This is a genomic window from Microbacterium sp., from assembly GCF_049650565.1.
GTDB lineage: Bacteria > Actinomycetota > Actinomycetes > Actinomycetales > Microbacteriaceae > Microbacterium.
The window spans coordinates 1-56,974 of sequence record NZ_JBASAK010000030.1; the positions used below are offsets into that span (position 1 = coordinate 1).

General features: G+C 68.8%; 53 protein-coding genes (1 of these 53 cut by a window edge). 32 read left to right on the forward strand and 21 right to left on the reverse strand.

Features of this window, described 5'->3' with window-relative positions:
• Positions 1-181 precede the first annotated feature (181 nt).
• Positions 182-1,921, forward strand: a complete 1,740-nt coding sequence (locus WA967_RS05110) for a type I restriction-modification system subunit M (RefSeq protein WP_424419812.1) — start codon at positions 182-184, stop codon at positions 1,919-1,921.
• Between the two features lie 65 nt (positions 1,922-1,986).
• Positions 1,987-3,135: a restriction endonuclease subunit S gene (locus tag WA967_RS05115; protein ID WP_424419813.1), complete on the forward strand. Its 1,149-nt coding sequence runs from the start codon at positions 1,987-1,989 to the stop codon at positions 3,133-3,135.
• Here the strand turns inward: WA967_RS05115 and WA967_RS05120 are convergent.
• The 5 genes from WA967_RS05120 to WA967_RS05140 form a co-directional block, all read right to left on the reverse strand.
• A complete protein-coding gene (locus WA967_RS05120) occupies positions 3,126-3,470 on the reverse strand; it encodes a type II toxin-antitoxin system RelE/ParE family toxin (RefSeq protein WP_424419814.1) in 345 nt (114 codons plus the stop codon). The genes WA967_RS05115 and WA967_RS05120 overlap by 10 nt on opposite strands.
• Before the next feature lie 3 nt (positions 3,471-3,473).
• On the reverse strand, positions 3,474-3,743 hold the full coding sequence (locus WA967_RS05125; protein ID WP_424419815.1) for a hypothetical protein: 270 nt from the start codon (positions 3,741-3,743) through the stop codon (positions 3,474-3,476).
• A gap of 433 nt (positions 3,744-4,176) precedes the next feature.
• The gene (locus tag WA967_RS05130) at positions 4,177-5,589 is read right to left on the reverse strand and encodes a DUF222 domain-containing protein (protein WP_424419816.1); all 1,413 of its coding nucleotides are present in this window, start codon (positions 5,587-5,589) and stop codon (positions 4,177-4,179) included.
• 99 nt (positions 5,590-5,688) lie between these two features.
• On the reverse strand, positions 5,689-6,054 hold the full coding sequence (locus WA967_RS05135; RefSeq protein WP_424419817.1) for a DUF5615 family PIN-like protein: 366 nt from the start codon (positions 6,052-6,054) through the stop codon (positions 5,689-5,691).
• Positions 6,051-6,473, reverse strand: a complete 423-nt coding sequence (locus WA967_RS05140) for a hypothetical protein (protein WP_424419818.1) — start codon at positions 6,471-6,473, stop codon at positions 6,051-6,053. Before WA967_RS05140 ends, WA967_RS05135 begins: the two co-directional genes overlap by 4 nt.
• A 66-nt stretch (positions 6,474-6,539) precedes the next feature.
• Here WA967_RS05140 and WA967_RS05145 point away from each other — a divergent pair, with 66 nt between their 5' ends.
• The 5 genes from WA967_RS05145 to WA967_RS05165 all read left to right on the forward strand — a co-directional run bounded on the left by WA967_RS05145 (position 6,540) and on the right by WA967_RS05165 (position 13,087).
• A complete protein-coding gene (locus tag WA967_RS05145) occupies positions 6,540-9,680 on the forward strand; it encodes a type I restriction endonuclease subunit R (RefSeq protein WP_424419819.1) in 3,141 nt (1,046 codons plus the stop codon).
• A gap of 92 nt (positions 9,681-9,772) precedes the next feature.
• Positions 9,773-10,318: a hypothetical protein gene (locus WA967_RS05150; protein WP_424419820.1), complete on the forward strand. Its 546-nt coding sequence runs from the start codon at positions 9,773-9,775 to the stop codon at positions 10,316-10,318.
• 155 nt (positions 10,319-10,473) lie between these two features.
• Positions 10,474-11,181, forward strand: a complete 708-nt coding sequence (locus WA967_RS05155; protein WP_424419821.1) for a hypothetical protein — start codon at positions 10,474-10,476, stop codon at positions 11,179-11,181.
• 75 nt (positions 11,182-11,256) lie between these two features.
• On the forward strand, positions 11,257-12,855 hold the full coding sequence (locus WA967_RS05160) for an acyl-CoA carboxylase subunit beta (protein ID WP_424419822.1): 1,599 nt from the start codon (positions 11,257-11,259) through the stop codon (positions 12,853-12,855).
• 13 nt (positions 12,856-12,868) lie between these two features.
• Positions 12,869-13,087 (forward strand): acyl-CoA carboxylase subunit epsilon, encoded by a 219-nt coding sequence (locus tag WA967_RS05165; protein WP_424419823.1) that lies wholly within the window; start codon positions 12,869-12,871, stop codon positions 13,085-13,087.
• Positions 13,088-13,332: 245 nt separating this feature from the next.
• Here the strand turns inward: WA967_RS05165 and WA967_RS05170 are convergent, their stop codons facing one another.
• Genes WA967_RS05170 through WA967_RS05185 form a run of 4 tightly spaced genes read right to left on the reverse strand, consistent with a single transcriptional unit; the run spans position 13,333 to position 17,537 of the window.
• Entirely contained in the window at positions 13,333-14,313 is a 981-nt protein-coding gene (locus tag WA967_RS05170) for a hypothetical protein (RefSeq protein ID WP_424419824.1), read from the reverse strand.
• Between the two features lie 17 nt (positions 14,314-14,330).
• Positions 14,331-15,584: an ATP-binding protein gene (locus tag WA967_RS05175; RefSeq protein ID WP_424419825.1), complete on the reverse strand. Its 1,254-nt coding sequence runs from the start codon at positions 15,582-15,584 to the stop codon at positions 14,331-14,333.
• Positions 15,574-16,236 carry a response regulator gene (locus WA967_RS05180; RefSeq protein ID WP_424419826.1) on the reverse strand — a complete coding sequence of 221 codons (663 nt, stop codon included), beginning with the start codon at positions 16,234-16,236 and terminating at the stop codon, positions 15,574-15,576. The genes WA967_RS05175 and WA967_RS05180 overlap by 11 nt, the downstream gene beginning before the upstream one ends.
• A gap of 53 nt (positions 16,237-16,289) precedes the next feature.
• On the reverse strand, positions 16,290-17,537 hold the full coding sequence (locus WA967_RS05185) for a class I SAM-dependent RNA methyltransferase (RefSeq protein WP_424419827.1): 1,248 nt from the start codon (positions 17,535-17,537) through the stop codon (positions 16,290-16,292).
• A gap of 42 nt (positions 17,538-17,579) precedes the next feature.
• Between WA967_RS05185 and WA967_RS05190 the strand changes: the two genes are divergently transcribed.
• On the forward strand, positions 17,580-18,236 hold the full coding sequence (locus WA967_RS05190; RefSeq protein ID WP_424419828.1) for a Maf family protein: 657 nt from the start codon (positions 17,580-17,582) through the stop codon (positions 18,234-18,236).
• Positions 18,237-18,306: 70 nt separating this feature from the next.
• Positions 18,307-20,076: an acetyl/propionyl/methylcrotonyl-CoA carboxylase subunit alpha gene (locus WA967_RS05195; RefSeq protein ID WP_424419829.1), complete on the forward strand. Its 1,770-nt coding sequence runs from the start codon at positions 18,307-18,309 to the stop codon at positions 20,074-20,076.
• Positions 20,077-20,154: 78 nt separating this feature from the next.
• Here WA967_RS05195 and WA967_RS05200 read toward each other — a convergent pair whose 3' ends face one another.
• Entirely contained in the window at positions 20,155-21,603 is a 1,449-nt protein-coding gene (locus tag WA967_RS05200) for an NAD(P)H-quinone dehydrogenase (protein WP_424419830.1), read from the reverse strand.
• Positions 21,604-21,648: 45 nt separating this feature from the next.
• Here WA967_RS05200 and WA967_RS05205 point away from each other — a divergent pair, with 45 nt between their 5' ends.
• From WA967_RS05205 to WA967_RS05215, 3 genes are read left to right on the forward strand one after another with little or no spacing between them, the layout of a single operon-like run.
• Positions 21,649-22,482: a purine-nucleoside phosphorylase gene (locus WA967_RS05205; RefSeq protein WP_424419831.1), complete on the forward strand. Its 834-nt coding sequence runs from the start codon at positions 21,649-21,651 to the stop codon at positions 22,480-22,482.
• Positions 22,479-24,173: a phospho-sugar mutase gene (locus tag WA967_RS05210; RefSeq protein ID WP_424419832.1), complete on the forward strand. Its 1,695-nt coding sequence runs from the start codon at positions 22,479-22,481 to the stop codon at positions 24,171-24,173. The genes WA967_RS05205 and WA967_RS05210 overlap by 4 nt, the downstream gene beginning before the upstream one ends.
• Positions 24,170-24,433 (forward strand): HPr family phosphocarrier protein, encoded by a 264-nt coding sequence (locus tag WA967_RS05215; protein ID WP_424419833.1) that lies wholly within the window; start codon positions 24,170-24,172, stop codon positions 24,431-24,433. The genes WA967_RS05210 and WA967_RS05215 overlap by 4 nt, the downstream gene beginning before the upstream one ends.
• Positions 24,434-24,439: 6 nt before the next feature.
• On the opposite strand, the gene WA967_RS05220 is transcribed toward WA967_RS05215, so the two are convergent.
• Positions 24,440-26,356, reverse strand: a complete 1,917-nt coding sequence (locus WA967_RS05220) for a BglG family transcription antiterminator (RefSeq protein ID WP_424419834.1) — start codon at positions 26,354-26,356, stop codon at positions 24,440-24,442.
• Positions 26,357-26,509: 153 nt separating this feature from the next.
• On the opposite strand from WA967_RS05220, the gene WA967_RS05225 reads away from it, so the two are divergent.
• From WA967_RS05225 to WA967_RS05260, 8 genes are all read left to right on the forward strand, one after another.
• Positions 26,510-26,827, forward strand: coding sequence for a PTS sugar transporter subunit IIB (locus WA967_RS05225; protein ID WP_424419835.1), 318 nt, complete (start codon positions 26,510-26,512; stop codon positions 26,825-26,827).
• Complete coding sequence (locus WA967_RS05230; protein ID WP_424419836.1) at positions 26,824-27,102, forward strand: HPr family phosphocarrier protein; 279 nt, start codon at positions 26,824-26,826, stop codon at positions 27,100-27,102. The genes WA967_RS05225 and WA967_RS05230 overlap by 4 nt, the downstream gene beginning before the upstream one ends.
• The gene (ptsP, locus tag WA967_RS05235; protein ID WP_424419837.1) at positions 27,099-28,754 is read left to right on the forward strand and encodes a phosphoenolpyruvate--protein phosphotransferase; all 1,656 of its coding nucleotides are present in this window, start codon (positions 27,099-27,101) and stop codon (positions 28,752-28,754) included. The genes WA967_RS05230 and ptsP overlap by 4 nt, the downstream gene beginning before the upstream one ends.
• A 40-nt stretch (positions 28,755-28,794) precedes the next feature.
• Complete coding sequence (locus tag WA967_RS05240; protein WP_424419838.1) at positions 28,795-30,873, forward strand: PTS mannitol transporter subunit IICBA; 2,079 nt, start codon at positions 28,795-28,797, stop codon at positions 30,871-30,873.
• Positions 30,870-32,027 (forward strand): mannitol-1-phosphate 5-dehydrogenase, encoded by a 1,158-nt coding sequence (locus WA967_RS05245; protein WP_424419839.1) that lies wholly within the window; start codon positions 30,870-30,872, stop codon positions 32,025-32,027. The genes WA967_RS05240 and WA967_RS05245 overlap by 4 nt, the downstream gene beginning before the upstream one ends.
• A gap of 70 nt (positions 32,028-32,097) precedes the next feature.
• On the forward strand, positions 32,098-33,372 hold the full coding sequence (locus WA967_RS05250; protein ID WP_424419840.1) for a flavin-containing monooxygenase: 1,275 nt from the start codon (positions 32,098-32,100) through the stop codon (positions 33,370-33,372).
• The gene (locus WA967_RS05255) at positions 33,369-34,316 is read left to right on the forward strand and encodes a bile acid:sodium symporter family protein (protein WP_424419841.1); all 948 of its coding nucleotides are present in this window, start codon (positions 33,369-33,371) and stop codon (positions 34,314-34,316) included. The genes WA967_RS05250 and WA967_RS05255 overlap by 4 nt, the downstream gene beginning before the upstream one ends.
• Positions 34,313-35,260: an SDR family oxidoreductase gene (locus tag WA967_RS05260; RefSeq protein WP_424419842.1), complete on the forward strand. Its 948-nt coding sequence runs from the start codon at positions 34,313-34,315 to the stop codon at positions 35,258-35,260. Before WA967_RS05255 ends, WA967_RS05260 begins: the two co-directional genes overlap by 4 nt.
• Here WA967_RS05260 and WA967_RS05265 read toward each other — a convergent pair.
• From WA967_RS05265 to WA967_RS05300, 8 genes are all read right to left on the reverse strand, one after another.
• The gene (locus tag WA967_RS05265; protein ID WP_424419843.1) at positions 35,257-36,360 is read right to left on the reverse strand and encodes an adenosine deaminase; all 1,104 of its coding nucleotides are present in this window, start codon (positions 36,358-36,360) and stop codon (positions 35,257-35,259) included. The genes WA967_RS05260 and WA967_RS05265 overlap by 4 nt on opposite strands.
• 15 nt (positions 36,361-36,375) lie before the next feature.
• Positions 36,376-37,668: a thymidine phosphorylase gene (locus WA967_RS05270; protein WP_424419844.1), complete on the reverse strand. Its 1,293-nt coding sequence runs from the start codon at positions 37,666-37,668 to the stop codon at positions 36,376-36,378.
• Entirely contained in the window at positions 37,665-38,063 is a 399-nt protein-coding gene (locus WA967_RS05275) for a cytidine deaminase (protein WP_424419845.1), read from the reverse strand. The genes WA967_RS05270 and WA967_RS05275 overlap by 4 nt, the downstream gene beginning before the upstream one ends.
• A gap of 16 nt (positions 38,064-38,079) precedes the next feature.
• A complete protein-coding gene (locus tag WA967_RS05280) occupies positions 38,080-39,354 on the reverse strand; it encodes an ABC transporter permease (RefSeq protein WP_424419846.1) in 1,275 nt (424 codons plus the stop codon).
• On the reverse strand, positions 39,351-40,613 hold the full coding sequence (locus WA967_RS05285) for an ABC transporter permease (protein ID WP_424419847.1): 1,263 nt from the start codon (positions 40,611-40,613) through the stop codon (positions 39,351-39,353). Before WA967_RS05285 ends, WA967_RS05280 begins: the two co-directional genes overlap by 4 nt.
• A complete protein-coding gene (locus tag WA967_RS05290) occupies positions 40,610-42,124 on the reverse strand; it encodes an ABC transporter ATP-binding protein (RefSeq protein WP_424419848.1) in 1,515 nt (504 codons plus the stop codon). Before WA967_RS05290 ends, WA967_RS05285 begins: the two co-directional genes overlap by 4 nt.
• Before the next feature lie 99 nt (positions 42,125-42,223).
• Positions 42,224-43,306 (reverse strand): BMP family lipoprotein, encoded by a 1,083-nt coding sequence (locus tag WA967_RS05295; RefSeq protein ID WP_424419849.1) that lies wholly within the window; start codon positions 43,304-43,306, stop codon positions 42,224-42,226.
• Positions 43,307-43,426: 120 nt separating this feature from the next.
• On the reverse strand, positions 43,427-44,539 hold the full coding sequence (locus tag WA967_RS05300) for a mannose-1-phosphate guanylyltransferase (RefSeq protein WP_424419850.1): 1,113 nt from the start codon (positions 44,537-44,539) through the stop codon (positions 43,427-43,429).
• 186 nt (positions 44,540-44,725) lie between these two features.
• On the opposite strand from WA967_RS05300, the gene sdhC reads away from it, so the two are divergent.
• The 8 genes from sdhC to WA967_RS05340 all read left to right on the forward strand — a co-directional run bounded on the left by sdhC (position 44,726) and on the right by WA967_RS05340 (position 51,967).
• Complete coding sequence (sdhC, locus tag WA967_RS05305; RefSeq protein WP_417555632.1) at positions 44,726-45,121, forward strand: succinate dehydrogenase, cytochrome b556 subunit; 396 nt, start codon at positions 44,726-44,728, stop codon at positions 45,119-45,121.
• A complete protein-coding gene (locus tag WA967_RS05310; RefSeq protein WP_424419851.1) occupies positions 45,121-45,573 on the forward strand; it encodes a succinate dehydrogenase hydrophobic membrane anchor subunit in 453 nt (150 codons plus the stop codon). Before sdhC ends, WA967_RS05310 begins: the two co-directional genes overlap by 1 nt.
• A 25-nt stretch (positions 45,574-45,598) precedes the next feature.
• Positions 45,599-47,425, forward strand: a complete 1,827-nt coding sequence (gene sdhA / locus WA967_RS05315; RefSeq protein ID WP_424419852.1) for a succinate dehydrogenase flavoprotein subunit — start codon at positions 45,599-45,601, stop codon at positions 47,423-47,425.
• A 2-nt stretch (positions 47,426-47,427) separates the two neighbouring features.
• Entirely contained in the window at positions 47,428-48,189 is a 762-nt protein-coding gene (locus WA967_RS05320) for a succinate dehydrogenase iron-sulfur subunit (RefSeq protein WP_424419853.1), read from the forward strand.
• 20 nt (positions 48,190-48,209) lie between these two features.
• Positions 48,210-49,328, forward strand: coding sequence for a YihY/virulence factor BrkB family protein (locus WA967_RS05325; RefSeq protein ID WP_424419854.1), 1,119 nt, complete (start codon positions 48,210-48,212; stop codon positions 49,326-49,328).
• 9 nt (positions 49,329-49,337) lie between these two features.
• Positions 49,338-50,231 carry an exodeoxyribonuclease III gene (locus tag WA967_RS05330; RefSeq protein ID WP_424419855.1) on the forward strand — a complete coding sequence of 298 codons (894 nt, stop codon included), beginning with the start codon at positions 49,338-49,340 and terminating at the stop codon, positions 50,229-50,231.
• Positions 50,232-50,397: 166 nt separating this feature from the next.
• Complete coding sequence (gene trpS / locus WA967_RS05335; RefSeq protein WP_424419856.1) at positions 50,398-51,405, forward strand: tryptophan--tRNA ligase; 1,008 nt, start codon at positions 50,398-50,400, stop codon at positions 51,403-51,405.
• Between the two features lie 13 nt (positions 51,406-51,418).
• The gene (locus WA967_RS05340) at positions 51,419-51,967 is read left to right on the forward strand and encodes a hypothetical protein (RefSeq protein WP_424419857.1); all 549 of its coding nucleotides are present in this window, start codon (positions 51,419-51,421) and stop codon (positions 51,965-51,967) included.
• Between the two features lie 29 nt (positions 51,968-51,996).
• Here the strand turns inward: WA967_RS05340 and pth are convergent, their stop codons facing one another.
• Both pth and WA967_RS05350 read right to left on the reverse strand, forming a co-directional pair.
• Entirely contained in the window at positions 51,997-52,578 is a 582-nt protein-coding gene (gene pth, locus WA967_RS05345) for an aminoacyl-tRNA hydrolase (RefSeq protein ID WP_424419858.1), read from the reverse strand.
• A gap of 88 nt (positions 52,579-52,666) precedes the next feature.
• Entirely contained in the window at positions 52,667-53,275 is a 609-nt protein-coding gene (locus WA967_RS05350; protein WP_424419883.1) for a 50S ribosomal protein L25/general stress protein Ctc, read from the reverse strand.
• A 220-nt stretch (positions 53,276-53,495) separates the two neighbouring features.
• Here WA967_RS05350 and WA967_RS05355 point away from each other — a divergent pair, with 220 nt between their 5' ends.
• From WA967_RS05355 to WA967_RS05370, 4 genes are all read left to right on the forward strand, one after another.
• The gene (locus WA967_RS05355) at positions 53,496-53,618 is read left to right on the forward strand and encodes a hypothetical protein (protein ID WP_424419859.1); all 123 of its coding nucleotides are present in this window, start codon (positions 53,496-53,498) and stop codon (positions 53,616-53,618) included.
• 75 nt (positions 53,619-53,693) lie between these two features.
• Positions 53,694-55,142, forward strand: a complete 1,449-nt coding sequence (gene gndA, locus WA967_RS05360; RefSeq protein ID WP_424419860.1) for an NADP-dependent phosphogluconate dehydrogenase — start codon at positions 53,694-53,696, stop codon at positions 55,140-55,142.
• Between the two features lie 65 nt (positions 55,143-55,207).
• A complete protein-coding gene (locus WA967_RS05365; protein ID WP_424419861.1) occupies positions 55,208-55,936 on the forward strand; it encodes a response regulator transcription factor in 729 nt (242 codons plus the stop codon).
• 6 nt (positions 55,937-55,942) lie between these two features.
• Positions 55,943-56,974, forward strand: the 5' portion of a protein-coding gene (locus tag WA967_RS05370; RefSeq protein ID WP_424419862.1) for a sensor histidine kinase. Its footprint extends 480 nt past the window's final position; only the first 1,032 of its 1,512 coding nucleotides appear in the window; it begins with the start codon at positions 55,943-55,945; the stop codon falls past the right edge of the window.

The following is a 56,974-nucleotide window of genomic DNA, read 5'->3' on the forward strand; positions in this document are numbered from 1 at the left end:
CCATGTCCGCCCGCTCGGCCAGCTTGTTGCGGCTGATCATGCTCTTGTCGCGCAGTTCGCGAACGCGCATCCCGACGATCTCGGATGCTCGCGATCGGACTGCTCTCATCCCACCAGCATCCTGACATCGACCATTTGAGCCACACGCATTCACACCTGGGCTTATATGCCATGGTTAAGCGTGAGCAGTCTCGGTACATTCGTATGGTCCATCGCCGATCAGCTTCGGGGCCCGTTCAAACCGCACCAGTACGGCGACGTGATCCTGCCGATGACGATCCTGCGTCGCCTGGACGGCGTGATGGCCGCGCACCGCGACGTGATCGACGAGGTGCTGCGCAGCACCGACAATGACGACCTGCGCGACGTGCGCATCCGCCAGAAGACGGGTCTCGGGTTCTACAACAGCTCGCCCTGGACCTTCGCGCGTCTGCTGGGCGACCCGCAGGGTCTGCAGGCGAACCTGATCGACTACATCTCGGGGTTCTCGAAGAACATCGACGTGTTCGACCGCTTCAAGTTCGACGATCAGATCGAGGCGCTGGCCGAGAGCAACCGCCTGCTGCTGGTCGTGCAGCGTTTCGCCGATGTCGACCTCTCCCCGGAGGAACTCCCGAATGCGGCGATGGGTGATCTGTTCGAGGAGCTCATCCGCAAGTTCGCCGAAGCCTCCAACGAGACCGCCGGCGAGCACTTCACCCCGCGCGACGCGATCCGCCTGATCGTCGACCTGCTGTTCGCCGGCGACGACTCAGGACTCACGGAGAAGGGCGCGGTGCGCTCTATCTACGATCCGACGGCGGGCACCGGCGGCATGCTGTCGGTCGCCGAGGAGCGCCTGCTGGAGATGAATCCGGATGCCGCACTGCGCCTGTACGGGCAGGAGATCAACCCGCAGTCGTACGCGATCTGCAAGAGCGACATGATCGCGAAGGGGCAGGATGCGACGAACATCCGGCTCGGCAACACGCTCTCGGATGACCTGTTCGCCGGGCAGACCTTCGACTACTGCCTGTCGAACCCGCCGTACGGCGTGGACTGGAAGGCGTCGCAGGCGGCGGTGAAGGCGCACATCCAGGATGCCGGTGAGCACAGCCGCTTCCCCGGCGGGCTGCCGCCGATCAGCGATGGGCAGATGCTGTTCCTGCAGCACATCGCCACGAAGATGCGTCCCATTCACGAGGGAGGCGGGCGCGCGGGCATCGTGCTGAACGGATCGCCGCTGTTCACCGGTGGGGCGGAGTCGGGTCCGAGTCAGATCCGCCGCTGGCTGTTGGAGCACGACCTGGTGGACGCCATCATCGCGCTGCCGACCAACATGTTCTACAACACCGGCATCGCCACGTACGTCTGGCTGCTCGACAACCGGAAGCCCGCGGATCGCATCGGCACCGTGCAGCTGATCGACGGCACAGGGTTCTGGAGCAAGCTGCGCAAGAACCTCGGCCAGAAGAACCGCGAGGTGTCGAAGAAGGACCGTGCCGAGATCGCACGGCTGTACGCCGAGCACACCGAGCAGAAGCACTCCAAGATCTTCCCGACCGACGAGTTCGGCTACTGGACCATCACCGTCGAGCGTCCGCTGCGCGACGAGAACGGTGAGATCGTCCGCGATCGCAAGGGGAATCCGAAGGCGGATTCCAAGCTGCGCGACACCGAGAACGTGCCGTTCACGTGGGGTGGGAACGTCTCGGGCGCCGACTGGCGCGATCAGGTGATCGAGAAGTACTTCGCCTCGGAGGTGCTCCCCCATGTTCCGGATGCCTGGGTCGACACCGCCAAGACCAAGGTCGGCTATGAGATCCCGTTCACCCGTCACTTCTACGAGTACGTGCCACCGAGGCCGCTGGAGGAGATCGACGCCGAGCTGAATCAACTCGTCGGCGAGATCATGGAGCTGCTGAAGGGCGTGGAGCGGTGACAAGACTTGGCGAGTTGTACACAGTTCGGGATCAGCGTGGCGGAGATGGTCTTCCTCTCCTGTCCGTGTCCCAGACCAAAGGCGTCATCGCCCGCAAAGATCTGAACGGTGATGATGGCCGAGCGTCGGATCTTTCAAACTACAAACGAACCAACGTCGACGATGTGGTCATCAATCGTATGAGTGCCTATCACGGCGCTCTCGGTGTAACAACACGTAGCGGGATCGTGTCGCCTGATTACCTGGTGCTTGAACCGAAAGCCAAGTGCGATCCACGGTTTCTCACCTACTGGTTGAAATCCCACCTCGGCCAGTTTGAGATCTCACGTCGCTTGCGCGGGATCGGGACCATCGGGAACGGCCAGGTGCGGACGCCGCGACTCAATGAATCCGATCTGCGTGTCATAGACACGGAGATCCCCAGTCGGTCGAAGCAGTCCGCGATCGCCGACTACCTCGACCGCGAGACCGCCCAGATCGACACGCTCATCGCGAAGCAGGAACAACTCATCGCCACCCTCCGCGAGCGCCGCGATTCTGCGTGGGCAGTACATTTCGATGAGGCGGAATCCAGTTTCGGTCGTATTCCTCTGCGTCGTCTAGTCGCTTCGATCGTCGATGGGCCATTCGGCTCAGCATTGACGTCGAAGCACTACTCAGCTGATGGTGCCCGCGTTGTCCGCCTCGGGAATATCGGTATCAATCAGTTCCGTGACGACGACAAGGCATTCATTCCGCTCGACTACTACGAGTCCTTGTCGGCGCATTTCGTGGAACCGGGGGATGTCGTCGTCGCAGGATTGGGCGACGAGCGGATGCCGCTCGGCAGGGCCGCCGTGATCCCATTCCTCGGACCGGCAATCGTGAAAGCCGATTGCTACCGTATTCGTCCTGAAGCGGGTACCACCCCGGAGTACCTTGCATGGGCACTGTCCGCGCCGCCAGCACGCGAACAATTCAGACTGATGTCGCGAGGTTCAACCCGCTCGCGGCTGAACACGAAGATCGTCCTCGACGCTCAGATCCCAGCGGTACCTTCAGATCGCCAGGCTGCGCTAGTTGCCGACAGCGAAGCCCAGAAAACAAAGATCGACGTTCTCATCGCCAAGGCCGAACGCTTCATCGAGCTCTCCAAGGAGCGCCGCGCAGCGCTGATCACAGCCGCGGTCACCGGCCAGATCGATATCCCCACGCAGGCTTCAGCTCACTCGTAGCGTTGGCCAGGCAGATCCATCGACTCGTGCAGCACACGCAGGATCTGCACTTCACCGTTCACCTCGCGGAAGAACACGACGTGGCGAGGCGTGATGATCCGATGCACATCGACCGGGACGCTGCCTCGGCTCAGCCGGAGGTGCCATGCGCGTATTCCAACGCCGAGTTCCGACCGCTCCTGCACGCCGACTCTGGCGGGGTCATCGGCGACGGCGTCCATCGCAGCAACGATCAGTTCTTCATATCCATCGCGGACACGCCGTCCGAATCTGTCCTCAGAGGTGAGAAGAATCCCGATGATGTCGGCCCGCGCGTGCGGAGTGATCCCACTCAAACGTCATCCTCTGCGGGCGGCATTGAGACGAGTTGCTTCCCGCCCGAGTCCGCGAACGAACTCACGAGTCCCGCCGGCAGGTATCGAGATGATCTCACCAGCGTCGGCACTACGCACAGCGGCATCAATGGCGGCGCGCAGCGCTTCCTGACGCTCGGAGTCACTGACGTCGCCTGCGCCCATGCTAAGCACCAGTGCTTCAGCGATCTCCGCGCGCTCGACGGGCGAGAGCGTCTTCGCGCTCTCTAGCACCTGCGCCGCGGTAGGAGTCATGCACCGAGTGTACGTCGTAACGCCGACACTGGATGGTACTGCGCCCGACCTCGGCAACGTACGACGGATCGGCCGCCCGGCCGCCTGACTCGCTGCACTGCACGTTCACCGGCCAGCTCGAGATCCCCGCCTGACGCATTTCGTCTCGCTTCGCTCGCTCAATGACCGGGAGGTGGTCGCTCGCTCAATGACCGGGTGGTGGTGGTGGGGCTCGCTCAACGGCCGCTGAGGGCGGAGGGATCGTCGCGTGAGCGAGCATCGGGGTGGCGCGCCAGCGCCGGGGTCCCCGCTCTGCGAGCGAAGCGACGATCCCGCAGCCCGGCACCGGCGATCGCGGGGCGCTGCATTTCGTCTCGCTTCGCTCGCTCAATGACCGGTTGGGGGGCTCGCCCGACGACCGGGTGGTGTGGGCTCGCCCGATGACCGGGTCGCGCTACGTGAACGCGAACTGCGGCAGCGACAGGCGAGGCACGCGCCAGCGACCGAGCGGATCCCACCAGGAAGGCCCTCGGATCTCGGGCAGGCCGTCGTTCATCCGGATCTCCCACCCGGAGTGATCCAGCGATCGGTGGTGCCACCAGCACAGCGGAACCCCGTTGTCGGTGCTGGTCGGCCCGCCGCGCGCGTGCTCTGTGACGTGATGGATCTCGCACCACGACGCGGGCACGTGACAGCCAGGGATCAGGCACTCCTTGTCGCGGAGCGTGATCGCGCGGCGCTGGTACACGTCGAAGACGCGGTCGGTGATGGTCATCCCGACGATCCGGCCGTTCTCAGTGAACACGCGCTGGAGGGCGCCGGTGCAGCCGGTGTGGCGCGCGACCGCGCCACTGACCGGCCCGTCGACTCCCGGGATGCGGGCCCACGAGTCGTCACCGAAGTCCATGTGCACGACCAGGGTGGGGGCCGCGCCACCGAGCGACGGCATGTCGGCATGACGTGCGGCGATCCCGAGCGCTGCGGCGAGCGCGTCGTGCTGCTTCTGCCCGTGCGTGCGCGCGTCGAGCACGCTGCGCGGATCGCTGTTGAACTCGTCTTCGCCGGCATCCGCCTTCGCATCGGACGGCCGGAACGCGACGCCCTCCGGAGCCGGGGGCCCGTCGGTCTTCGGATTCAGCTGCGCGTCCAGCAGCAGCTTCAGCTGAGCATAGGTCTCGGGCAGCAGGTTGCCGCGCAGCGGGTACACGCCGTCGTGCATCCGCCCGATCGACAGGTACCGCTTGCGCATCGCCCGCTCCTCGAGGGGCTCGGAGCCGTCGGGGTCGAGCCGCACGGCGATCTCGTAGGCGAGAGCCTTCAGATCCTCAGGAGTGGGCGCGGGTGCCGCATCCGGCTCCGCCCCATCGTCTTCGCTGATCCCGTACCCGCGCGCCACATCGGCCAGGAGCGCATCGGCCTTCCACCGGTCTGCCGTGCCGATGCGGTCGCCGGCCGCCTCGATCGGACCGGGCGCAGCCAGCAGGCCCGTGACTCCGATCGCACCGTCGACCAGCGCCTGTCTCATCGCGGGCCACCGCGCAGGCAACGAATCGCCGGAGGTGAGAACCGTTTCGCGACGCGTGAGCCTGCCCGCCTTGGCCAGTTGCGCCGCCGTGCGCAAATCGACCCGAAGAGTGCGCTGCAGCAGTTCGTTCATGCTGCGGCATCCGGCGCCGTGCGGAACATCGACCGGATCGGACGTCGCGACCGTCTCGACGACGACGGCTTCGACCCGCCGCAGCACTTCCCCCGCGGTGCTCAGCACCGACCGACGTTCGGAATCCGTCAGGGTCGAAAGAGCATCCCCAGCCAGCACCTGATCGAGGTCGGCGACGACCCGATCGAGGACTGCGGCGGTGCTGTTCATGCTTCTATTCAACAGGGGGCCACCGCCATTTCGACTCGCTGTCGCTCGCTCAGTGCATCGCATTGAGAGGTCGTGATCGACGCTGACCAGAGAACTATTTCAGACCAGCCAATCCTCGACAGGACGCACCTGCGCCGCGGCGGCGTCGAGCCATGTCGCGAGTGCCTCGACGATCGCACGCGCCCTCGAACCGGACCCTCTCGGAAATCGGCGAGGCGAGACCAGCAGCAGAGGCGCGAACGCTTCTCCCTTGCCCATCGCCGCCAGCAGCAGAGGACGGAAGTCCTTGATGTTCTCCGTGACAACGCGTCGCCCTGATGCTGCGGCTCCGAAGAAGACGGCTGAATCACTTGCAGCGCGCAGCGAGTCATCCGCCACCACCGACACGACGTCGTGCCCCAGTTCGCGCAGGGCGACGGCGATCTGCTCGCTGTAGTGCTCATCGAGCAGCAGCCGCTCTGTCACGATACGAGTCGCTGCTGCGCTTCCCAGGACTTCAGAGCCTCCTCAGCCATGCGATCGTTGTCGGCGACTTCAGCATCGATCTCCGCTGAATACACGCCGTAGTAGGACAGCGCCAGTCGAACCGCGACGGGCGAGAGGCTGAAATCAATCGCCACCGCCTCGATCGCCGCATCGCCACGCTGTTCGACATCTCGCAGCGCCGAAGCGATCTCCCAGACATCAGGGCCGACGGCGAGCGCGGCACGCCGCCCCGCGGGGCCATCACGGAACACGATTCCTGGGAAGTCCTGCGTGCGCAGCGCCTCCTCCACGTACCGCTGGATCAGGCTCGACGCCGTGGTGTCGCGGACGGCAGCAGACCGACGAACACGATCGAGCACGTCGTCGTCGAAGCGGATCGAGACCGGTGTGGATGACATGCACTACATTGTAGTGCGCACTCGGGATCGCTAGGGATAGCTCATAAATGCGCCATGCTTGCATGCATGGGCATCCAGCACGAGGAAGCGTTCGAGCGCGAGATCTGCGAGCACCTGGCGGCGAACGGCTGGATCTACGAACCGGAGAACACGCACGGCTACGACAAGGTGCGCGCGCTGTTCCCCGAGGACGTGTTCGCGTGGCTCCAGCGGACGCAGCCCGACGAGTGGGACAAGGTCGTCAAGCCTTCAGCATCCGCTTCGGAGCAGGAGAAGGCCAAGCAGCAGCTGCTGGACCGGCTCGTGAAGACCCTGGACCTGCCTCTGGATGCCGGCGGCGGCACCCTCAACGTGCTGCGGCGCGGGTTCAAGAAGACGCCCGCCACTTTCCGGATGTGCGCGTTCAAGCCGGCCACCACGCTCAACGCGCGGGCGCAGCAGGACTACGACGCCGTCCGGCTGCGCGTGGTCCGCCAGGTCTACTACTCCACGAAGAACAGCAACTCCATCGACCTGGTGCTGTTCGCCAACGGCATCCCGGTCGCGACGCTCGAACTGAAGACCGACAACATGCAGTCCATCGCCGACGCGATCACGCAATATCGCCACGACCGCGATCCGAAGGGAGAGCCGCTGCTGGGCTTCGCACATCGCGCGCTGGTGCACTTCGCCGTGTCCACCGACGAAGTCGCCATGACCACGCGACTGGCCGGCGCCGCGACGCGCTTCCTGCCGTTCAACCTCGGCAATGACCAGGGTGCGGGCAACCCCGTGAACCCGAACGGCGCGGCATCCTCCTACCTGTGGGAGCGGGTGCTGCAGCGCGACGCCTGGCTGCACATCCTCGGCCGGCTGCTGCACATCGAGAAGTCCCAGTCCACCGACCCGATCACCGGCGAGGTCACCAAGCGCACGACGCTGCTGTTCCCGCGCTTCCACCAGTGGGAACTCGTCACCGGGCTGCTGGCCACAGCCCGCGAGGAGGGCCCCGGCCAGCGTTACCTCGTGCAGCACTCCGCCGGCTCCGGCAAGACCAACTCGATCGCCTGGCTCGCTCACGGACTCTCCAGCCTGCACGACGACCAGAACCGCAAGGTGTTCGATTCCGTCATCGTCATCACCGACCGCACGGTGCTCGACGATCAGCTGCAGAAGGCCATCAAGCAGATCGAGGGCGTCGACGGCACGGTCGCCACCATCAATGCCGACGAGGTGCGCAAAGCCGGCGAGGGCTCCAAGTCGGGCCTGCTGGCCAAGACGCTCCTGTCGGGCAAGCTGATCATCATCGTCACCCTGCAGACGTTCCCCTATGCGCTGAAGGCCATTCAGGACAACGCCGGGCTCGCCGGACGCAGCTTCGCGATCATCGCCGACGAGGCGCACTCCTCGCAGACCGGAGAAGCATCGAAGAAGCTCCGCGAGGTGCTCACAACCGACGAGCAGGCCGCCCTCGACGACGGCGGCGAGGTGGATGCTGAGGCATTGCTCGCCGCGCAGATGACTGCGCGCGCCGACTCCCCCAACCTCTCGTTCTTCGCCTTCACGGCCACGCCCAAGCCCAAGACGCTGGAGCTGTTCGGAAGAGCGGATGCCGCCGGCATCCCCCGCGCGTTCCACGTGTACTCCATGCGGCAAGCCATCGAGGAGGGCTACATCCTCGACGTGCTGCGCAACTACACGACCTACTCCACGGCGTTCCAGCTCGCGGAGAGCACCCGACGCCACCTGCAGATCGTCGACGAGGTCGACGAGGGCGAGGCCGTCAAGGGACTCATGCGCTGGGTGTCGCTGCATCCGACCAACATCGCGCAGAAGGTGCAGATCATCGTCGAGCACTACCGCGCGAACGTGCGCCACCTGCTCGACGGGCACGCCAAGGCGATGGTGGTCACGGCCTCCCGCGAGCACGCGATCCGCTACAAGGAGGCCATCGACGCCTATATCGCGTCGAAGAAGTACCGGCTCGCGACGCTGGTCGCGTTCTCAGGAACGATGACTGCCGAGCAGGTGCCGAACGTCGCGTTCGCGGGCGTGCAGCCGCCGTACTCGGAGTCCAACCTCAACAGCGGGCTCCGCGGGCGCAACATCCCCACCGCCTTCGCATCCGACGATTTCCAGATCCTCATCGTCGCCAACAAGTATCAGACCGGTTTCGACCAGCCGCTGCTGTGCGCGATGTACGTCGACAAGCGGCTCGACGGTGTGACCGCCGTGCAGACGCTCTCCCGGCTGAACCGCACCTACCCGGCGGGCGGCAAGGACACCACCTACATCCTCGACTTCGTGAACGACCCTCAGGAGATCCTGGAGACGTTCCGGCAGTACCACCGCACCGCCGAGCTCAGCGAGACCAGCGACCCCGATCAGGTGCACGATCTGCAGACCAAGCTGGATGCGGCGAGCATCTACACGGATGCCGAGATCGAGGCCTTCGCGGCGGCCTTCCTGGCCACGTCCACGCCGCCCAAGCACGGTGCGCACACGGCACCGCTGAAGGCCGCGGCCGACCGGTTCAACACGAGGTACGCCGCGGCCGTGGCATCCGGAGCCAAACCCGAGCAGGACGAGCTGGACCTGTTCCGCAAGGACGTGGGCACGTTCATCCGGCTCTACGACTTCCTCTCGCAGATCTTCGACTACGCCGACACCGGGCTCGAGAAGCGCTCGCTGTACCTGCGGCTGCTTCTCCCCCGGCTGACCGGGCGCGCGCACAGCGAGCCGATCGACTTCTCCGCCGTCGAGCTGACGCACATCAAGCAGACCCGCCGCGGCGATGCAGATCTGGATCTGGATGCCGGAGAAGCCGGCCCCATGGATCCAGCTCGCGCCGGCGGGACCGGCGCCGTGCGCGATCCGAAGCTGGCGCGTCTCGCGGACATCCTCGCGCGCATCAATGAGCTGTTCTCCGACGAGGACTTCAGCGACTCCGGCGTGCAGAGCTGGGCGGAGAGCGTGGTGACGGTGCTCACCGAGAACCCGCAACTGCGCACGCAGGCCGCCGCCAACACGCGCAAGCAGTTCGTGGAGTCGCCGGACCTGAATGACGCAGTGACGGATGCCGTGCTCAGCAACCAGGACACCAACAACCGCATCGTGGACTACTACCTCGCGCACCCCGAGATGCGCGGTCGGCTCGTGCAGTTGCTGGGCGCACTGGTGCATGAGAACGTGCAGGGCGAAAGCGACGAGCAGAGGAGGAGCGCCTGAGCGTCAGCGGATGCCGGGGCTGGCATTTCGCAGGCATCAGGACCTGTGGATAACTTCTGCGGGATGCTCGTCGTTCGGGTTACCGTGTCCGGGTGACTCCTGCTGCCTTCTCCGTCCGTGCGCTCGGTACGCTGTCCGCCGGACTGCTCGCCCTCGGAATGCTGGCGGCGTGCACGCCGCAGCCGGAACCCGCACCGAAGCCGACGAAGACGGCGCTGTTCTCCTCGGATGCTGAGGCGTTCAAGGCCGCGGAGGAGACGTACGCCGAATATCTGACAGCACTCAATGAAACAGACCTCTCAGACGCCCGGACATTCGAGCCGGTCTACGACTGGCTCACTGACACAGCTCTCGCGTCCGAGAAGAAGAGCCTGAGCACCTACCACGCCGAAAAGCTTCACCGCACTGGGCTGACTGACTTCGATGCTTTTACTCCGCTCAGTTACGCAGACAATGTCGTGATAGCTCATCTGTGTCTCGACGTCTCCTCAGTTGATCTCCTGAGCGAGAACAACGAGTCCCTTCTGCAGCCTGACAGAGCGACCCGCCGCGCGATGAAGGTGACTTTTGTCGAGGGTGACACGACCACTCACCTCGTCATCGCCTCGAACCACAAACCGGACGGCTTCTCATGCTGACCCGGCGTGCAATGGGATTAGCACTCGTCCTTGTCACAATGACCGCACACTTTGGCGTTGGTGACGCCGGAGGTGGTCCTGATGAAGAAATCGGTGGAGCTGGAGCATCGTGGAGCCTTAACTCTCAAGGTGATGCTGTCGATATCGCCGGCAGTATGAGGCAGCCGGGCCAATCCCACACCCCGGGTTCCAAGCCCAAGGGTCACGGCGCCAGCACGACCCCGATCGCCGACGTGCACGCGCCCGTTCGCGACACCCGCACTCACAATGAGAAGTTCACGGACTGCAACACCGTCTGGAACCTTCTGCGGCGCTGCGTCCCCGCCGTCGACAAGCCCGCTGACGCACCCGATCCCCAGCCCGAAGACCCCCGCGCCACACAGCCGATCACGATCACCGACCTCGCGACCTTCGCCCCGGCTCCCGCGACCATCACCGGGGAGCCCGACAACCTCGGCGTCGCGGGCCTGCCCACCAACTTCACCACCAGCGCTGCCGCGCACAGCAGGTCCGGCGAGCTGTTCGGCTACCCGATCACCGTCCGCTTCACGCCGGCATCCTTCGTCTTCCACTACGGCGACGGCGACACGAAGACCACCAAGACCCCCGGCATCAGTTGGGACGCCCAGCACCTGCCGCAGTTCAGCCCCACCGACACCAGCCACGCCTACCGTGAGCGCGGCACGTACACGGCATCCGCCGACACCGTCTACACCGCCGAGATCGACCTCGGCACCGGCTGGTTCCCCATCACCGGAACCCTCACCATCCCCGGCCCCGGCCAGGACATCCGCATCTACGAAGCCCACACCGCCCTCGTCGCCCACACCTGCAACGAAGACCCCCACGCCGCCGGCTGCTGATGGTGGTCCGACTCCAAAGGATCGGCGAACCCGTTGTGTGCGGCATCCAACGTGGCGACAGTCCCCGGCGATAGGGTGGAATCCGTGACCGACAAGCCTGACCTCTCGACCACCGCCGCGAAGATCGCGAACCTGCGCGCGCGCTTCAACGAAGCCGTCGTGGAGCCGGAGAAGATCGCCCAGGAGAAGCAGCACGCCAAGGGCAAGATGACCGCTCGCGAGCGCATCGAGATGCTCGTGGACACCGGCAGCTTCGTCGAGCTCGACGAGTACGTACGACACCGCACCACCGCGTTCGGCATGGACCGGAACCGCCCGTACGGCGACTCCGTCGTCACCGGCATCGGCACCATCAACGGCCGCACGGTCGCCATCTACTCCCAGAACTTCACCGTCTTCGGCGGCTCGCTGGGCGAGGTCTCCGGCGACAAGATCATCAAGATCATGGAGTTCGCGCTCACCAACGGCATGCCGATCATCGGCATCCTCGACTCCGGCGGCGCTCGCATCCAGGAGGGCGTGCTGGCCCTCAGCAAGTACGGCGAGATCTTCAAGGCCAACACCCGCTCCTCGGGCGTCATCCCGCAGATCTCCATCATCATGGGCCCGGCGGCAGGCGGGGCCGTGTACGGCCCGGCCCTGACGGACTTCGTCATCATGGTCGACAAGACCAGCCAGATGTTCGTCACCGGCCCCGACGTCATCAAGACCGTCACCGGCGAGGACGTCGGCATGGAGGAGCTCGGCGGCGCATACACGCACAACACGCGCTCGGGCGTCGCGCACTACCTCGCCGCCGACGAGGACGACGCGATCGACTACGCGCGCACCCTGCTGAGTTTCCTCCCCGACAACAACATGGCCGAGCTCCCGGCGTATGCGGCGGAGTTCGACTGGGAGACGACGGATGCCGATCAGCGGCTCAACGCGATCATTCCCGACTCCCCCAATCAGCCCTACGACATGCGCACGGTCATCGAGCACATCGTCGATGAGGCTGAGTTCCTCGAGGTGCAGCCGCTGTTCGCGCCGAACATCCTGATCGGCTTCGGCCGCGTGGAGGGGCGTTCGGTGGGCATCATCGCCAACCAGCCCTCGCAGATGGCCGGCACCCTCAACATCGAGGCCGGCGAGAAGGCCAGCCGCTTCGTGCGCTTCTGCGACGCCTTCTCGATTCCGATCGTCACCCTCGTCGACGTCCCCGGCTATCTGCCCGGCACTGATCAGGAGTGGACCGGCGTCATCCGCCGCGGCGCGAAGCTCATCTTCGCCTACGCAGAGGCCACCGTGCCCCTGGTCACCGTCATCCTGCGCAAGGCCTACGGCGGAGCGTACATCGTGATGGGCTCCAAGCAGCTCGGCGCCGACGTGAACCTGGCCTGGCCCACGGCGGAGATCGCCGTGATGGGCGGCCAGGGCGCGGTGAACATCCTCTACCGCGGCGAGATCAAGAAGGCCGAGGAGGCCGGCGAGGACGTGGCCGCCGTGCGCAGCCGCCTCGCCGCCGAGTACACCTACGGCGTCACCAGCCCGTTCCTGGCGGCCGAGCGCGGCGAGATCGACGGCATCATCGAGCCGGCGAACACGCGCGTCTCCATCGCCAAGTCGCTGCGCGCGCTGAAGGGCAAGCGGGCCGAGCTGCCCGCCAAGAAGCATGGCAACATCCCGCTGTGATCGGCGTCGCACCATGACTGAATCAGACGAGGCGCCGCGCATCGAGATCGTCCGCGGCACGCCCACCGAGGTGGAGCTCGCCGCCCTCATCGCCGTCGTCAGCGACGCCTACGCGACGGAGACAGCGGATGCCGTCGCCGACGAGCCGCACATCTCCGTGTGGGAGCGCACGCAGCGCGGACTGCAGGGCCCCCTCCGAAGGGATATCCCCTGGGGACGCTTCTCTGGCTGAAAGGCCAGAACCGATATGGACCTTCGCCCAAAACGGCCGGAATTTGTCCCCCGAAATACCTACAGACAGATGTGTTGACACCCGTCAGACTTATGGGGACGCTTCGCGTTAGGCGGCTGCTCCGCCCCAGGGTAGGCAGACGCAGTACCGCCCCCCGCGGACAGTTTTCGGGTAACTGATCCGCATTGGCGAGGGGCGGGCGGCTTCGCCGCCCCTCGCCCACTCTCTTCCCCGATCGGCGCCCGTCAGGATGCCGATCGCCGGATCTCGTGCCAGAGATCCACGGCGTCGTCGTCGTGCGCGCCGCCGGCATCCCGGCCCACCACGGTCACGGCGATCTGCTCGTCGCGCCCCGCCCGGATGATCAGGCGGTTCGTCCTCGCAGCCTGGAGCACCTCGGCCAGCTCATCACGGATCTCCGCGAGCCGTGCGTCTTCGATGCCTTCCAGCCCGCCCTCGTCGAACACGGTCACGACGGTGCCGCGCATCCTGGCATCCGCGATCGCGCGTCGCACTGCGTCGTTCAGCAGCCCTGCCCCGCGCAGTTCGTCCCGCAGGGTGCCCTCGGCCAGCCGCGCCGACGTGCGCTCCTCGTCGGTCAGCTCCCCATGGCTCGCCACCGTGCGCGAGAGCACGGGGCCTGCGATCACCAGAGCGCGCTGCGCCCGCACGCGCCGCTCCTTCTGCCGCACCACCTGAGTGGAGTGCCAGGCGGATGCCGCCTGCTGCACGTCGGCCAGCCGCTCGGTGTCGCGCACGGCTCGGTCCCAGAACAGCACCAGGAGCTGGGCGATGACGACCCAGGTCAGCGAGCCGACCAGGCCCAGGGTGAACGCGTCCTCGAAACCCAGGTACGCGCAGGCCGACACGACCAGCACGGCCAGGATCACCCAGCCGAACAGCATGCTGCGCCGGACGATGCACACCACGGCCAGCAGCCCGATGGCGCCGATGTACCAGGTCGCGAACGGCGCCGTCCGCATCTCCGGAGTCAGCGCCAGACTGACCATGGTCGGCACGCCGGCAGCGGCGATCAGCGCGAGGATGGCGGCTCCCAGCGGCATCCTCGGAGTCCTCGCCTGTGAGGACAGGATGGCCGTGAGCGTCGCAGCCAGGTACAGCAGGATGCCCGCCACCATCAGCAGAGGGGCCGTCGGCTGCTGGATCCACCAGATCGCCCGGGCGGCGAAGTACAGTGCGAACCCCAGCGCCAGCGCTGTGGTCATGCTCCGGACGGTGCGCCTCATGACGGCTCCCAGCTGAGTTCCACGGTCGTGCCCTGGTCGCCCGACGTGATCAGCGAGCTTCCGGCGATGGCTGCCATGCGCGCCACGATCGACGCGCGGATGCCCAGGCGGTCTTCGCTGATGGCCTCCGGATCGAATCCGGGCCCCGCATCCAGCACGGTCAGCACCAGCGCCCCGCCCCCGTGCGACTCGACGATGACGTGCAGCCCGCGCCCCGCCGCGTGGATCAGGGCGTTGCCGACCGCCTGCCTGGCCGCCAGCACCATCGCCCTCGCGACACGGCCCGGCACCTCGATCGCGACTCCACGCTCCTCCACCACGGCATCCGCTCCGCGCTCCGAGAGCGTCCGCCGCAGCTCGGCGACGATCCGCGAACGGCTCACCGGCTCGTCACTGCCCGCCTGCGCGATCGACGCCTCCGTGTTGGCCAGGCGGGTCAGCGCCTCGCGCGCCATCCCCACCGCCAGCGTCCGCTCCCGCTCGCTCGATGCGCGCTCCGCGGCGATCAGCGCAGCCAGCACACTGTCGTGCATGAGCGCTGCCATCGCGACGCGCTCCTCCTCCGCAGCCTCCGCAGCCGCGGCCACCGCATACGCCTCCACGGCCGCCAGGCGCGCGTCGTCGACACCCGTCGCGACCTGCCGGAACATCCAGGCCAGCGACACGATGACCATGCCCAGGATGATCGTGAAGGTCACGTCGAACCCGGTGGTGATCCAGAACTCCTGTGAGAAGTCGCCCTGAGCCAGGCGCACCCAGCCGTACACGAGCGGAAGCCCCAGCGCCCACGTGAACTGCAGCCGGGGCGGGAAGGCCAGCATGGCCGCGACCACGCCGATGTTGACCAGGAAGAAGATCCACGGCTGCTCCGCCGGCTCGCGGACCGTGCGATCCACCACCGCCGGCCACAGCAGCAGGGCCAGCACGTAGACCACCGCGAACGCACCGCAGGCCTGTCGCACCCAGTGCCCGCTCACGCACGCCAGGATCATCCACAGCAGCGGCCCGAAGACCAGGATCATCATGGCCAGGTGCGGCCCGTCCAGGCGGATCAACCGGGTGGCGGCGTTCAGGAAGGCCTGGATGCCCAGTGCCGTGCTGCCGATCGCGGCGACCACCGCGAGAATGCGCTCCATGCGCTCACCGGTGAACCCCTCCAGCCCCATGCCCACCTGTCCGGGGGTCGGAAGGCTGTTCCAGGCGTCCTGGATGCTGCGCACCCGGCGGGTCCCCGTCGCGTCAGCCGGCACTCGTCAAGCCCTCCGGCGCGACGATGCCGTCCTCCATCGCACGGCGCAGCAGGTCGACCTTGGTGGGCGCAGGGCGTCCGACCTCGACGTACTTCACGCGGATGCGCGTGATGTTCTCCTTGGCCGTCGAGTATGCGACGCCCAAGCGCTCGGCCACGGCCTTCAGCGGCAGGCCCGTCGCGTACAGTCTCAGCACGTCGCGCTCGCGGGTGGACAGCTGCGCGTCGGCGAACTCGCGGTCGCCGTCCACGGCGCTCGCCCACTCCACGTTGTTGAGAGCGTCGCCGCGCGCCACCGTGCGGATGGCATCCAGCACGTCCTCCAGCGCCGACGACTTGCTGACCACGCCCGCAGCTCCCGCCACCAGCGCCTCGCGCACGGCCGCAGCCCGGTCGGCGACGCTGTGGATGACCACGCTGGCACCATCGGCGACCAGCGTCGCGACGTTCTCGGTGACCGTCGTCCCGTCGCCGAGCGTGAGGTCCAGGACCACCACATCCGCAGGGCGCGCGCCGGTGGTCTGACGCCACGCCAGGTACTCCTTCACGGTGCCGCCGGAGAAGACGATCATCTGCTCGCCATCACGCAGACAGGCGGCCTCGATTCCCAGACGGACCGATTCGTGGTCGTCTATGAGGGCGACTGTGCTCATGCCGTCAGCCTACTCAGTGCGCGCACGAGCCAGCGTGCGCGATATCCCGGGCCTCAGCGGGTCAGCAGCGCCACGGCCTCGAAGTGATGCGAGTGCGGGAACAGATCGAAGGCCCGCAGCGAGTCCACGTTCCACCCCAGGCCCCGGAAGGTGCCGAGGTCGCGGGCGAGCGCCACCGGGTCGCACGCCACGTAGACGACGGCCTCGGACGCGAGCGCGTGGATGGACTCGACGACGGCTCGCCCGGCCCCCGCACGGGGAGGATCCAGCACCACAGCACCGGCCCTGGTTCCCTCGGCGAGCCCCATCAGGAATCTGTCGACGCGGGCGGTGACGGCCTGGGCGTCGAAGGCCGAGAGGTTCTCCCGCGCGTGCTCGGTGGCCCGGCGGTCGGACTCGACGGTGATGATGTCACGCGCCCCCTGCTCGCCGAGGACGGCGGCGAACAGCCCGACCCCGCCATACAGGTCGAAGTGCGTGGCATCCGGGTCGACGCGGCCCGCGAGCGCATCGCCGACGGCGTGCTGCAGCGTGTCGGCGGCCTGCGGGTGAACCTGCCAGAAGCCGTCGGCCTCCACGGCGAAGCGCCTGCCGCCGGCGCGCTCGAAGATCTCCTCGCGCTTCCCCCGGCGGGCGCCCGCAGGTCGCGGGAGCACGCGCACTCGGCCGTCACCGGGCTCGACCAGGTCGACCCGACCGGGCTTCTGCGCGCGCAGCGCGTAGGCGGCCTCGGCCACCGCCGGGCGCGCAAGCGGCAGCGTCGCCACATCGATCACGCGGTGGCTGCGGGCTGCATAGGGCCCGACGCGGCCGTCGCCGTCCACGTGCAACGAGACGCGCGTACGCCAGCCGGTGCCGTCGCCGGCATCCACCGCTGCAACCTCCGGGGCCTCCAGCCCCGCACCCGCGAACTTGTCCAGCGCCTCCTGCAGCACGCGGCGCTTGAGCACCCGCTGCTCGCCGAGCTCGATGTGCCCGAGGTCCGCTCCGCCCACGCGATCCTCCGGGGCGCGGGAGACATCGGCCTCCGCCCACACGTGCGGCCGACGATGCGGCGACGCCTCGAGCACCTCGAGGGTCTCGGCGCGCCAGAACCTCTTCTGCTGGGTCCCTGGGCCTGTCCCTCGTACGGAGCGAGCGTCAGCGAGACGGAGTGAAGGGTCGGTCACCTGCGCGCGCACCCGCTCCCCGGGAATGGCGTCGGAAACGAAGACGACCCGCCCCTCGTGCCGGGCGATGAAGGTGCCGCCATGCGCGATGCCGGTGATGTCGAGGTCCAGCGTGGGCTGCGAGGAGGTCATCCCTCCAGGATCCCATACCGCACGGCCCGTATCGTGGGACGCATGCGCGTCTGCCTGGCATCCACCTCCCCCGCCCGCCTCATGCTGCTGCGGCAGGCGGGCATCGAACCGCTCACGCTCGCACCCGACGTGGACGAGGACGCCGTGGGCGCCGCAGCCGCCGCCGAAGGCGGCGCGCCGCTGGCCCCGGCGGAACTGGTGCTGCTGCTGGCGCGCGCGAAGGCGGCCGACGTCGCACGCAGGCTGCCCGCACTGCATCCGGACTTCGACGGGATCGTGATCGGCGGCGACTCGATGTTCGCTCTCGGCGGGCAGGTCTACGGCAAGCCGTACACGCCCGAGGCCGCGCGCGAACGCTGGCGACTCATGCGCGGCGCGACCGGCGTGCTGCACTCGGGGCACTCCGTCCTCCGCGTCTCCCCGGGCTCGGAGCCCGTCGAGGCGACCGCCGTCGCCGAGGCGAGCGTGACCTTCGCCGACGATCTGGCGGACGCCGAGGTCGACGCGTACATCGCCACGGGCGAGCCGCTGCTGGTCGCAGGCGCCTTTACCGTCGACAGCCTCGGCGGCGCGTTCATCACCCGCGTCGAGGGCGACCCCTCGACCGTGGTGGGGATGTCGCTGTCCACGCTGCGGACGCTGGCCGGGAAACTGGGCGTGACGTGGACCGATCTGTGGAACGCCCCGGTAGGTTCCTGACGACAGTTCTGCAGATATCTTGTGGAGAGGCGTCAAAAAGTTCCGTCTTCCACTCGCTAGGCTGAAGTTCATGCCTGCTATCGCCAAGGTCCTCATCGCAAACCGCGGCGAGATCGCCGTACGCATCGTCCGCGCCGCTCGGGACTCCGGGATCTCCTCCGTCGCCGTGTATGCCGACCAGGATCGCGACGCCATGCACGCGCGTCTTGCCGACGAGGCGTACGCGCTGGACGGCGCCACCAGCGCCACCACGTACCTGCAGATCGACAAGATCCTCTCCGTCGCCCGGCGTTCGGGCGCGGATGCCGTGCACCCCGGCTACGGCTTCCTCGCCGAGAACGCCGAGTTCGCCCGTGCCGTCATCGACGCCGGCCTCATCTGGATCGGACCCTCACCCGAGGCCATCGAGGCGCTCGGCGACAAGGTGACCGCCCGCCACGTGGCGGAGAAGGTCGGCGCGCCGATGGCGCCCGGCACCCCCGGTCCCGTCGAGACCGCCGAAGAGGTCGTCGCCTTCGCCGAGAAGGTGGGCCTGCCCATCGCCATCAAGGCCGCGTTCGGCGGCGGCGGTCGCGGTCTGAAGGTCGCCCGCGAGATGGATGAGGTCGCCGAACAGTTCGAGTCCGCGACCCGCGAGGCCGTGGCGGCCTTCGGCCGCGGCGAGTGCTTCGTGGAGAAGTACCTCGACAAGCCCCGGCACGTCGAGACCCAGTGCCTGGCGGACGCCGCCGGCAACGTCGTGGTCATCTCCACCCGCGACTGCTCGCTGCAGCGCCGCCACCAGAAGCTCGTCGAGGAGGCGCCTGCGCCGTTCCTCACCGAGAAGCAGACCGAGATGCTGTACTCGGCATCCAAGGCCATCCTCAAGGAGGTCGGCTACGTGGGCGCCGGCACCTGCGAGTTCCTTATCGGCGCCGACGGCACCGTGTCGTTCCTCGAGGTCAACACCCGCCTGCAGGTGGAGCACCCGGTCTCCGAAGAGGTCACCGGCATCGACCTGGTGCGCGAGCAGTTCCGCATCGCCGCCGGCGGCACCATCGACTACGACGACCCGGCACCGCAGGGCCACTCCTTCGAGTTCCGCATCAACGGCGAGGACCCGGGTCGAGGCTTCCTGCCCCAGCCCGGCCCCATCAGGGTCTTCAAGACCTTCGGCGGCCCCGGCGTGCGGCTGGACTCCGGCGTCACCGCCGGCGACACGGTCTCCGGCGCGTTCGACTCGCTGCTGGCCAAGCTCATCGTCACCGGCCGCGACCGCGACGAAGCTCTGGAGCGCGCCCGCCGCACGCTCGACGAGTTCGAGGTCGCGGGTATGCCCACCGCGCTGCCGTTCCACCGCAAGGTCGTTCGCGACCCCGCCTTCACCGCCGAGAACGGCGAGTTCGGCGTGTACACGCGCTGGATCGAGACCGAGTTCGTCAATGACATCCCGGCCTGGGACGGCGAGCTGGAAGATCCGGCATCCGCCCCCGGCCGTCACACGGTGGTCGTCGAGGTCGGCGGTCGCCGCCTCGAGGTGAGCCTGCCCGACCGCGTGACCGCCCCGGTCTCCGGCACCGCCGGCCGCCCGGCGGCCGTCCCGCCGTCCCGCCGCACGCACGCCGCCACGGCGAGCTCCGGCGCGTCGGGTGACGCCGTGAAGTCGCCCATGCAGGCCACTGTCGTCAAGGTCGCCGTCGAAGAGGGCCAGCAGGTCGTCAAGGGCGACCTGGTCGTCGTGCTCGAGGCCATGAAGATGGAGCAGCCGCTGCAGGCGCACAAGGACGGCGTCATCGGCAACATCAACGCCGCCGCCGGCACGACAGTGTCGGCAGGTCACCAGCTGCTGACCATCAGCTGAGGCCCAGAACGACGCCCTTCGACAGGCTCAGGGACCCAACGGAATGGGTTGCTGAGCCTGTCGAAGCATCCGGGGATCTCAGCCGAAGTTCACCAGGTGCATGGCACGGGTGGCGTCGGTGATGCTGGAGGACAGCGACGGGTACGCGGCGAACACGCGCGAGACCTGATCGACGTTCAGCCGGCGCTCCACGGCCACCGCCAGCGGGAAGATGAGCTCGGACGCCTTGGGCGCCACGACCACGGCGCCGATGACGGTGCCGGAGCCCTTGCGGGCGATGACCTTGACGAAGCCGTCCTTGATGCCCATCATCTTGGCGCGCGGGTTGGCCGCCAGTGGCAGCTTGTAGGCCACGCCGTCCGCCGCACCGCTGGACATGTCCTGCTCCGAGAACCCGACCGTCGCGATCTCCGGCGCGGTGAAGATGTTGGCGGTGATCTTGCGCTGCTCGAGCGGGATGACGATGTCGCCCAGCGCGTGGAACACGGCCGTGCGTCCCTGCATGGAGGCGACGGATGCCAGCGGGAAGAAGTTCGTGCAGTCCCCGGCCGCGTAGATGTTGGACACCGATGTGCGCGCCACCCGGTTCACGCGAATGTGACCGGACTCGGTCAGTTCGACGCCGGCCTCCTCCAGCCCGATGCCGCGGGTGTTCGGGAGGGAGCCGACGGCCATCAGGCAGTGGCTGCCCTCGACCGTGCGCCCGTCGGACAGCGTGACGATCACGCCGTCGGCCGTGCGCTCGACCCCTGCCGCGCGCGACTTGGAGAGCACTTGCATGCCGCCGCGCTTGAACACCTTCTCCAGCACCTGCGCGGCGTCCACGTCCTCGCCGGGGAGCACCTGCTCGCGGCTGGAGACCAGGGTCACCTTCGCGCCGAGGTTCATGTACGCCGAGGCGAACTCCGCACCGGTGACGCCGGATCCCACCACGATGAGGTGCTCGGGCAGCGCCTTCATGTCGTACAGCTGCGTCCAGGTGAGGATGCGCTGCCCGTCGGGCTTGGCGGAGTCCAGCTCGCGTGGCGAGGCGCCCACCGACACCACGACGGTATCGGCTTCCACGCGGTCGAAGTCGGTGCCGCCGGGCCCGGTGGCCACGACGATGGCGTTGGGGCCCTCGAGCCGGCCGTGGCCGGAGAGGATGCGCACGCCCGCCTCGAGCAGCGTGGCGCGCATGTCCTCGGACTGCTGCCCGGCCAGCGCCAGCAGGCGCTTGTTGACGGCGGCGAGGTTGATGGCGATCTCGGGCTTGAGCGGCTTGCCGTGCGCGCCCTTGGCGTAGAACTGCACGCCCAGGTCGCTGGCCTCGGAGATGGCGACCGCGGCATCCGCCGTGGCGATGAGGCTCTTGGAGGGCACCACGTCGGTGAGCACGGCGGAGCCGCCGACGCCGACCCGCTCGACCAGGGTCACCTCAGCGCCCAGCTGCGCGGCGGCGAGTGCTGCTTCATATCCGCCGGGGCCGCCACCGAGGACGGCCACACGCTGCCGGTTCGCAAAGGAAGTCTGAGACATGGACTCCATTCTTCCGTACTGGCAGTGCGCCCCGCACATTCCTAGAGTGGACTCATGCAAGACACTCTCACGCACCCTCTCGACGCGCCCGACGCGAAGCCGTCCGACGTCGCCGCCCAGGCCGCGGCGGACATCGCGCGGCTGACCGGCGTCGACCATCACGACATCGCGCTGACCCTGGGCTCCGGCTGGGGCAAGGCCGCCGAGCTCATCGGCGAGACCGTCGCAACGATCCCCGCCACCGAGGTCACCGGCTTCTCCAAGCCGGCGCTGGAGGGCCACGTCGGCACGCTGCGCAGCATCCGCACCGCCTCCGGGCGGAACGTGCTCGTGATCGGCGCCCGCACCCACTACTACGAGGGCCACGGCGTGCGCCGTGTGGTGCACAGCGTGCGCACCGCCGCCGCGACGGGGGCGAAGGTGATGGTGCTCACCAACGGCGCCGGCGGCATTCGCGAGACCTGGAAGCCCGGCCAGCCCGTGCTCATCAGCGACCACATCAACCTCACCGCGGACTCGCCGCTGGAGGGGGCGACCTTCGTCGACCTCACCGACCTGTATTCGCAGCGGCTGCGCGATCTCGCGCGCACCATCGACCCCACGCTCGACGAGGGCGTGTACACGCAGTTCCGCGGCCCGCACTACGAGACCCCGGCCGAGGTGCAGATGGCGAAGGCCATCGGCGGCCACATCGTCGGCATGTCCACGGCGCTGGAGGCGATCGCCGCCCGGGAGGCGGGCATGGAGGTGCTGGGCTTCTCGCTCATCACCAACCTCGCCGCCGGCATCCAGAAGACCCCGCTCAGCCACGCCGAGGTCATCGAGGCCGGCCAGCAGGCCGAGCCGGTCATCTCCGCGCTCCTCGCCCGCGTGATCGAGGCGCTGTGAACGCCACGGCGAGCGAGCGGCTCGCGCAGGCCCGCGCCTGGCTGCGGCAGGATCCGGATGCCTCCACCCGCGACGAGCTGGCCGGGATCATCACCCGCGCGGCAGGCGGAGACGCGGCAGCCGTGGCCGACCTCGACGACCGGTTCGCCACCCGCCTGGCGTTCGGCACGGCGGGTCTGCGCGGTGCGCTGGGGGCCGGCAGCAACCGCATGAACAGGGTGCTGGTGGCGCAGGCCGCCGCCGGCTTCGCCGGTTACCTGCTGCAGCGCACGCAGGGAAGGCCCACGGTCGTCATCGGCTACGACGGGCGCCGCAACTCGAGACGGTTCGCGCTGGACTCCGCCGAGCTGTTCGCCGGTGCAGGGCTCCGCGCCATCCTGCTCCCCCGCCTGCTGCCGACGCCCGTGCTGGCGTTCGCCGTTCGGCACTTGGGAGCGGATGCCGGGGTGATGGTCACCGCCAGCCACAACCCGCCGAACGACAACGGCTACAAGGTGTATCTGGGCGGCGCCGACGGCGGATCGCAGATCGTCGCGCCGGCGGATGCTGAGATCGCCGCGCACATCCAGCGCGTCGCCGATGCCGGCGACGTGAGCCTGCTGCCTCGGTCGGTCGGGTACGAGGTCGCCGGCGAGGAGGTCGTGGACGCCTACGTCTCGACGACGGCCGCGATCGCGCACGCACCGTACGGCGTGCAGGAGATGCGCTGGGTGTACACCGCCATGCACGGCGTGGGCTGGGAGACGTTCTCGCGTGTGGTGAAGGCCGCCGGCTACCCGGCGCCGCGCGTCGTCGAGGAGCAGCGCGACCCCGACGCGACGTTCCGCACGGTGGCGTTCCCGAACCCGGAGGAGCCGGGCGCGATGGACCTCGCCTTCACCCGCGCTCGCGCGGTGGACGCGGAGTTCATCATCGCCAACGATCCCGACGCCGACCGGCTGGCCATCGCCATTCCGGATGCCGGGGCCGAGGGCGGCTGGCGCCGCCTGTCGGGCAACGAGGTGGGACTGCTGCTGGGCTGGCGCGCGGCGAAGGCGGCGAAGGCCGCACGGGATGCCGGTGGCGCGGAGGGTGCGTCGCTGGCGTGCTCGCTGGTCTCCTCCCCCGGCCTGGGCGCGATCGCCGAGGCCTATGGGCTGGACTTCCACGAGACGCTCACGGGCTTCAAGTGGATCTCGCGGGCCCCCGGTGCGGTGTTCGGCTTCGAGGAGGCCCTGGGCTACCTCGTCAACCCCGGCACGGTGCGCGACAAGGACGGCATCTCCGCGGCGGTGGCGCTGCTGGGCATGGCTGCGGACGCCCGCGTGCGCGGCATCACCATCGCGGGCCTGCTGGAGGAGCTGGGCGCCGAGATCGGACACTTCGCCAGCGGGCAGGTGGCCGTGCGCGTGGAGGACCTGTCGATCATCGCGAACTCGATGATCTCGTTGCGCGCCGAGCCGCCGGCATCCTTCGGCACGCGTCGCGTCGCGACCGTCGACGACCTGTCCCGCGCGGGCAGTGGAATGCCATCGGGCGACGTGCTGCGGTACCGGCTGACCGACGGATCGCGCATCGTGATCCGTCCCAGCGGCACCGAGCCGAAGCTCAAGGTCTACATCGACGTACGCGCGGAATCCGCGGCCGAGGCCGCCGCCGCCGTCGCGGAGCTGGAGGTCGCCGTGCGCGAGCTCCTCGCCGAGCGGGGATGACCATGCTGCGCAGGCGGGTCACGGTCGGCGTGGACGACGGCGCGCACGCGCGCCCCGTCGCCGAGCTGGCCCGCCTGGCGCAGGCGCACGGCTCCCCCGTGCGCCTGACCACGCTCGGCGGCACGGCAGACCTCACCAGCGTGCTGGCCGTCATGGACCTGGCCATCGTCGCCGGCGACGAGGTGACACTGGAGGTCGCCGACTCCGCCGGGGCTCCGGCCCTGCTGGATGCACTGGAGGCCGTGCTGCGCCCGCAGTGAGCGAGGTCAGCCGTCGATGACGGCGACCAGCTCGTCCAGGAACGCGTCGAATCCGTCGGCCCTGCGCACGATGCGCTGAACGCTCTCGTGCTCGCTGAACACCTCCACGAGCTGCTCGAACACGGTCTGGAAGCCATCGCGGTCGCTCTCGCTGAAAGCCGCGAGCGCGACGACCTGCACCCTGCCCTCGCCCCACGCCACCGACCCGTCGGCGATCCCGATGGCGATGGCGGTGCGCTGCGCGGTCATCTGCATCGCGTGCGGCACGGCCAGGGCATCCGTGAACGCCGTGGACGACATCCGCTCCCGGGCGATGGTGTTCTCGATGTAGTCCTCGCCGATGAGCCCGGTCGCGACCAGCAGACCGCCCAGCCGGCGGATGATCCGCTCCTCGCCCTCGTCGGGGACCGGGACGAGGAAGGCGTCGGCGGAGAAGTAGCGCGCGAGCTCGGCGCGCAGCCGCTGCAGGCGCCGTGAGCGGCGGATGCGGGCGGCGGCCTGCTGCACGCGCTCGATGTCGGCCCCGGCGAGGAACGGGGTGATGCGCACGATGCGCTCGTCGCCGTCGCCGGCGGGGATGGTGGAGAGCACCAGGTCGGTGTCGATGGCCGACCAGTCCGGATCCACACTGGTGTCCACGCGCACCACCTCGATGAGGCTTCCCAGCGATCGGTCCACGCTGGCGTGCAGCAGCTCCTGCAGCTCGCGGTAGCCGGGGCACACGATCGTCGCGGTGAGGATGGCATCCGCTGCCCTGCTGCGCTCGAGCCTGCCGCCGACGTGCATGGCGATGTACGCGATCTCATCCTCCTGCAGCGGCACGCCCAGCCGGTCGTGCAGGCCGCTGGCGATGGACACCGCCACGTCGAAGATCATCGGGTACGAGGACTTCAGCGACTGCGTGAGCGGATTGCGCGTCCACGCATGCTCCTCGGAGCGCCGCAGCAGGTTCTGCACGTGCAGCGACAGCCGCACGATGAACGCATCGTCGACGAGATCCACCTGGTAGTCGCGCGCCGCCTGCTCCACCTCGGCGCGCACGGCCCGCTCCACCTCGGGGTCGGACAGATGCGGTGTGCGCCGACGACGCGTGTCGCCGGGTGTGACCACACGGGTGAGCACGAGGTTGGCCAGGTGCTCGCGGTCGCCCTCGCCCAGCTCGACGCCGAAATGGCTCCTGGTGAGCCGCGCGATGGACGCGCCCACCGCCGCCACCGCCTCGTCGGGGGCGGTGGAGCGCTTCTCCAGAGCGCGCCCGGCGGCGACGCGCTCGGCCGCGATGGTGATGTGCAGCAGCACGTCGCTGATGGCGAGCTCGTTGACGTAGTAGCCCTGCTCGCCGAGCTCCCGCACGAGCGCGGCCTTGAACGGCGCGACCTCACCTGCGGGGACCGTCTCCGGCGCGAGCGCGCGCTGCAGCGCGTCGGCGCGGAGCGGGCCGGCATCCATCTCGTCCTGCGCGAGCCTGGACAGCAGCCGCCGCAGCGACTGCTCGTCGCCGCGCAGTCGCACCCGGTCGCGCTCGCGCTCCAGCACCACCCGGCCGCCCTCGAGCAGGGATCGCACGCGCGCGAGATCGTTCTCCAGCGTGGTCTCGCTGACGTGCATGCCCAGCGCCGCGTCGTACACGTCGATGCCGTCGGTCTCGTCCACGAGGGTGCGGATCAGCGCGTGCAGGCGGGCCCGGGGTGTGCCCTGGTCCTCGGGCCTGCGGGAGGCCTCGGCGGCGTGCGCGCCGGCGCGGTACCCAGCGGGGCCCGATTCCACGACATCGCCGCCGTCGACACGAGCGTTGAGGGCTGCGACATAGGAGCGGACGCTGCGCGGTGTGACCCCGAGCCGATCGGCCAGGCTCGCCGCCGTCGACCAGGAGTCCTGCCGGCGGAGCACCGCGAGCAGCTGATCCTGACGCTGACGAGACATCCGCCTGCCTTCCTCATCGACGACCCCCGCGCCTCCATGATGCCAGGCGCCTCGGATCGGCGGGGCGGAAAGCCGTGTTCCGCAGGGGCGGAAACAAGCCTGCTGGAAGAACGCTGTGAGTCGCGGCGACACTGAGGGTGGAAAGGGAGATCGATGCGGATTCTCATCGTGTGCGGGGCAGGGGCCTCCAGCACGTTCGTCGCCGGCAGGCTCGCGCGAGCCGCGGCAGCCGCAGGACTGGCCTGGGAGACCTCCGCCGGCACCGAGAGCACCGCGCTGGCGGCCGTGGGCGTCGACCTGGTGCTCGTCGGACCGCACCTGCAGGACCGCGCCGACAGCATCCGCACCGCCACGGGTCTCCCCGTCGTCGTCCTCCCCGACGACGCATTCACGGATGTCGACGGCAGCCGCACGCTGCGCCTCGTCCGCGACGCGACGACCGCGCCGCACGACCGGAAGGAAACACCATGACCGCCATCACCCGCACGGTTCGCGTCGGCTCCTCGCACGGCCTGCACGCCCGACCCGCCAAGCTGTTCGCACAGGCGGCGAAGGAGTCGGGCATCCCCGTCACGATCGCCAAGGACTCCGGCAAGGCCGTCAACGCCGCCAGCATCCTGGCCGTGGTGGCGCTGGGCATCGACTTCGGCGACCATGTCGTGCTGAGCGCCGATGGCGAGAACGCCGACGCCGTCCTGGACGCCCTCGTCGAGGTGCTCACCACCGATCACGACGAGGCGGCATGAGCATCCTGCGCGGCGTCGGCATCGGTCAGGGCATCGCCACCGGCCCCGTCGTGCGGATGGCCCCTGCGCTCCCCGAGCCGGTGGACGAGCCCAGTGCCGTCGGAGCGGATGCCGAGCGCGAGCGCGCCCGTGCCGCCATGACGGCCGTCGCCGGCGATCTGCAGCAGCGTGCGGATGCCACCGGCGGCGCCGCCAAGGACGTGCTCGAGGCGCAGGCCATGATCGCCGAGGATCCGACGCTGACGGACGAGGTCGTTGCGCGCATCGACCAGGGCGCCACCGCCGAATGGGCCGTGCACGACGCCTTCGCCGGCTTCCGCGCGACTCTCGAGGCCGTCGGCGGATACCTGGGCGAGCGCGCCGCCGACCTGGAGGACATCGCTCAGCGCGTGCTGGCACGGCTGCGGGGCGTCGCCGCCCCCGGCGTGCCCGATCCCGGGCATCCGTTCGTGCTGGTCGCGCGCGACCTGGCCCCCGCCGACACCGCGCTGCTGAAGCTGGACCAGGTGCTGGCGCTGATCACCTCCGACGGCGGGCCCACCTCGCACACCGCCATCCTGGCCCGTGAGAAGGGCATCGTCGCCGTCGTCGGCGCGGCGGATGCGGATTCCCTCGTCGACGGCACGACGGTCATCGTCGATGCGGCAGCGGGCACGGTCAACGACGCGCCCACCGCCGCGGAGCTCTCCTCTGCCGCCGAGAGGATCGCCGCGCGCGCCGCGGACGATGCCTCACCCGCCGGGCCCGGGGCACTGGCCGACGGCACACCGGTGAACCTGCTGGCCAACCTCGGCAAGCCCGCCGACGCCGCGGACGCCGTGGCGCGCGGGGCGGAGGGCGTCGGCCTGTTCCGCACCGAGTTCCTGTTCCTCGGCGCCTCTCAGGCGCCGACCATCGCCGAGCAGCGCACCGCGTACGTCGAGCTGCTGAGCGCGTTCGAGGGGCGCAAGGTCGTGGTGCGGCTGCTGGACGCCGGCGCCGACAAGCCGCTGGCGTTCCTCAACGACGCGCACGAGGAGAACCCCGCGCTCGGCCTCCGCGGCCTGCGCGCGCTGCGCGCCAGCGAGGACATCCTGCGCGAGCAGCTGACGGCACTGGCCGAGGCGGATGCCGAAACCGCCGCCGATCTGTGGGTGATGGCTCCCATGGTCACCACCGTCGAGGAGACCGCGTACTTCACGGCCCTGGCGAAGGAGTACGGGCTGAAGACCGCCGGCGTCATGGTCGAAGTGCCCGCCAGCGCGCTGCTGGCCGACCGCGTGCTCGCGCACACCGACTTCGCCTCGATCGGCACCAACGACCTCACCCAGTACACGATGGCCGCCGACCGCCTGCTGGGCTCGGTGGCGTCGTTCCAGGATCCCTGGCATCCCGCCGTGCTGCGCCTGGTGCGCGAAGTCGGCGCCGCCGGCGCCCGCGCCGGCAAGCCCGTCGGCATCTGCGGTGAGGCCGCAGCCGACCCGCTCCTGGCCGTCGTACTGGTGGGTCTGGGCGCCACCAGCCTGTCCATGGCGCCCTCGGCCCTGGCCGATGTGCGTCGCTCGATCGCACAGCACACCCTCGACGATGCCCGTCGCATCGCCGCCGCCGCACTCGACGCCGACGACGCCGCCGGCGCCCGCGCCGCTGCGGGTGCCACCGCAGCGCACTGAACCCGAACACCCTCCCTTCACATCAGGAAAGAGAAGAAAAATGACGACGTCGTCACCCCACAAGCCTTCAGGCGCACGCATCGCCGTGCAGCGCTTCGGCACGTTCCTGTCTGGCATGATCATGCCGAACATCGCCGCGTTCATCGCATGGGGCTTCATCACCATGCTGTTCATCCCGGCGGGCTTCTTCGGCGCCAAGAGCCCCTTCGGCTGGCACTGGGCACCGGTGGCCGAGATCCTCGGCGGCGGCGGCAACTCCGCCGACATCGGCTGGCAGGGCGCCATGACCGCGCTCACGCAGGGCACTGACGGAACCTTCGCCGGCTATGTGGGGCTGGTCGGCCCGATGATCACCTACCTGCTCCCGCTGCTGATCGCCAACACCGCGGGCCGCATGGTCTACAGCGAGCGCGGCGGCGTGGTCGCCACCATCGCGACCATGGGCGTGATCCTGGGCACCGACATCCCGATGTTCCTCGGCGCGATGATCATGGGCCCGATCGCGGCCTGGATCACCAAGCGGATGGACCGCCTGTGGGAGGGGAAGATCAAGCCCGGCTTCGAGATGCTGGTCAACAACTTCTCCGCCGGCATCCTCGGCATGCTCCTCGCGATCGTCGGCTTCTTCGCCTTCGGCCCGATCATGACCGGCATCAGCACCGTCCTCGGCGCGGTCGTCGGCTGGTTGGTGTCGCTGCACCTGCTGCCGGTGCTCTCGATCATCGTCGAGCCCGCCAAGGTGCTGTTCCTGAACAACGCCATCAACCACGGTGTGTTCACCCCGCTCGGCATCGAGCAGGCCACCGAGACCGGCAAGTCGATCCTGTTCCTCATCGAGGCCAATCCCGGCCCCGGTCTGGGCCTGCTGCTGGCGTTCAGCTTCTTCGGCGTCGGGGCCGCGAAGGCGTCCGCCCCCGGAGCCATCGTCATCCAGTTCTTCGGCGGAATCCACGAGATCTACTTCCCCTACGCGCTCGCCAAGCCCGCCACGATCCTCGCGCTGATGGCCGGTGGCGCCACCGGCGTGGCGACCAACATGGTGCTCGGCGGCGGCCTGGGCTTCCCCGCGGCGCCCGGCAGCATCATCGCCGTGACGGCCGCGGCGGTCGGCGGTGGCGTCGGCAACCTGCTGGTGGTCTATCTCTCGGTGGCACTGGCGGCGACCGTCACGTTCCTCATCGCCGGTGTCATGCTGCGCGCCTCGCGCAAGCGGGATCTGGCGGCCGAGGCGGCCGGCGCGGACGCCTTCGGCTCGGCCATCGCGCAGACCGAGGCCAACAAGGGCAAGCGCTCCAGCGTGCTGGGCACCCTGGGCGGCGGCACCGCGACCGCGACCCTCACCCGCCCGATCGAGACGATCGTGTTCGCCTGCGACGCGGGAATGGGCTCCTCCGCCATGGGTGCCAGCGTGCTGCGCAACAAGATCAAGAAGGCCGGGATCGAAGGAGTGAAGGTCACCAACGCGGCCATCGCGAACCTCGACGGCGCGGCCGACCTGATCATCACGCAGCAGCAGCTCACCGACCGCGCGAAGTCCAAGTCGCCGGCATCCGAGCACCTCTCCGTCGACAACTTCATGAACTCGCCGGTCTACGACGAGGTCGTGAGCATGCTCGAAGCGCAGCAGAAGGGCGCAGAGCCGACCGCCGAGGCCGAAGCGGCCGCCCCGGTCGCGCAGCCGGCATCCGCCGTCCTCACCGCCGACCGGGTGCGCATCCACGCCGGATCCGCGACCCGCGACGAGGCACTGAAGGAGGCCGCCGACGTGCTGGTGGCCGCGGGCGCCGTCACGCCCGACTACCTGCAGGCCATGCGCGACCGCGAGAAGTCGGTGTCCACGTTCATGGGCAACGGCCTGGCGATCCCGCACGGCACCAACGACGCCAAGGACGCCGTGCTCGGTTCCGCGCTGAGCGTGGTGCGCTACGACGGCGGAGTGGACTGGGACGGCGACCGTGCCACGTTCGTGATCGGCATCGCCGGCAAGGACGGCGATCACCTGCAGATCCTCTCGAGCATCGCGGAGCTGTTCTCGGACGAGGACGACGTGGCACGGCTGAACGCCGCAACCACGCCCGAGGAGCTCTTCGCGCTGCTGTCGGCGGTGAACGAGGCATGAGGGCCGTCCACTTCGGCGCCGGCAACATCGGCCGCGGCTTCGTCGGACTCCTGCTGCACCAGGGCGGCTACGAACTGGTGTTCTCCGACGTCGCAGCCGGGCTGGTCGACGCCATCAACGCGGCCGACTCGTACACGGTGCACGAGGTGGGCGACGGCGGGACCGACACGCAGGTCACCGGCTTCCGTGCGATCAACAGCGCTGCGGACCCCGAGGGTCTGATCGCCGAGATCGCGGATGCCGATGTCGTGACCACCGCGGTCGGCCCCACCGTGCTGAAGTTCGTGGCCGCCCCCATCCTGGACGCCCTGCGGCGCCGGGATGCGGGGGCGGCCCCGCTGCAGGTCATGGCGTGCGAGAACGCGATCGGCGCCACCGACCTGCTGCGCGAGGCGATCATCGCGCGCGCAGGCGACGAGTGGCCCTCGCTCGCCGCGCGCGCGGTGTTCGCCAACACCGCGGTGGACCGCATCGTTCCCGGGCAGCCGGAGGGCGCGGGCATCGACGTCACCGTGGAACCGTTCTACGAGTGGGCCATCGAGCGCGGCCCGTTCGGCGACAACCCGCCGCACATCCCCGGCGCGCACTTCGTGGACGACCTGGCGCCGTACATCGAGCGCAAGCTGTTCACGGTGAACACCGGGCACGCGGCCACCGCGTATCTGGGGGCGCAGGCCGGATTCGACCGGATCTCCGACGCACTGGCCGATCCCGGCATCCACGACGCGGTGTCCGCCGCGCTGGAGGAGACCTCCGCGCTGCTGGCCGCCAAGCACGGCCTGGATCCCGCGGATCTGGCCGAATACCGCTCGACCATCCTGCGGCGCTTCGCGAACCCCGCCCTGCCGGACACGGTGTGGCGGGTGGGCCGCCAGCCGCTGCGCAAGCTCTCCCGGCACGAGCGGTTCATCGGCCCGGCCGCGGAGGCGGTGGAGCGCGGCCTGAGCGCCGACGCGCTGCTGGTGGCGGTCGCCGCCGCCCTGGCCTTCGACGATCCTGCTGACGAGCAGTCCGTGCAGCTGCAGCAGCGGCTGCGCACGGAGGACGCCGAGGTGCTGGCATCCGACGTCACGGGGCTGGATGCCGGGCATCCGCTGTTCCCCGCCGTGCTCGAGGCCTTCGCCGCACGCACGGTCGCCGTGCGGCGACACTGAACGCACCGGTTACTATCGAGAGACCCGGGGGGGGATGAGTTCATCGAGCACGCCGCCGTGCAGGAGTGACATGAAGAGATACGCCGTCGTCGGCGCAGGCCCCTCGGGGCTCGCCACCGCCCGGGCACTGCAGCAGCAGGGCATCCGAGTGGACGGTTACGAGGCCTCCTCGGGCGTCGGCGGGCTGTGGGACATCGACAACCCCCGCAGCACGATGTACGAGTCAGCGCATCTGATCTCCTCGCGCACCACCACCGAGTTCACGGAGTTCCCGATGGACTCCGATGCCGACTACCCCGGCCACCGCGTGATGAAGGCGTACTTCGACGCCTACGCCGACGCGTTCGGGCTGAGGGAGCTGTTCCGCTTCGACACCGCCGTCTCCCGCGTCGAGCCGTCGGGAGACGGCGGATGGATGCTGCATCCCGAGGGCGATGACGCCGTGCGCTACGACGGCGTCATCCTCGCGAATGGGACCCTTGCCGAGCCCCACGTCCCGACCTTCGCAGGCGACTTCACCGGCGAGATCATGCACACCTCGCGCTACAAGTCCGCGTCCCAGCTGGACGGCAGGCGGGTGCTGATCATCGGCGCCGGCAACTCCGGCTGCGATATCGCGGTGGATGCCGTGCACCATGCCGCCTCCGTGGACATGAGCGTGCGTCGCGGCTACTACTTCGTGCCGCGGTACCTGTTCGGAAGACCCAGCGACACCCTGAACCAGGGGCGCCCGCTGCCCGCGCGGATCAAGCAGTTCGTCGACACCCGGGTGCTGAAGGCGTTCACCGGCGACCCTGTGCGCTTCGGGTTCCCCGAGCCCGACTACCGCATCTACGAGTCGCACCCGATCGTCAACACTCTGGTGCTGAACCACCTCGGCCAGGGCGATCTGCGCATCCGCGCCGACATCTCGCACTTCGACGGACGCACCGTGCACTTCCGCGACGCATCCTCGGACGACTACGACCTGATCCTGCTGGCGACCGGCTACACGCTGGACTACCCGTTCGTGGACCGCGAGCACCTGCACTGGGACCAGGCATCGCCGAAGCTGTTCCTGAACGTGTTCCCGCCCTCGTTCAACGGCCTGTACGTGATCGGCATGATCGAGGCGTCCGGCATCGGCTGGCAGGGGCGGTTCGAGCAGGCCCGGATGCTGGCGGCCTACCTCACAGCCGATGAACGACGCGCCGCGGCCTTCCGAGAGCGCGTGACCGGCCGGCCCTGGCCGGACACCACCGGCGGCTACCACTACCTGGCGCTGGAACGCATGGCGTACTACGTGAACAAGGACGCCTACCGCTCGGCGGTGCGCGCGGCGACCCGCGACCTGGAAGCGCGATGAACGTCGACGATGTGGCGCTCAACTTCACGCCAGGAACCCTGATCATCCTGAACGTGGTGCTGGGGCTGATCATGTTCGGCATCGCCCTGGACACGAAGCCATCCGACTTCAAGGTCGTGCTGCGTCATCCCCAGCCGTTCGTCATCGCCATCCTCGCCCAGCTGTTGGTGCTGCCTGCAGTGACCTTCGGATTGACGATGCTCCTGCCGGTCACGCCGTCGATGGCGCTGGGCATGATCGTGGTGGCCTGCTGCCCGCCCGGCAACATCTCCCAGGTGCTCACGCACCGCTCCGGCGGCAACGTGGCGCTGTCGGTGTCGCTGACCGCCGTCGGCAACCTGATCTACATCTTCGCCATGCCGTTGAGCATCGCTTTCTGGGGCTCGCTGCACCCGGCGACGGGTCCGCTGCTGCACGCCATCCGGCTGGATCCCGCCGAGATGCTCCTGGAGATCGTGCTGATCATCGGCGTGCCGTTCGCGGCCGGCCTGCTGCTGCGGGCAGGGCTCCCCCGCTTCGCACAGCACGTGCAGCCGTTCGTACGCTGGTTCAGCCTGATCGCCCTGGTCGGGTTCATCATCGGCGCACTGGCCGGCAACTGGGCCGTGTTCCTCAGCGTGATCGGCGCCGTGCTGATCGTGGTGGCCGTGCACGACGCGGTCGCCCTGGGCATCGGCTACACGACCGCCGTCGTCGGTCGGCTGGGCACCCCCGAGCGCAAGGCCATGACGTTCGAGGTCGGCATCCGCAACTCCGGCCTGGGACTGGGCCTGATCTTCGCGTTCTTCGGCGGGCTGGGCGGCATGGCCGTCGTCGCCGGCTGGTGGGGCGTCTGGGACATCATCGCCGGGCTCATCCTGGCGGCCGTGTGGGCCTGGCGCACGAAGCGCCGCACCGGTTCGCCGAAGGGCGACGCGTCGCAGCATGCCGAGGTGGCCGCATGAGCCGCGTACTGATCACCGGCGGATCGGGCTTCCTGGGCTCGCACGTCACAGCCCTGCTGGCCCAGCATCCCGATGTCGAGACCGTCGTCAGCGGCGACCTGCGCACCTCGCCGGTGCCGGGGGTGGTCTCGGAGCCTCTGGACGTGACCGATGCCGCCGGCATCGCACCCGTGCTGCGCAAGCACCGCATCGATGTGGTCGTTCACCTGGCCGCCATCGTGAACCCCGGGCGCGATGCGGCGCTGGAGCGCCGTGTGGACGTGGAAGGCAGCCGCAACGTCCTGCACGCGTGCATCGCCGCCGGCGTCCGCCGCATCGTGGTCTCCAGCTCCGGCGCCGCCTACGGGTACCACGCCGACAGTCCCGAGTGGCTCGACGAGCAGGATCCGGTCCGAGGCAACGACGAGTTCCCGTACTCGCAGCACAAGCGCCTGGTCGAGGAGATGCTCGCGCAGGCCCGCGACGAGCATCCGCAGCTGGAGCAGGTGATCTTCCGGATCGGGACCATCCTCGGACCCGCCGTGCACAACCAGATCACCGCGCTGTGGGACGGCAGCCGACTTCTGCGCGTGGCGGGCTCGGACTCCCCCTTCGTGTTCATCTGGGTGGATGACGTGGCCGCCGCCATGGTCCGAGCCGCCACCGACGGCCCCGCCGGCATCTTCAATGTCGCAGGCGATGGCAGGATGACTGTGCCGGAGATCGCCACCAGGCTGGGCAAGCGGATGCTGACCATCCCGGCCTGGGCGCTGGGAGCGGCCTTGACGATCGGGCACGCACTGCGGCTGACCGAGCACGGCCCGGAGAAGGTGCGCTTCCTGCGCTACAGACCGGTGCTGGCCAACCGGCGCCTGAAGGAGGAGTTCGGGTACACACCCCGATTCACCTCACGCGAGGCATTCGAGGAGTACCTGCGCCTGCATCCTGGTGTGGCCCGGGGTTAGCCCTCGAAGCCCTCGCCGATCATCTCCACGAGTTCCTCGCGCTCCTCCACCGGCAGGAACGCGGCGGATGCGGCGTTGAACTGGAAGGTCTCCAGGTCGTCCAGGTCGTACTCGAACGCATCCACCAGCAGCGCCAGCTCGCGGGTGAGCGTGGTGTCGCTCATGGTGCGGTTGTCGGTGTTGACGGTGACGGCGAAGCCCAGCTGATGCAGCAGGTCGAACGGATGGTCGGCGAGCTGATTGCCCCACTGCGCGATGGCGCCGGTCTGCAGGTTCGAGCTGACCGACAGCTCCAGCGGGATCTCACGGTCTCGCACCCAGCGCGCCAGATCGCCGAACTGCACCTGCACCTCGTCGCCCTCGCGCTCGATGACCTGCAGATCCTCCGCCACGCGCACGCCGTGGCCGAGGCGCAGCGCGCGCCCGTCGAGGAGGGCGGAGCGGATGGATGCCGGGCCTGCGGCCTCGCCCGCGTGCACGGTGACCGGCATGAACTCGCCGGCCAGGTAGGCGAACGCGTCTCGGTGGCGGGACGCCGGGTAGCCGTCCTCGGGGCCGGCGATGTCGAAGCCGACGACGCCCTGCTCCCGGAAGTGCACGGCCAGCTCGGCGATCTCGCGGGCACGGTCGTTCTGCCGCATGGCGGAGAGGATCTGTCCCACGCGGATGCTGTGCCCTGCGGCATCCGCGTCGTCCTCGCCCTGCTCCAGACCCCGCTGTACGGCGCGCACGGCATCTTCGAGGCTCAGGCCGCCGAGCACGTGCTGCTCGGGCGCCCAGCGCACCTCACCGTAGATCACACCGTCGGCGGCCAGATCGGCGACGTACTCACGCGCCACACGGGTGAGCGCCTTCGCGGTCTGCGTCACCGAGACGGTCAGGTCGAAGGTCTTCAGGTACGCGGGAAGGGACCCCGCACCGCATTGCTGGGAGAACCAGCGGCGCAGCCCCGCCTCATCGGATGCCGGAGCGTCGACGCCCTGCGCGTCGGCGAGCTCGAGGATGGTGCCAGGGCGCAGCGCGCCGTCAAGATGGTCGTGCAGGGACACCTTCGGCAGGGCGCGCAGGGAGACGCCCTGCACAGTGGGGTCGTTCGTCATCGAGTCCTCCGGTACTCAGGCGGTGATGCGCTCGCGCACGATCGGCATGCGCTCCGGCGCCGTCTGGCCGATCTCGTAGGCGCCGTCGAGCGCCTGCAGAGCACGGGCGAAGCGGGCGTCGTCCTCGGCGGACAGCGTGAACAGGGTCTGCCCCGCGCGCACCCGGTCGCCGGGCTTGACGGCCAGGTCGATGCCGGCGGCGAAGATCACCGGGTCCTCCGCGCGTGCACGGCCGGCGCCCAGGCGCCAGGCGGCGATGCCGAAGGGCAGGGCATCCATGCGGGTGACGACGCCGTCGACGGCCGCGCGCACCACGTGCGTCTCGCGGGCGGTCGGCAGCACGGCATCCGGATCGCCGTCCTGGGCGCGGATCATGGCCTTCCACGAATCCATGGCGCGACCGGAGTCCAGGGCCTTCTCGACGTCGGCGTCCGGCTGTCCGGCCAGTGCGAGCATCTCGCGGGCCAGCGCCAGGGTCAGCTCGCGCACGTCGGCCGGGCCGCCGCCGGTGAGCACCTCCACGGACTCGCGCACTTCGTTGGCGTTGCCGATGGCGAGACCCAGCGGGGTGTTCATGTCGGTCAGCAGCGCGGTGGTGGCGACCCCCGAGTCGGTGCCGAGGGCGACCATGGTGCGGGCGAGTTCCCGCGCGCGGTCGATGTCCTGCATGAAGGCGCCGTTGCCGAACTTCACGTCCAGCACCAGGGCATCCGTGCCCTCGGCGATCTTCTTGGACATGATGCTGGAGGCGATCAGCGGGATGGCCTCCACGGTGCCGGTGACGTCGCGCAGCGCGTACAGCTTCTTGTCGGCGGGCGCGAGGCCCGAGCCCGCAGCGCAGATGACCGCGCCGACCTCGCCCTGCATCTGCGCGAACATCTCCTCGTTGCTCAGCGCCGCGCGCCAGCCGGGGATGGACTCCAGCTTGTCGAGCGTTCCGCCGGTGTGGCCGAGGCCGCGGCCGGACAACTGCGGCACCGCCACGCCGAAGGAGGCCACCAGCGGCGCCAGCGGCAGGGTGATCTTGTCGCCCACGCCCCCGGTCGAGTGTTTGTCGACCGTGCGCTTGCCGAGGGCTGCGAAGCTCATCCGCTCCCCCGTCGCGATCATCGCGTCGGTCATCACGCGGATCTCGTCGCGCTCCATGCCGCGCTGCAGCACGGCCATCGCGAAGGAGGCCATCTGGGCATCCGACACGTAGCCGCGGGTGTATGCGTCGATCATCCAGCGCAGCGGCGCCTCGGCGACCGCGCCGCCGTCGCGCTTGGTGCGGATGACGTCGACGGCGTCGAAGGGCTCGACGGTCATCGCGCTGCCTCCAGGTCTCGAGGGCCGAACGCGTTCGGCAGGACTTCATCGATGGTGCGGATGCCGGAGACGGTCTCCAGCAGCATCTCGGGGCTGGAGTGCTCGAACAGCAGCTGGCGGCACCGGCCGCACGGCATGATGGTCTCGCCGTCTCCGTTGACGCAGACGAACGCCACCAGCCGGCCGCCGCCGGTCATGTGCAGTTCGCCGACCAGCGTGCACTCCGCGCACAGCGTGACGCCGTACGAGGCGTTCTCCACGTTGCAGCCGGCGATCACGCGGCCGTCGTCCACGAGCGCCGCAGCGCCCACCCGGTAGCGGGAGTACGGCGCGTACGCCTTCGTCATCGCGTCGGTCGCGACCTGTCTCAGGTCGTCCCAGTCGATGTCCGTCATTGCTTCGTTCAGCTCCTCAGGATTTGATGTATGGCACGCCGTCCTCTGCCGGCGGGCGGGAACGCCCGACCAGGCCGGCGACGGCGAAGATCGTCACGATGTACGGCAGCATGAGCATGAACTGGCTCGGCACAGGGGAACCGATGACGCTCAGCACGCTCTGCAGGTTGGTGGCGAAGCCGAACAGCAGGGCCGCCAGGGTGGCCTTGATCGGGTCCCACTTTCCGAAGATCACCGCGGCCAGGGCGATGAAGCCCGCGCCGGCGGTCATCTCGGGGTTGAAGCGCGGCACCGAGACCAGCGTGTAGAACGCGCCGCCCATGCCTGCGATGGCGCCGGCGATGAGCACGTTCATGTAGCGGGTGCGTGCGACGTTGATGCCGACGGTGTCGGCGGCCTGCGGGTGCTCGCCGACCGCGCGCATGCGCAGCCCCCAGCGAGTGCGGTACATGCCGTACCAGACCACGAACACGATGACGTACATCAGATACACGATGATGGTCTGCCGGAACAGGATCGGCCCCAGCACGGGGATCTGGCTGAGCAGGGGGATGGCGAGCCGCTTGAACGGCTCGACGGTGTTCAGCGTCGCCTGATCGGGCGCCAGCACCTGCCGGAACAGGAAGCTGGTGATCCCGATGACCAGCACGTTCAGCACGACGCCGACGATGACCTGGTCGACGTAGTACGTGATCGAGAAGACGCCCAGCACCAGCGCCACCAGGACGCCGGCGACCATGGCCGCGATCAGCCCCGCCCACGGCGTGCCCGTCACGGAGGCGACGATGGCCGCGCAGAAGGCACCCGCCAGCAGCTGCGCCTCGATGGCGATGTTCACGACGCCGGCCCGCTCGCCGATCACGCCGCCCAGAGCGCCGAAGATCAGCGGGGTCGCCAGCGCCAGCGCGCCGCTGAGCAGGCTGATCATCGGCAGCGTGCCCTCGCTGCCGGCCGCCGCCCAGGCCAGGAATCCGAAGATCAACGCGGCGGCGTGCACAGCGACCAGCCACAGCGGCAGCGTGCGGTGCTGCAGGGCGCGCATCACCGCCATCACGGCGATCACGGCGGCGATGGCGACGCCCACCCAGGCGGTCGCGGTGCCCGGCAGGGTGAGATCGGGAACGGCGAGGATCTCACTGCCGCCGGCGAACCGGAAGGTGGCATCCCCCTTGCGCGGCGCCAGCAGTGGCAGCAGCGCCACCAGCACGACGACGACGGAGAGGATGATCTGCGTCTTCCAGGAGACGACGGTGACGGTGCGGGGCTCCGCCTCGAGGGTCTGGACGCTCACGCGGCCACCTCCTTCTTCGCGGCGCGGCGCACTCGACGAGGCGCCTGCTCGGGCTGCGGGATGCCGAACATCGCACGCACCAGCGGCGGCGCGGCGATGAACAGCACGATCAGGGACTGCACGACCAGGACGATCTCGATGGGCACGCCCTGCGAGGCCTGCATCGTGAAGCCGCCGGTCTTGAACGCGCCGAAAAGGAGTCCGGCGAACAGGATGCCGATCGGGCGCGAGCGCCCCAGCAGCGCGACGGTGATCGCATCGAAGCCGATGCCGGCGTCGATGCCGCCGCCGAAGCCGTTGGGCTCGGTGCCCAGTGCCTGGCTGACGCCGGCGAGCCCGACCAGGCCGCCGCCGATGATCATCACGACGAAGTACATCCGGCCCACCGAGATGCCGGCGGTGCGGGCCGCTGCGGGGTTCTCGCCCACGGCGCGGAAGCGGAAGCCGAGGCTCGAGCGCTCCAGGATCCACCAGGTGACGGCCACGGCGACCAGAGCCAGCAGGAAGCCCAGGTGCAGCTTGTACATCGGTCCGAGTATCTGCGGGAGGACGGCCGTGTCGGCCATGGGCGCGGTCTTCGGGTTGCTCGAACCCGGTGCCTGCAGGACGCCCTGAGTTGCCAGCATCCAGGCCAGCAGATAGAACGCGATGTGGTTGAGCATGATCGTCACGATCACCTCGTGCGCACCGGTGCGGGCCTTCAGCAAGCCGGCGATGCCGCCCCAGATCGCACCGGCGATGATGCCGGCGACCAGCGCCGCGATCATGTGCAGCGGGAAGGGAAGGTCCCAGGCCGTGGCGATGTAGCCCGCGGCGGCGGCAGCCATGAGCATCTGCCCCTGACCGCCGATGTTGAACAGGCCGGCGCGGAATGCCAGCCCGACGCCGAGTCCCGCCGCGATCAGCGGAGTCGCGAACTTGAGCGTCTCGGTGAACGGCCGGATGCCGATGGCGAACGACGTGGCGTTGAAGTTGTAGATGGAGCCGCGGAACAGCGCCGCGTAGGCGCCGCCGACGGAGCTGCCGATCGCGCCGAACGTGTCGGTCGGGCGCTGGAAGAAGTAGCCTGCGGCGGCCTGCACGTCGGGATCGGTCGCGGCGATCATGATCGAGCCGACGATGATCGAGGCGATCACCGCGAGCACCGAGACGAGCGCGTTGCCCGTCGCGATGCGGGTGAACGCCTCGCGCCAGCGGGAGGGTCCGGGCGCGCCGGTCTCCTTCTCGGGCGCAGGGGTCTGCGTCTGGGCGGCGGTCATGCCTGAGCTCCTTCGTTCATGGCGCCGGCCATCATCAGGCCCAGCTGCTCGCGCGGGGTGTCGCCGGGCACGACTCCGACGATCCTGCCGCGGTACATCACCAGGATCCGGTCGGCGAGCGCAGTGACCTCGTCGAGTTCGGTGGAGATCACGATCACCGGCACCCCGGCATCCCGCGTCTCGATGACCCGCTTGTGGATGAACTCGATGGAGCCGACGTCCACGCCGCGGGTGGGCTGTGCCGCCACGAACAGCGACAGGTCACGGCTGAGCTCACGGGCCAGCACGACCTTCTGCTGGTTACCGCCGGAGAGCCGGCCGGCGGGCTGATCGGGTCCCTGCGTGCGGATATCGAACTCGGCGATCTTCTCACGGGCGAACGTGTCCAGCAGGCCCAGCTGCAGTGCACCGGCCTTCACGAAGGGTGCTCCGCTGGAGCGGTCCAGCATGAGGTTCTCAGCGATCGAGAACTCCTTGACCAGGCCATCCACGCCGCGGTCCTCGGGGACGAAACCGACGCCGGCGTCGAGGATGTGCCGCACACTGCGGCCCACCAGCTCCTGTCCGTTCAGGCGGATGCTGCCGCGCACCTTCTCCTGCAGGCCCATCAGCGCCTCGGTGAGCTCGGTCTGGCCGTTGCCCTGCACGCCGGCGATGGCGAGCACCTCGCCGCCGTGCACCTCGAAGGATGCGTCGTCGACGAGCACCGTGCCGACGGCGTCCGTGACAGTGAGGTTCTCGACGACCAGTCCGTTCTGCTGCACGTTCGGCAGTCCCTTGTGCACGGTCAGCTCGACGGCGCGCCCCACCATCAGCGAGGCGAGCTCGGTGTTCGATGCTGTGGGCTCGGCCTCGCCCACGACCTTGCCGAGCCGGATCACCGTGATCCGGTCCGCGACCTCGCGCACCTCGCGCAGCTTGTGAGTGATGAAGACGATCGCGGTGCCCTGCTCCTTGAGCCGGCGCATGGTGGCCATCAGCTCGTCGGTCTCCTGCGGCGTCAGGACGGCGGTCGGCTCGTCGAAGACCAGGATGCTGGCGTCGCGCGAGAGCGCCTTGATGATCTCCACGCGCTGCTGCACGCCGACGGGGAGATCCTCGACGACGGCATCCGGGTCCACGTCGAAGCCGAAGCGATCGGAGATCTCTCTCACCTGACGGCGGGCTGCCGCGAGATCCAGCCTGCCGCCGAAGGACGTCTTCTCGTGCCCGAGCATGACGTTCTCGGCGACGGTGAAAACCGGCACGAGCATGAAGTGCTGGTGCACCATGCCGATCCCGGCGCTCATGGCATCGCCCGGCCCGCCGAAGTGCTGAACCACGTCGTCGATGAGGATCTCCCCCTCATCGGCCTGGTACAGCCCGTAGAGCACGTTCATCAGCGTGGACTTGCCGGCGCCGTTCTCACCCAGCAGGGAGTGGATCTCACCGGGGTTCACCACCAGGTCGATGTGGTCGTTGGCAGTCAGTGCGCCGAACCTCTTCGTTATGCCGCGCAGCTCGAGCTTCATATGTCCGATCCTATTCGTGACGTTCTGTCCGTCCCGGGGTCGCCGGGCAGACGACAGCGGGGAGGCCGGAGCCCGACCTCCCCGCTGCGGATTCCCTGCTCAGTCGAGATAGGACTTGACGGTGATCTTGCCGTCGATGATGCCCTGCTTGATCTCGTCGACCTTCTTGACGAGGGCCGGGTCGACCTTGCTCTCGAAGTTGTGCAGCGGCGCGATGCCGACGCCCTTGTTCTCGAGGGTGCCGATGTACGGCTCGCCGCTGAACTTGCCCTTCGATGCGGCCATCACAGCCTCGTAGGTGGACGTGTCCATCTCCTTCATGACCGAGGTCAGGACGTAGTCGTCCGTGGTCGGGTCGGTGACGAAGAGGTCGGCGTCGGCGCCGATCAGGGCGATGTCCTTGCCGGAGTCCTTGATGGCCTGCAGGCCGGACTGGTAGATCGGGCCGCCGACCGGGAACAGCACGTCGACGCCCTGGTCGATGATGTTGGTCGCCACGGTCTTGGCGTCCTGGTTGGCCTCGAAGCCACCGGTGAAGGAACCGGTCTTGCCGTCCCAGCCCACGACCGCGACGCTCTTGGAGTTCTCCTTGTTGAAGTACTCCACGCCCTGCTTGAAGCCGTCCATGAAGATGGTCACGGTCGGGAACTCCATGCCGCCGAAGGTGCCGACCTTGCCGGTCTTCGAGTAGCCGGCCGACAGGTAGCCGGCCATGAACGCGGCCTCTGCCGTGTTGTACAGCAGCGGCTTGACGTTGTCGGGCTTCTTGTCGCCGCCGGCGTCATCGATGAGGATGAAGTCGGTGTCGGGGTTGGCGTTGGCCGCGTCGACCGTGGCGGCGGAGAGCGCGAAGCCGACGGTGACGATGGCGTTGCAGCCCTCGGAGACCATGTTCTCCACGTTCGGGGCGTACTCGGTCTCGGCGTTGGACTGCGCCTCCTTGAGCTTCACGCCGATCTCGTCGGCGGCCTTCTTGGCGCCTTCGTAGGACAGCTGGTTGAACGACTTGTCGTCGAAGCCGCCCATGTCCGAGACGATGCACGTCTGGTACTTGGATGCGGCGGGCGTGTCGCCCGCGCTGCCGGACTTCTCGGTCGGAGCCTGGCCGCAGCCGGCGAGAGCGAGGATGACGCCCGCGGCGACGGTCACCGCGAGCATCTTCTTGGTCGTAGAGATGGGCACTCTTTGCCTCCCCATGAGATCTTCTCCGCGGATGTCGCGGATCGATCCAAGTTACCCAGGGTTACGCTCCGGCGCACCTTCGGCCACCTCGAGGCGGCCGAATGGTTATGATTCCGCAACTCAGAGCACGTCGCCGCGTCCGGTGAGCTTGAGCGACTCGACGACGCCCTTCACCCGCTGCGCATGCTCCACGGTCGTCACCAGCAGCGCATCCGGGGTGTCCACCACGACGATGTCCTTCACGCCCACCAGGCTGATCACGCGCGAGGTCTGGCTCACGAGGATGCCGCTGGCGGCATCCGCGAGCACTCTCGCCTTCGGCCCCAGCACCGCGAGGTCGTTCTTGCGGCCATGCGTGATGAGCTTGGTCAGCGAGGCGAAGTCCCCCACGTCGTCCCAGTCGAAGTGCCCGGGGATCACGGCCAGGTGGCCGCGCTCGGCGGCGGGCTCGGCGACTGCGTAGTCGATGGCGATCTTCTTCAGCCGCGGCCAGATGCGGTCCACGGCCGGCCCGCGCAGGTCTCGGTCGTCCCAGGCAGCCGCCAGCTCGACCAGCCCCGCGTGCAGCTCGGGCTCGTTCACAGCCAGCTCGTCCAGCAGCACGCCGGCCTTCGAGATGAACATGCCCGCGTTCCACAGGTAGTCGCGGTCCGCGACGTACTCCTTCGCCGTCGCGAGGTCCGGCTTCTCGACGAACCGCTCCACGAGCGTGGCCTCGGGCGCACCGTCGACGACGATCTCCTCGGCGCGCTTGATGTAGCCGAAACCGACAGAGGGTTCGGTGGGCGGGATGCCGATCGTGACGATGTACCCCTGCCGCGCCACCTGCACGGCCTGCTGCACGGCCCACTCGAACACCTGCGTGCCGCGGATGACATGGTCGGCGCTGAAGGAGCCGATGATGACGTTCGGGTCGCGCCGGTGCAGGATCGCAGCGGCAAGGCCGATGGCCGCCGCCGACTCGCGAGGCTCGGACTCGAGGAACACGTTCTCATCCAGGATGCCCGGCAGCTGGCCCTCCACGGCCGCGCGGTGCGCCCGGCCGGTCACCACGGCGATGCGCCCCGGTCCCGCCAGCGGCTCCAGCCGGTCCCACGTGTCCCGCAGCAGCGAGTGGCCGGAGCCGGTGAGATCGTGCAGGAACTTCGGCGCGTCGGCGCGGGAGAGCGGCCACAGCCTGCTCCCGATGCCCCCGGCGGGGATCACTGCGTAGAAGTCGTCGATTCGCACCATGCGCCCAACCTACCGTTGCGCGTCGCCGAAGCCGCTGAGCGCGAGCCGCTAAGGGGACCCTTCGTCGCACCCAGCGTTCTGACAGGAATAGGATGGACGAGGTCGGGCGTGCCCGGATGCACGGACCCGACGTCACGATCGAGCAGGGAGGACGACGTGTCCACGAGCACACGCTTGGCACCGTCGATATCGACAACCACCTCGAAGTCACCGCGCGGGACCCTCTACCGGGGGCGCGAGGGAATGTGGTCCTGGGTGCTTCACCGCATCACCGGCGTGGCCATCTTCTTCTTCCTGCTGGTGCATGTGCTGGACACGGCTCTGATCCGTGTCTCGCCCGAGGCCTACAACGCGGTCATCGGCACCTACAAGAACCCGATCATGGCTCTCGGCGAGGTGGTCCTGGTGGCCGGCATCGTGTTCCACGCGATGAACGGCCTGCGCATCATCCTGGTCGACTTCTGGTCCAAGGGCGCGAAGTACCAGCGCCAGCTGTTCTGGATCGTCATCGGCGTGTGGGTCGTGCTCATGGCCGGCTTCGTCCCGACCCATCTGATGCACGCGTTCGGAGGAGGAAACTGATGTCGGTTCAGACCGCGACTCCCGCCGTGCCCGTCGCACGCCGCAGGCGCAAGACCAACCTGGAGAAGATCGGCTGGCTGTTCATGCGCGGATCGGGCGTCGTCCTGATCGTGCTGATCTTCGGCCACCTCTTCGTGAACCTGATGGTCGGCGAAGGCATCCACGCCATCGACTTCGGCTTCGTCGCCGGAAAGTACGCCACGCCGTTCTGGCAGTGGTGGGACGTGCTGATGCTGTGGCTGGCGCTCATCCACGGCGCCAACGGCATGCGCACCATCGTGAACGACTACGTCACGCACGAAGGCCCCCGCAAGGCCCTGGTCTGGGCGCTCGGTCTCGCCGCAGCGCTGCTGATCATCCTGGGCACCCTCGTGGTGTTCACGTTCGACCCCTGCAACGGCGTGCTGGAGAGCGGCGCCATGTGGGACACCTGCCAGGCCCTGGGCAAGTAGTAGAGACGAGAAGGCAGAACACACAGTGACTACGCAGACCTCCGACTCCGTCGTCCGCGACGGCGTGCACTACCACGAGTTCGACATCGTCATCGTCGGCGCCGGCGGCGCCGGCATGCGCGCGGCGATCGAGGCGGGGCCGCACGCGCGGACCGCCGTGATCTCCAAGCTCTACCCCACGCGCTCCCACACGGGTGCGGCGCAGGGCGGCATGGCCGCGGCGCTGGCGAACGTCGAGGACGACAACTGGGAGTGGCACACCTACGACACCGTCAAGGGCGGCGACTACCTCGTCGACCAGGACGCGGCGGAGATCCTCGCCAAGGAGGCCATCGACGCGGTCATCGACCTCGAGAACATGGGCCTGCCGTTCAACCGCACGCCCGAGGGGAAGATCGACCAGCGCCGTTTCGGCGGCCACACCTCCGAGCACGGCAAGGCGGCTGTGCGCCGCGCCTGCTACGCGGCTGACCGCACCGGTCACATGATCCTGCAGACGCTGTTCCAGAACTGCGTCAAGCTCGGCATCAACTTCTTCAACGAGTTCTACGTGCTCGACCTGCTCACCTCGAAGGACGAGGACGGCGGCACGCAGATCTCGGGCGTCGTCGCGTACGACCTCGCCACCGGCGAGCTGCACGTGTTCGCGGCCAAGGCGATCATCTTCGCCACCGGCGGCTTCGGCAAGATCTTCAAGACCACCTCGAACGCGCACACCCTCACGGGTGACGGCGTCGGCATCCTGTGGCGCAAGGGCCTCCCGCTGGAGGACCTGGAGTTCTTCCAGTTCCACCCGACCGGGCTCGCCGGCCTCGGCATCCTCCTCACCGAGGGCGCGCGAGGCGAGGGCGCGATCCTGCGCAACGCGTCCGGTGAGCGGTTCATGGAGCGCTACGCGCCCACGATCAAGGATCTCGCCCCCCGCGACATCGTCGCGCGCAGCATGGTCAAGGAGGTCCAGGAGGGCCGCGGCGCCGGTCCGCACAAGGAGTACGTCTACCTGGACTGCACGCACCTGGGTGCCGAGGTCCTCGAGACCAAGCTCCCCGACATCACCGAGTTCGCCCGCACCTACCTGGGCGTCGACCCGGTGACCGAGCCTGTTCCGGTCATGCCGACCGCGCACTACGCCATGGGCGGCATCCCCACCACCAACAACGCCGAGGTGCTGCAGAGCAACGACTCCGTCGTGCCCGGACTGTACGCCGCAGGCGAGTGCGCATGCGTCTCCGTGCACGGCTCGAACCGCCTGGGCACCAACTCGCTGCTGGACATCAACGTGTTCGGCAAGCGCGCCGGTCGCAATGCGGTGGAGTACGTCAAGACCGCCGAGTTCCACCCGCTGCCGGAGAACCCCGCCGCGTTCGTGAAGGACATGATCGAGGGCCTGCGCAACAACCAGGGCACCGAGCGCATCGCCACCCTGCGCAAGACGCTGCAGACCGAGATGGACAAGGGCGCTCAGGTGTTCCGCACCGACGAGTCCCTCACTCATGTCCTCGATGTCATCGAGGACCTGCGCGCCCGGTACAAGAACGTCCACGTCGACGACAAGGGCCAGCGGTTCAACACCGACCTGCTCGAGGCGGTCGAGCTGGGCTTCCTGCTGGACATCGCGGAGGTCGTCGTCTACGGCGCCCGCAACCGCAAGGAGAGCCGCGGCGGCCACATGCGCGACGACTACCCGAACCGCGACGACGAGAACTACATGGTGCACACCATGGCGTACCTGGTCGGCGACCCGCACTCCTCGGACGCCACCGACCACATCAAGCTCGGGTGGAAGCCCGTGGTCTTCACCAAGAATGAGAAGGGCGAGTTGAACTACCCGCCGCTGGAGAGGAAGTACTGAGCATGTCCAACGCCGTCACTGAGGCACCTGCGGAAGAGGCTCCGGTTCAGACCTTCCTCGTCACCTTCATCGTGCGTCGCTTCGACCCCGAGAAGGACGCCGAGCCGCACTGGGTGGACTACGACGTCGAACTGTACCCGACGGACCGTGTGCTGGACGCCCTGCACAAGATCAAGTGGGAGATCGACGGCTCGCTGAGCTTCCGACGTTCCTGCGCGCACGGCGTGTGCGGATCGGATGCCATGCGCATCAACGGCCGCAACCGCCTGGCCTGCAAGACGCTGATCAAGGACCTGGACATCTCCAAGCCCGTCTACATCGAGGCCATCAAGGGCCTGCCGCTGGAGAAGGACCTCATCGTCGACATGGAGCCGTTCTTCGACTCCTACCGCGCCGTGCAGCCCTTCCTGATCGCCAACTCCAAGCCTGAGAAGGGCAAGGAGCGCATCCAGTCGGTGGCCGACCGCGCGATCTTCGACGACACCACCAAGTGCATCCTGTGCGCTGCGTGCACCTCGTCGTGCCCCGTGTTCTGGACCGACGGTCAGTACTTCGGCCCGGCGGCGATCGTCAACGCGCACCGGTTCATCTTCGACTCCCGCGATGACGCCGCGGACGTGCGCCTGGACATCCTCAACGACAAGGAGGGCGTGTGGCGCTGCCGTACGACCTTCAACTGCACCGAGGCATGCCCCCGCGGCATCGAGGTCACCAAGGCGATCTCCGAGGTCAAGCAGGCGATCCTGCGCAGCGGGCGCCGCTGAGCATCCAGGAACCCGACGCCATGCGCGCCCGACTGACTCGTTCGGCCGGGCGCGCCGTCGTCCTGGCCCAGCGCGCCGCTGCGCTCTTCCCCGTGCGCGTCTGGCGGCGCTTCCTGCGCCGCAACGGCTTCCTGCTCTCTGCGGGCATGGCATATCAGGGCCTGTTCGCGCTGTTCGCGATGCTGTATGTCGCCTTCGCGTCGACCGGCCTGTGGCTGGGCGGCAGCGCCCGAGCCGTGACGGTGCTGATCGAACTCGCCAACAGCTATCTGCCGGGCATCATCGGCCCCGACGGCATCGCGTCGGCCGATGACGTGCGCGAGATCGTGAAGGATGCAGGGGGCGCCTTCCTCTCGACCGGGTTGATCGCCATCGGCGTCGCGATCTGGACCGCGGTCGGCGCGGTGACGTTCACGCGCCGAGCCGTGCGGGACGTCTTCGGGCTGCCGTTCGACGCGCGCAGCTTCGTCGTGCTCAAGGTGCGCGACGCGGTGGGTGCGCTGATGTTCGGCGCGTCGCTGCTGGTGGGAGGAGTGCTGAGCGTCGTCGGCGTCTGGGCACTGACGCAACTGCTCGACCTGCTGGGCTGGGATCTGCCGGACGGCGCGATCAGGCAGACCGTGTCGGCCTCCTCGATCGCGGTGATCGTCGCGATCGACATCGCGGCCATCGCCCTGCTGGTGCGCTTCCTCACCGGCACCGCGATCCGCTGGCGTACGATCTGGCCGGGCGCGGCGGTCGGAGGGACGGCCGTCGCCGTGCTGCAGCTGGGGGCGGGGCTGCTGTTCGCGCACAGTCCTGGGAATCCTCTGCTGGCGACGTTCGCCGTCACGGTCGCGCTGCTGCTGTGGTGCCGACTGGTCGCGGCCGTCATCCTCCTGGCGGCGACCTGGATCGCGGTGAGCGCCGGCGACCGCGATGAGCCGTTGGAGCGCCCGGATGCCGCAGCAGCCGCCCGCGCGCGTCTGGTGGCGGCCGAGCGGCTGGCTCGGACGGCGATGCAGGATGCTGCGACCGACCTCGCACGAGCGCGGTGGTGGGAGCGCAAGCGGCTGCGCGCCCGGCTGCGCGTCGCGCAGGAGGACTGGGAGCAGGCGGCGGCTCACGTGGCCGGCGTTGCTGTCCCAGGCCCTCGTTAGGCTGGAAGCATGCCTCATCTGCGTATCGCCTCCGTCAACGTCAACGGCATCCGAGCGGCGGTGCGCAACGGCATCCACGGCTGGCTGGATGCGGCGGACATCGACATCCTGACCCTGCAGGAGGTGCGGGGGCAGGACGATCATCTCGAGGAGGCCTTTCCGGGCTGGTCGATCCTGCACGACGTCGCCACGGCCAAGGGCCGGGCCGGCGTGGCCGTGGTCTCCAGGACTCCCGCGCTGGCGTCCCGCACCGCACTGGGTCCGGGCGACTTCGATTCCGCCGGGCGCTGGCTGGAGGCCGACTTCGAGCTCGGCGGGGCGCCGCTGACCGTGGTGAGCGCCTACGTGCACTCCGGCGAGGCCGACACGCCCAAGCAGATCGAGAAGTGGAAGTTCCTCGACGCGATGACCGAGCGGATGATGCAGCTCGGCGCGAACGGGGCTCAGGCGCTGGTCACCGGCGACCTCAACGTCGGGCACCGGCCGCTGGACATCCTGAACTGGAAGGGCAACGTCAAGAAGTCCGGTTTCCTCGCGCGAGAGCGCGCCTACTTCGACCGCTTCCTCGGCGCTGCGGGTGAACCCGTGGTCGGCCAGGAGGGCATCGGACGAGGCATGGTCGGGCAGCTCAGCGACACCCGTCCCTATGCGGCGGAGGCGGGCGGCACCGGCCTCGGCTGGATCGACGTGGGCCGCGCCGCGCACGGCGAAGTGAACGGCCCGTTCACATGGTGGTCGATGCGCGGGCAGGCGTTCGACAACGACAGCGGCTGGCGCATCGACTACCACCTGGCCACTCCCCCGCTGGCGGCGCGGGCCACCGGCTACACGGTCGCCCGCGCGGCCACCTACGCCGAGCGCTGGAGCGACCACGCCCCGGTGATCGTCGACTACACGTTCTGATCCCTCCTGCACAGCACCAGCGTTCGGCCGACGCCGGCCAGGCACAGCGCCATCACGAGCAGGCTGCCGAAGACCAGCTGACAGCCGACCTGGGGTCTCGGTCGCCATATGCTCCCGGACTGCCACGCACACCGGTGCGTCTCCAGCAGCGGCCTAGGATTGAACGGTGACCACGAAACCACGCCTCTACTCAGGGATGCAGCCCTCCGCCGACTCGCTCCAGGCGGGCAACTACATCGGGGCGCTCCTGCAGTGGCGTGAGATGCAGAGCTCCTTCGACGCCTTCTTCTCCGTGGTGGACCTGCACGCCATCACCGTCCCGCAGGACCCGGCCGTGCTGCGTGAGAAGACCCGCCGCACCGCGGCGCAGTACATCGCTGCGGGCATTGAGCCGTCGAAATCGACGCTGTACGTGCAGTCGCACGTGCGCGCGCATGCGGAGCTCGCCTGGATCCTCAGCACCATCACCGGCTTCGGCGAGGCCGGCCGGATGACGCAGTTCAAGGACAAGTCCGCCCGGTACGGTCAGGAGTCCACTTCGGTGGGCCTGTTCACCTACCCGATCCTGATGGCCGCGGACATCCTGCTGTATCAGACCGAGCTCGTGCCGGTCGGCGACGACCAGAAGCAGCACGTGGAGCTCACCCGCGACCTCGCCGAGCGCTTCAACAAGCGTTTCGGCGAGACCTTCCAGGTGCCGAAGGCCGTGATCCAGAAGGACACCGCGCGCATCTACGACCTGCAGAACCCCACGTCGAAGATGTCCAAGTCCGCCGAGAGCGACGCGGGCGTGCTGTGGCTGCTGGACGACCCGGCGAAGTCGGCGAAGAAGATCATGCGCGCAGTCACCGACACCGAGGGCTCGGTGCACTACGACCGCGAGAACAAGCCCGGTGTCTCCAACCTGCTGGCGATCTACGCGGCTCTCACCGGCCGCCAGGTCGGTGCCATCGAGGACGAGTACGCCGGCCGCGGCTATGGCGACTTCAAGAAGGGCCTCGCCGAGGTCGTCGTGAACGAATTCGGTCCGGTGCGCGAGCGCGCCAATGAGCTGCTGAACGACCCCGCCGAGCTCGACCGACTGCTCGCCGCCAACGCCGCGAAGGCCGACGAGGTCGCGAACGTCACGCTCGCCGACGTGTATGACAAGATCGGCCTGCTGCGCCGCGTATGAGGCAGGACAGATCATGAGCGACCCGCAGTTCCCTGCACCCGGCGGCCCGCAGCCCTACGGATCGGTCCCACCGCTGCCGCGTGCGCCCGCTCCCCCGCCCGGCGCGTACAGCGTTCCGGTCGGCGGCCACCAGAACCCGGTCGGCGGCTATCAGGTGCCACCGCAGGATCCACGCCCGCCGCGCACCACCGGTCTGATCGCGATGCTGAGCGCCCTCCTCGCGGCGGTCGTCAGCCCCGTGCTCGCCGGAGTGATCGGATTCCAGATCGGCTTGCAGGTGAGTCTGGAGGACCTCGCGGATCCGGCGACCGGCGCGGTGTCGCCGGCCGCGCTCTCGCCGGTGCGCACGCAGGTGCTGTGGCTGGAGGTCCTGTTCTGGTCGGCCACCGCGGTCGGCATCCTCGCCCTGATCCTCGGGATCATCGCCACGGCCCGCCGACGCGGACGGGGCATGGGCATCTCCGCCATCGTCCTCGCGGCGATCGGACCGGTCGGATTCTTCGTGCTCTTCGGAGTGCTGCTGAGCGTCGGCAACGGGATGGCGTTCCCCGGCTCGATCTGAGCATCGGGCGCTGAGCGCTCCGCCCTCGATCAGGAGCGGGAGTGGTGCTTCTGCTGCGCGGCCAGCAGCCCCTCGTCGACGAGCTGCTCCACGGCATCCGCCACGTCGGAGAGGAAGATCGACAGCATCTTCTGCTCGGCCGCGCTGAACGTGCCCAGCACCCAGTCGGCAGGGTCCTGGCGTCCCGGCGGGCGGCCGATGCCGGCGCGCACGCGCGCGAAGTCCGGTGTGGCCAGCGCCCGGGCGATGTCCCGAACGCCGTTGTGCCCTCCGTGGCCACCGCCGATCTTCAGCCGGATGCTGTCGAATGGGATGTCGAGCTCATCGTGCACGACGACGATGTGATCGGCATCCGTGGAGTAGAACTTCGCCAGTGCCGCCGCGGGAGTGCCCGACACGTTCATGAACGAGTTGAGCTTGGCCAGCACCAGCTTGTCGCCGCCCGGGCGCAGCCAGGTCTCCACCACGCGCGCGCCGGCCTTGTGCTCGCGGAAGCGCTCCCCGCGACGCTCCGCCAGTTCGTCCATCACCATCTGGCCGATGTTGTGGCGGGTCGCGACATAGCGCGGTCCGGGGTTCCCCAGCCCGATGATCAACCAGGTCGATGCCATGCTCGGTTCCTCTCCGGGTACTCAGCACCCCAGGTATGCAGAAGGGGACGCGATCCGTCGCGCCCCCTCCCGTGAATGCATCAGCGGATCACTCCGCGGCGGCCTCCGCAGCCGGGGCGGCCTCTGCCTCGGCCTCGGAGGACTCCTCGGCCTCCTCGGCGGCCGGCGTGGACACGGCGATCAGCAGCAGGTCGGCGTCATCAATCAGCGAAGCGCCCCGCGGCAGGGTCACATCACCGGCGGTGATGCGGGAGCCCTCTTCGAGACCCTCGACGGAGACCTCGACGTGCTCGGGGATGTTGGTGGCCTCGACCTCGAGCTTGATGGTGGCGACGTCGACCGTGACGATGGTGCCGGAGAACGACTCGCCGGTCACGACGATCGGGACCTCGACGTGGACCTTCTCGCCCTTCTTGACGACCAGCAGGTCGATGTGCTCGATGATCTGGCGCACCGGGTCCTTCTGCACGTCCTTGACGAGGGCCAGCTGAGCCTTGCCCTCGATGTCGAGGTCGAGCAGCGCGTTGGCGCGGCGGATGATCAGCGAGACCTGGTGGCCGGGCAGCGCGACGTGCACGGGGTCGGTGCCGTGGCCGTAGAGCACCGCGGGGATCTTGCCCTCGGCGCGCAGGCGGCGGGCGAAGCCCTTGCCGAAGCTGGTGCGGAGGTCGACGTGGACCTTGTTGTCGTCGGACATGATGTTCTCCTTCAGACGTGCGGCGACGGGCCACACGGTGGTCATGGGTTCTCAGCACCTCGAACGCGAACGCGAGGACGCGAACCACCGGGCTCACATCACCGCGTCGATCACGGATGCGCGCACGCGGGAGCGCATCCCTCGCCGAGGAACTCCTCCATCGTACCCGAATCCCCGATACCCTTGAGACGTCAGTTCTCCCCTCGTAGATCGGAACCCCATGGACGCCGCCTTCATCTCCCACGTCATCGGCTGGTTCCTCGGCGGCATGTTCGTCCTCGGCTCCGTGCTGTGCTTCGGCGCGCTCTTCTCGATGGGCCGCGCCACCAACCGTCGCGACTGATCGTCACAAGGCTCTCCGGCGGTTGCGCGCCCGGTACTCTGAACGCATCCCTTCCGCGTCATCGAGGAGTGCGCCTTGTCTGAAGCAGTTGCCAACATCGGAGTCGTCGGACTCGCCGTCATGGGTTCGAATCTGGCTCGCAACCTCGCCAGTCGGGAGGGGAATACGGTGGCGGTGCTCAACCGCAGCCGGGCCAAGACCGATGAGCTGGTCGCGGCGCACCCCGAGGCCGGCTTCGTGCCCGCGTTCTCGTATGAGGAGTTCGCCGCCAGCCTGCAGAAGCCGCGTGCAGCGATCATCATGGTCAAGGCCGGCGCGCCGACGGATGCCGTGATCGACGAGCTCGTGAAGGTGTTCGAGCCCGGCGACATCATCGTCGACGGTGGGAACGCGTACTTCCCGGACACGATCCGCCGGGAGAAGGCGGTCCGCGCGACCGGCATCAACTTCGTCGGCGCCGGCATCTCCGGTGGCGAGGAGGGCGCGCTCCTGGGCCCGTCGATCATGCCGGGCGGGTCGGATGAGTCCTGGGTGACGCTCGGCCCGATCCTCGAGTCCATCGCCGCGGTCGCCGAGGGCGAGCCGTGCGTGACGCACATCGGCCACGACGGTGCCGGGCACTTCGTGAAGATGGTGCACAACGGCATCGAGTACGCCGACATGCAGCTGATCGCCGAGGCCTACGACCTCATCCGCCGCGGCACGGGGAAGTCCCCGGCCGAGATCGCCGACATCTTCGCCCAGTGGAACACCGGCGAGCTGGAGTCCTATCTCATCGAGATCACCGCCGAGGTGCTGCGCCAGATCGATGCGGCCACCGGAGAGCCCCTGGTGGACGTGATCCTCGACCAGGCGGGCGCCAAGGGCACCGGAGCCTGGACCGTGCAGACCGCGCTGGCGCTGGGCACCCCGGTCTCCGGCATCGCCGAGGCGACCTTCGCCCGCTCGCTCTCCAGCCACCCCGAGCAGCGCGTGGTCGCGGCTTCCCTCCCCGGCCCCGCCGAGCCGTTCACGGTGACCGACGAGGCCGCGTTCATCGAGGACGTGCGCCTGGCCCTCTACGCGTCGAAGATCGTCGCCTACTCGCAGGGCTTCGACGAGATCCGCGCAGGCGCCGCTGAGTACGACTGGTCCATCGATCTGGGGAAGGTCGCGAAGATCTGGCGTGGCGGGTGCATCATCCGCGCCCAGTTCCTCAACCGCATCTCGGATGCCTATGACTCCACGCCCGACCTGCCCGTATTGATGACCGCGCCGTACTTCGCCGAGGCCCTCGCCCGCGGCCAGGCCGCCTGGCGGCGCGTGGTCGTGGCGGCCGCGACCGCAGGCATCCCCGCTCCGGCGTTCTCGTCGTCGCTGTCGTACTACGACGGCATCCGCGCCGACCGTCTGCCGGCGGCGCTGGTGCAGGGTCAGCGCGACTTCTTCGGAGCGCACACCTACAAGCGCATCGACAAGCCGGGCACGTTCCACACGCTGTGGTCGGGCGACCGCACCGAGGTCGAGGCCGTCGACACTCACTAGGAGTTCACAGGACGTCCATAGCCGGACCTATGGATTCTCGATGACAGCACGTGCACAATGAGTGCATGACTCACGAGCACCCCGACCTGCGTCGCCCGGACGGCTCTCCGCTGCGGATCCTCGCTGTGGACGATGAGCAGATGCTGACCGACCTGCTGGCGATGGCCCTGCGCATGGAGGGCTGGGAGGTGCGCACGGCCGGCTCGGGTCTGGAGGCGCTGCAGGTGGCGCGCGACTTCGAGCCGGATGCGCTGGTGCTGGACGTCATGATGCCCGACCTCGACGGCATGGGCGTGCTGCGGCGGCTCCGCGAGGCCGGCAACCTCGTGCCGGTCGTGTTCCTCACCGCCAAGGACTCGGTCGGCGACCGCATCGCAGGGCTCACCGCGGGGGGCGACGACTACGTGACGAAGCCGTTCAGCCTGGAGGAGGTCATCGCCCGTCTGCGTGCGGTGATCCGCCGCTCCGGGCAGGGGCGCGTGGACGATGAGCAGTCGATCCTGCGCGTCGCGGATCTGTCGCTGAACGAGGACAGCCACGAGGTCATGCGCGGCGACGACGAGATCGAGCTGACCGCCACCGAGTTCGAACTGCTGCGGTTCCTGATGCGCAACGAGCGCCGTGTGCTGTCCAAGGCGCAGATCCTGGACCGGGTGTGGAGCTACGACTTCGGCGGCAAGTCCTCAGTCGTGGAGCTGTACATCTCGTACCTGCGCAAGAAGATCGACGCAGGCCGCACTCCGCTGCTGCACACCGTGCGAGGCGTCGGCTACATGATCAAGTCCCCGCAGTAGTCGCTCATGTCCGCTCGTCCGCTGAGCCTGCAGGCACGGCTGATGGCCGCCGTGATCGGCTTCGTCTCGCTGATCCTGGTGATCGTCGCCATCATCACCAGCGCCACGCTCGGCACCTCCCTCGAGCAGCAGCTGACCGAGCGGCTGGGCAGCTATGCCGCGTCGACCACGAAGTGGGTGGCGAACGCCGAGCCGGCCGCGGCGCTGACCGGCACCCAGCTGGCCGAGCGCGCCCTGCAGGGTCAGCGCGTCCCTCCTGGCCTGCTGCTGGCGGTCTTCCCACCGGGGCAATCCGGCTCCGGTGTGACGATCACGGCCTCAGGGCAGTTGCCGACTCTCACCTCGGGTGATCTGTTCGAGCTGACCGAGGCGCTGCGGACCAGCCGGGTCGCGACGGTCTCGCTGCCTTCGGGTGGCTCTTACCTCGCCACGGTCACGCAGACGACCACCGGGACGATCGTCGTCACCGGACTGTCCCGCTCCGAGGTGCTCGGTACGCTGGGATCGCTGTTCACGGTGATCGCGCTGGCGACCCTGGGCGGACTGCTGCTGCTGGCCCTCACCACGGCGCTGACCATCAGCATGGGCCTGCGGCCCCTGCGCGCCGTCGCCGCTACCGCCACGCGCGTGGCCGGGCAGCCGCTGGACCGAGGCGAGGTCAGCATCACCGAGCGCGTGCCGGACTTCGAGGCCGATCCGCGCACGGAGGTGGGCCGCGTGGGCGTGGCCCTGAACACCCTGCTGGACCACGTCGACTCATCGCTGGCGGCCCGCCAGCGAAATGAGGAGCGGATGCGGAGGTTCGTGGCGGATGCCAGTCACGAGCTGCGCACGCCGTTGGCCTCCATCCGCGGCTACTCCGAGTTGTCGCTGAAGGCGCTCAAGCAGGCACAGGACCCCGATCTCAGTGCCCAGACCCTGGAGAGCACGACTTCGGCGATGGAGCGCATCCAGGCGCAGTCCCTGCGGATGACCAGGCTCGTCGAGGACCTGCTGCTGCTGGCGCGTCTGGACGAGGGCCGGGAACTGCAGCGGTCG

Excerpts from the sequence above, each read along its gene's own strand:
- WA967_RS05355 (WP_424419859.1), top strand. The coding sequence starts at position 53,496 with ATGGACGCCGCCTTCATCTCCCACGTCATCGGCTGGTTCCTCGGCGGC.
- WA967_RS05310 (WP_424419851.1), top strand. The coding sequence starts at position 45,121 with ATGTCGGTTCAGACCGCGACTCCCGCCGTGCCCGTCGCACGCCGCAGG.
- WA967_RS05185 (WP_424419827.1), bottom strand. The coding sequence starts at position 17,537 with ATGACCTCCTCGCAGCCCACGCTGGACCTCGACATCACCGGCATCGCG.
- WA967_RS05195 (WP_424419829.1), top strand. The coding sequence starts at position 18,307 with ATGCCTGCTATCGCCAAGGTCCTCATCGCAAACCGCGGCGAGATCGCC.
- WA967_RS05320 (WP_424419853.1), top strand. The coding sequence starts at position 47,428 with ATGTCCAACGCCGTCACTGAGGCACCTGCGGAAGAGGCTCCGGTTCAG.
- WA967_RS05325 (WP_424419854.1), top strand. The coding sequence starts at position 48,210 with ATGCGCGCCCGACTGACTCGTTCGGCCGGGCGCGCCGTCGTCCTGGCC.
- WA967_RS05265 (WP_424419843.1), bottom strand. The coding sequence starts at position 36,360 with ATGACGAACGACCCCACTGTGCAGGGCGTCTCCCTGCGCGCCCTGCCG.
- WA967_RS05300 (WP_424419850.1), bottom strand. The coding sequence starts at position 44,539 with ATGGTGCGAATCGACGACTTCTACGCAGTGATCCCCGCCGGGGGCATC.
- WA967_RS05255 (WP_424419841.1), top strand. The coding sequence starts at position 33,369 with ATGAACGTCGACGATGTGGCGCTCAACTTCACGCCAGGAACCCTGATC.
- WA967_RS05145 (WP_424419819.1), top strand. The coding sequence starts at position 6,540 with ATGGGCATCCAGCACGAGGAAGCGTTCGAGCGCGAGATCTGCGAGCAC.
- WA967_RS05140 (WP_424419818.1), bottom strand. The coding sequence starts at position 6,473 with ATGTCATCCACACCGGTCTCGATCCGCTTCGACGACGACGTGCTCGAT.
- WA967_RS05125 (WP_424419815.1), bottom strand. The coding sequence starts at position 3,743 with ATGACTCCTACCGCGGCGCAGGTGCTAGAGAGCGCGAAGACGCTCTCG.
- WA967_RS05220 (WP_424419834.1), bottom strand. The coding sequence starts at position 26,356 with ATGTCTCGTCAGCGTCAGGATCAGCTGCTCGCGGTGCTCCGCCGGCAG.
- WA967_RS05205 (WP_424419831.1), top strand. The coding sequence starts at position 21,649 with ATGCAAGACACTCTCACGCACCCTCTCGACGCGCCCGACGCGAAGCCG.
- WA967_RS05215 (WP_424419833.1), top strand. The coding sequence starts at position 24,170 with ATGACCATGCTGCGCAGGCGGGTCACGGTCGGCGTGGACGACGGCGCG.
- pth (WP_424419858.1), bottom strand. The coding sequence starts at position 52,578 with ATGGCATCGACCTGGTTGATCATCGGGCTGGGGAACCCCGGACCGCGC.
- ptsP (WP_424419837.1), top strand. The coding sequence starts at position 27,099 with ATGAGCATCCTGCGCGGCGTCGGCATCGGTCAGGGCATCGCCACCGGC.
- WA967_RS05290 (WP_424419848.1), bottom strand. The coding sequence starts at position 42,124 with ATGAAGCTCGAGCTGCGCGGCATAACGAAGAGGTTCGGCGCACTGACT.
- WA967_RS05225 (WP_424419835.1), top strand. The coding sequence starts at position 26,510 with ATGCGGATTCTCATCGTGTGCGGGGCAGGGGCCTCCAGCACGTTCGTC.
- WA967_RS05250 (WP_424419840.1), top strand. The coding sequence starts at position 32,098 with ATGAAGAGATACGCCGTCGTCGGCGCAGGCCCCTCGGGGCTCGCCACC.
- WA967_RS05165 (WP_424419823.1), top strand. The coding sequence starts at position 12,869 with ATGACTGAATCAGACGAGGCGCCGCGCATCGAGATCGTCCGCGGCACG.
- WA967_RS05260 (WP_424419842.1), top strand. The coding sequence starts at position 34,313 with ATGAGCCGCGTACTGATCACCGGCGGATCGGGCTTCCTGGGCTCGCAC.
- WA967_RS05240 (WP_424419838.1), top strand. The coding sequence starts at position 28,795 with ATGACGACGTCGTCACCCCACAAGCCTTCAGGCGCACGCATCGCCGTG.
- WA967_RS05285 (WP_424419847.1), bottom strand. The coding sequence starts at position 40,613 with ATGACCGCCGCCCAGACGCAGACCCCTGCGCCCGAGAAGGAGACCGGC.
- WA967_RS05275 (WP_424419845.1), bottom strand. The coding sequence starts at position 38,063 with ATGACGGACATCGACTGGGACGACCTGAGACAGGTCGCGACCGACGCG.
- WA967_RS05330 (WP_424419855.1), top strand. The coding sequence starts at position 49,338 with ATGCCTCATCTGCGTATCGCCTCCGTCAACGTCAACGGCATCCGAGCG.
- WA967_RS05180 (WP_424419826.1), bottom strand. The coding sequence starts at position 16,236 with ATGAGCACAGTCGCCCTCATAGACGACCACGAATCGGTCCGTCTGGGA.
- WA967_RS05365 (WP_424419861.1), top strand. The coding sequence starts at position 55,208 with ATGACTCACGAGCACCCCGACCTGCGTCGCCCGGACGGCTCTCCGCTG.
- WA967_RS05245 (WP_424419839.1), top strand. The coding sequence starts at position 30,870 with ATGAGGGCCGTCCACTTCGGCGCCGGCAACATCGGCCGCGGCTTCGTC.
- WA967_RS05200 (WP_424419830.1), bottom strand. The coding sequence starts at position 21,603 with ATGGAGTCCATGTCTCAGACTTCCTTTGCGAACCGGCAGCGTGTGGCC.
- WA967_RS05350 (WP_424419883.1), bottom strand. The coding sequence starts at position 53,275 with ATGTCCGACGACAACAAGGTCCACGTCGACCTCCGCACCAGCTTCGGC.
- WA967_RS05340 (WP_424419857.1), top strand. The coding sequence starts at position 51,419 with ATGAGCGACCCGCAGTTCCCTGCACCCGGCGGCCCGCAGCCCTACGGA.
- WA967_RS05170 (WP_424419824.1), bottom strand. The coding sequence starts at position 14,313 with ATGACCACAGCGCTGGCGCTGGGGTTCGCACTGTACTTCGCCGCCCGG.
- WA967_RS05270 (WP_424419844.1), bottom strand. The coding sequence starts at position 37,668 with ATGACCGTCGAGCCCTTCGACGCCGTCGACGTCATCCGCACCAAGCGC.
- WA967_RS05130 (WP_424419816.1), bottom strand. The coding sequence starts at position 5,589 with ATGAACAGCACCGCCGCAGTCCTCGATCGGGTCGTCGCCGACCTCGAT.
- WA967_RS05155 (WP_424419821.1), top strand. The coding sequence starts at position 10,474 with ATGAGGCAGCCGGGCCAATCCCACACCCCGGGTTCCAAGCCCAAGGGT.
- WA967_RS05230 (WP_424419836.1), top strand. The coding sequence starts at position 26,824 with ATGACCGCCATCACCCGCACGGTTCGCGTCGGCTCCTCGCACGGCCTG.
- WA967_RS05190 (WP_424419828.1), top strand. The coding sequence starts at position 17,580 with ATGCGCGTCTGCCTGGCATCCACCTCCCCCGCCCGCCTCATGCTGCTG.